The sequence below is a fragment of the Rhodococcus sp. ZPP genome (genome assembly GCF_017656075.1).
GTDB classification, from domain to species: domain Bacteria; phylum Actinomycetota; class Actinomycetes; order Mycobacteriales; family Mycobacteriaceae; genus Rhodococcus_F; species Rhodococcus_F oxybenzonivorans.
The window spans coordinates 458,314-515,984 of sequence record NZ_CP058638.1 but is presented as its reverse complement, the minus strand read 5'-3'; the positions used below and the strand labels follow the sequence as shown (position 1 = coordinate 515,984).

General features: G+C 64.9%; 53 protein-coding genes, 2 tRNA genes, 3 rRNA genes and 1 riboswitch (2 of these 59 only partly in view). Of the genes, 40 read left to right on the top strand and 18 right to left on the bottom strand.

Going from position 1 to position 57,671, the window contains the following annotated elements; translation table 11 throughout:
- Positions 1-174, top strand: partial view of a Trm112 family protein gene (locus HYG77_RS02355; RefSeq protein ID WP_109329435.1) — the 3' portion only. The gene continues 39 nt to the left of window position 1, outside the view; only the last 174 of its 213 coding nucleotides appear in the window; the start codon falls outside the window, past its left edge; the stop codon is at positions 172-174.
- Between the two features lie 15 nt (positions 175-189).
- Here the strand turns inward: HYG77_RS02355 and HYG77_RS02350 are convergent, their stop codons facing one another.
- Genes HYG77_RS02350 through HYG77_RS02340 form a run of 3 tightly spaced genes read right to left on the bottom strand, consistent with a single transcriptional unit; the run spans position 190 to position 2,281 of the window.
- Positions 190-798, bottom strand: a complete 609-nt coding sequence (locus tag HYG77_RS02350) for a TetR family transcriptional regulator (protein WP_208961762.1) — start codon at positions 796-798, stop codon at positions 190-192.
- Positions 795-1,550 carry an ABC transporter permease gene (locus tag HYG77_RS02345; RefSeq protein WP_208961761.1) on the bottom strand — a complete coding sequence of 252 codons (756 nt, stop codon included), beginning with the start codon at positions 1,548-1,550 and terminating at the stop codon, positions 795-797. Before HYG77_RS02345 ends, HYG77_RS02350 begins: the two co-directional genes overlap by 4 nt.
- A complete protein-coding gene (locus HYG77_RS02340; protein WP_208961760.1) occupies positions 1,550-2,281 on the bottom strand; it encodes an ABC transporter ATP-binding protein in 732 nt (243 codons plus the stop codon). Before HYG77_RS02340 ends, HYG77_RS02345 begins: the two co-directional genes overlap by 1 nt.
- 92 nt (positions 2,282-2,373) lie before the next feature.
- Here HYG77_RS02340 and HYG77_RS02335 point away from each other — a divergent pair, with 92 nt between their 5' ends.
- The 23 genes from HYG77_RS02335 (at position 2,374) to HYG77_RS02225 (ending at position 27,888) form a co-directional block, all read left to right on the top strand.
- Complete coding sequence (locus tag HYG77_RS02335; protein WP_208961759.1) at positions 2,374-2,991, top strand: DNA-3-methyladenine glycosylase; 618 nt, start codon at positions 2,374-2,376, stop codon at positions 2,989-2,991.
- 8 nt (positions 2,992-2,999) lie between these two features.
- Positions 3,000-4,277, top strand: coding sequence for a tyrosine--tRNA ligase (gene tyrS, locus HYG77_RS02330; RefSeq protein WP_244373427.1), 1,278 nt, complete (start codon positions 3,000-3,002; stop codon positions 4,275-4,277).
- Between the two features lie 598 nt (positions 4,278-4,875).
- Positions 4,876-6,394, top strand: a 16S ribosomal RNA gene (locus HYG77_RS02325).
- A 337-nt stretch (positions 6,395-6,731) separates the two neighbouring features.
- Positions 6,732-9,863: ribosomal RNA gene (locus HYG77_RS02320) — 23S ribosomal RNA — on the top strand.
- Between the two features lie 162 nt (positions 9,864-10,025).
- Positions 10,026-10,142: ribosomal RNA gene (gene rrf, locus HYG77_RS02315) — 5S ribosomal RNA — on the top strand.
- Together the 16S, 23S and 5S rRNA genes form the textbook arrangement of a ribosomal RNA operon.
- A gap of 60 nt (positions 10,143-10,202) precedes the next feature.
- Positions 10,203-11,201, top strand: coding sequence for a hypothetical protein (locus HYG77_RS02310; protein ID WP_208961757.1), 999 nt, complete (start codon positions 10,203-10,205; stop codon positions 11,199-11,201).
- Positions 11,198-12,214: an HAD-IIA family hydrolase gene (locus HYG77_RS02305; protein ID WP_208961756.1), complete on the top strand. Its 1,017-nt coding sequence runs from the start codon at positions 11,198-11,200 to the stop codon at positions 12,212-12,214. Before HYG77_RS02310 ends, HYG77_RS02305 begins: the two co-directional genes overlap by 4 nt.
- A gap of 90 nt (positions 12,215-12,304) precedes the next feature.
- Positions 12,305-12,532, top strand: a complete 228-nt coding sequence (locus HYG77_RS02300; RefSeq protein WP_159921909.1) for a hypothetical protein — start codon at positions 12,305-12,307, stop codon at positions 12,530-12,532.
- Between the two features lies 1 nt (position 12,533).
- A complete protein-coding gene (locus HYG77_RS02295) occupies positions 12,534-13,388 on the top strand; it encodes a TlyA family RNA methyltransferase (protein WP_208961755.1) in 855 nt (284 codons plus the stop codon).
- Complete coding sequence (locus HYG77_RS02290; RefSeq protein WP_109329442.1) at positions 13,385-14,338, top strand: NAD kinase; 954 nt, start codon at positions 13,385-13,387, stop codon at positions 14,336-14,338. Before HYG77_RS02295 ends, HYG77_RS02290 begins: the two co-directional genes overlap by 4 nt.
- A gap of 2 nt (positions 14,339-14,340) precedes the next feature.
- Positions 14,341-16,113, top strand: coding sequence for a DNA repair protein RecN (gene recN / locus HYG77_RS02285; protein ID WP_208961754.1), 1,773 nt, complete (start codon positions 14,341-14,343; stop codon positions 16,111-16,113).
- A gap of 91 nt (positions 16,114-16,204) precedes the next feature.
- Positions 16,205-17,389 carry a putative cytokinetic ring protein SteA gene (gene steA, locus HYG77_RS02280; protein ID WP_109329446.1) on the top strand — a complete coding sequence of 395 codons (1,185 nt, stop codon included), beginning with the start codon at positions 16,205-16,207 and terminating at the stop codon, positions 17,387-17,389.
- On the top strand, positions 17,386-18,336 hold the full coding sequence (locus HYG77_RS02275; RefSeq protein ID WP_208961753.1) for a copper transporter: 951 nt from the start codon (positions 17,386-17,388) through the stop codon (positions 18,334-18,336). Before steA ends, HYG77_RS02275 begins: the two co-directional genes overlap by 4 nt.
- 144 nt (positions 18,337-18,480) lie before the next feature.
- A complete protein-coding gene (locus HYG77_RS02270; RefSeq protein WP_208961752.1) occupies positions 18,481-20,250 on the top strand; it encodes a CTP synthase in 1,770 nt (589 codons plus the stop codon).
- A gap of 13 nt (positions 20,251-20,263) precedes the next feature.
- Positions 20,264-20,923, top strand: a complete 660-nt coding sequence (locus tag HYG77_RS02265; protein ID WP_109329449.1) for an NUDIX hydrolase — start codon at positions 20,264-20,266, stop codon at positions 20,921-20,923.
- Between the two features lie 4 nt (positions 20,924-20,927).
- On the top strand, positions 20,928-21,851 hold the full coding sequence (gene xerD / locus HYG77_RS02260) for a site-specific tyrosine recombinase XerD (RefSeq protein ID WP_230990169.1): 924 nt from the start codon (positions 20,928-20,930) through the stop codon (positions 21,849-21,851).
- A gap of 169 nt (positions 21,852-22,020) precedes the next feature.
- Entirely contained in the window at positions 22,021-22,911 is an 891-nt protein-coding gene (locus tag HYG77_RS02255; RefSeq protein ID WP_269467598.1) for a ParA family protein, read from the top strand.
- Between the two features lie 60 nt (positions 22,912-22,971).
- Positions 22,972-23,793 carry a segregation/condensation protein A gene (locus HYG77_RS02250; RefSeq protein WP_230990225.1) on the top strand — a complete coding sequence of 274 codons (822 nt, stop codon included), beginning with the start codon at positions 22,972-22,974 and terminating at the stop codon, positions 23,791-23,793.
- On the top strand, positions 23,790-24,509 hold the full coding sequence (gene scpB / locus HYG77_RS02245; RefSeq protein ID WP_109329457.1) for an SMC-Scp complex subunit ScpB: 720 nt from the start codon (positions 23,790-23,792) through the stop codon (positions 24,507-24,509). Before HYG77_RS02250 ends, scpB begins: the two co-directional genes overlap by 4 nt.
- Before the next feature lie 18 nt (positions 24,510-24,527).
- Complete coding sequence (locus HYG77_RS02240) at positions 24,528-25,619, top strand: pseudouridine synthase (RefSeq protein WP_109329458.1); 1,092 nt, start codon at positions 24,528-24,530, stop codon at positions 25,617-25,619.
- Complete coding sequence (gene cmk / locus HYG77_RS02235) at positions 25,616-26,305, top strand: (d)CMP kinase (RefSeq protein WP_159921931.1); 690 nt, start codon at positions 25,616-25,618, stop codon at positions 26,303-26,305. Before HYG77_RS02240 ends, cmk begins: the two co-directional genes overlap by 4 nt.
- Complete coding sequence (gene der, locus HYG77_RS02230) at positions 26,302-27,729, top strand: ribosome biogenesis GTPase Der (RefSeq protein WP_109329462.1); 1,428 nt, start codon at positions 26,302-26,304, stop codon at positions 27,727-27,729. The genes cmk and der overlap by 4 nt, the downstream gene beginning before the upstream one ends.
- Positions 27,730-27,814: 85 nt before the next feature.
- Positions 27,815-27,888, top strand: a tRNA-Pro gene (locus HYG77_RS02225).
- A gap of 122 nt (positions 27,889-28,010) precedes the next feature.
- Here HYG77_RS02225 and HYG77_RS02220 read toward each other — a convergent pair.
- On the bottom strand, positions 28,011-28,775 hold the full coding sequence (locus tag HYG77_RS02220; RefSeq protein ID WP_208961751.1) for a L,D-transpeptidase: 765 nt from the start codon (positions 28,773-28,775) through the stop codon (positions 28,011-28,013).
- A gap of 150 nt (positions 28,776-28,925) precedes the next feature.
- Between HYG77_RS02220 and HYG77_RS02215 the strand changes: the two genes are divergently transcribed.
- The 13 genes from HYG77_RS02215 to gcvP all read left to right on the top strand — a co-directional run bounded on the left by HYG77_RS02215 (position 28,926) and on the right by gcvP (position 40,721).
- On the top strand, positions 28,926-29,366 hold the full coding sequence (locus HYG77_RS02215) for an SRPBCC family protein (RefSeq protein WP_208961750.1): 441 nt from the start codon (positions 28,926-28,928) through the stop codon (positions 29,364-29,366).
- Between the two features lie 85 nt (positions 29,367-29,451).
- The gene (locus HYG77_RS02210; protein ID WP_208961749.1) at positions 29,452-30,069 is read left to right on the top strand and encodes a CoA pyrophosphatase; all 618 of its coding nucleotides are present in this window, start codon (positions 29,452-29,454) and stop codon (positions 30,067-30,069) included.
- 40 nt (positions 30,070-30,109) lie between these two features.
- The gene (locus HYG77_RS02205; protein ID WP_208961748.1) at positions 30,110-31,144 is read left to right on the top strand and encodes an SMP-30/gluconolactonase/LRE family protein; all 1,035 of its coding nucleotides are present in this window, start codon (positions 30,110-30,112) and stop codon (positions 31,142-31,144) included.
- Positions 31,145-31,289: 145 nt separating this feature from the next.
- Complete coding sequence (locus HYG77_RS02200) at positions 31,290-31,913, top strand: CDP-alcohol phosphatidyltransferase family protein (protein WP_208961747.1); 624 nt, start codon at positions 31,290-31,292, stop codon at positions 31,911-31,913.
- Positions 31,913-32,776 (top strand): DUF881 domain-containing protein, encoded by an 864-nt coding sequence (locus HYG77_RS02195; RefSeq protein WP_208961746.1) that lies wholly within the window; start codon positions 31,913-31,915, stop codon positions 32,774-32,776. Before HYG77_RS02200 ends, HYG77_RS02195 begins: the two co-directional genes overlap by 1 nt.
- Before the next feature lie 58 nt (positions 32,777-32,834).
- Positions 32,835-33,197 (top strand): small basic family protein, encoded by a 363-nt coding sequence (locus HYG77_RS02190; protein WP_109329476.1) that lies wholly within the window; start codon positions 32,835-32,837, stop codon positions 33,195-33,197.
- 7 nt (positions 33,198-33,204) lie between these two features.
- Entirely contained in the window at positions 33,205-33,948 is a 744-nt protein-coding gene (locus HYG77_RS02185) for a DUF881 domain-containing protein (protein ID WP_109329478.1), read from the top strand.
- 42 nt (positions 33,949-33,990) lie between these two features.
- Complete coding sequence (gcvH, locus tag HYG77_RS02180; RefSeq protein ID WP_109329480.1) at positions 33,991-34,395, top strand: glycine cleavage system protein GcvH; 405 nt, start codon at positions 33,991-33,993, stop codon at positions 34,393-34,395.
- A gap of 314 nt (positions 34,396-34,709) precedes the next feature.
- Entirely contained in the window at positions 34,710-35,210 is a 501-nt protein-coding gene (gene garA / locus HYG77_RS02175; protein WP_109335060.1) for a glycogen accumulation regulator GarA, read from the top strand.
- Complete coding sequence (locus tag HYG77_RS02170) at positions 35,207-35,947, top strand: MerR family transcriptional regulator (RefSeq protein WP_109329482.1); 741 nt, start codon at positions 35,207-35,209, stop codon at positions 35,945-35,947. The genes garA and HYG77_RS02170 overlap by 4 nt, the downstream gene beginning before the upstream one ends.
- Before the next feature lie 147 nt (positions 35,948-36,094).
- Positions 36,095-36,568, top strand: a complete 474-nt coding sequence (locus HYG77_RS02165) for a bifunctional nuclease family protein (RefSeq protein ID WP_109335061.1) — start codon at positions 36,095-36,097, stop codon at positions 36,566-36,568.
- Between the two features lie 298 nt (positions 36,569-36,866).
- Positions 36,867-37,460 carry a MerR family transcriptional regulator gene (locus HYG77_RS02160; protein WP_269467599.1) on the top strand — a complete coding sequence of 198 codons (594 nt, stop codon included), beginning with the start codon at positions 36,867-36,869 and terminating at the stop codon, positions 37,458-37,460.
- Positions 37,461-37,572: 112 nt separating this feature from the next.
- Positions 37,573-37,694, top strand: a riboswitch (glycine riboswitch).
- Positions 37,695-37,868: 174 nt separating this feature from the next.
- On the top strand, positions 37,869-40,721 hold the full coding sequence (gcvP, locus tag HYG77_RS02155; RefSeq protein ID WP_208961745.1) for an aminomethyl-transferring glycine dehydrogenase: 2,853 nt from the start codon (positions 37,869-37,871) through the stop codon (positions 40,719-40,721).
- 43 nt (positions 40,722-40,764) lie between these two features.
- Here gcvP and HYG77_RS02150 read toward each other — a convergent pair whose 3' ends face one another.
- The 9 genes from HYG77_RS02150 to HYG77_RS02110 form a co-directional block, all read right to left on the bottom strand.
- Positions 40,765-41,922 (bottom strand): metallophosphoesterase, encoded by a 1,158-nt coding sequence (locus HYG77_RS02150; protein WP_109329487.1) that lies wholly within the window; start codon positions 41,920-41,922, stop codon positions 40,765-40,767.
- A gap of 189 nt (positions 41,923-42,111) precedes the next feature.
- A complete protein-coding gene (locus HYG77_RS02145; RefSeq protein WP_208961744.1) occupies positions 42,112-43,899 on the bottom strand; it encodes a substrate-binding domain-containing protein in 1,788 nt (595 codons plus the stop codon).
- 130 nt (positions 43,900-44,029) lie between these two features.
- A complete protein-coding gene (locus HYG77_RS02140; protein ID WP_208961743.1) occupies positions 44,030-46,213 on the bottom strand; it encodes a malate synthase G in 2,184 nt (727 codons plus the stop codon).
- 60 nt (positions 46,214-46,273) lie between these two features.
- Entirely contained in the window at positions 46,274-47,290 is a 1,017-nt protein-coding gene (locus HYG77_RS02135) for a sulfite exporter TauE/SafE family protein (protein WP_208961742.1), read from the bottom strand.
- Positions 47,291-47,551: 261 nt separating this feature from the next.
- On the bottom strand, positions 47,552-48,796 hold the full coding sequence (locus tag HYG77_RS02130; protein WP_208961741.1) for a saccharopine dehydrogenase NADP-binding domain-containing protein: 1,245 nt from the start codon (positions 48,794-48,796) through the stop codon (positions 47,552-47,554).
- Positions 48,797-48,833: 37 nt separating this feature from the next.
- Positions 48,834-49,244 carry a DUF2784 domain-containing protein gene (locus tag HYG77_RS02125; RefSeq protein WP_208961740.1) on the bottom strand — a complete coding sequence of 137 codons (411 nt, stop codon included), beginning with the start codon at positions 49,242-49,244 and terminating at the stop codon, positions 48,834-48,836.
- A 72-nt stretch (positions 49,245-49,316) separates the two neighbouring features.
- A complete protein-coding gene (locus HYG77_RS02120; protein ID WP_109335062.1) occupies positions 49,317-49,733 on the bottom strand; it encodes a universal stress protein in 417 nt (138 codons plus the stop codon).
- Positions 49,734-49,838: 105 nt separating this feature from the next.
- Complete coding sequence (locus tag HYG77_RS02115; RefSeq protein ID WP_208961739.1) at positions 49,839-51,293, bottom strand: SDR family NAD(P)-dependent oxidoreductase; 1,455 nt, start codon at positions 51,291-51,293, stop codon at positions 49,839-49,841.
- A gap of 72 nt (positions 51,294-51,365) precedes the next feature.
- Positions 51,366-51,451 (bottom strand) — tRNA-Leu (locus HYG77_RS02110).
- 107 nt (positions 51,452-51,558) lie between these two features.
- Here HYG77_RS02110 and HYG77_RS02105 point away from each other — a divergent pair.
- The gene (locus HYG77_RS02105; protein WP_208961738.1) at positions 51,559-52,911 is read left to right on the top strand and encodes a M20/M25/M40 family metallo-hydrolase; all 1,353 of its coding nucleotides are present in this window, start codon (positions 51,559-51,561) and stop codon (positions 52,909-52,911) included.
- A 33-nt stretch (positions 52,912-52,944) separates the two neighbouring features.
- A complete protein-coding gene (locus tag HYG77_RS02100; RefSeq protein ID WP_109329503.1) occupies positions 52,945-53,475 on the top strand; it encodes a YbhB/YbcL family Raf kinase inhibitor-like protein in 531 nt (176 codons plus the stop codon).
- An 81-nt stretch (positions 53,476-53,556) separates the two neighbouring features.
- Here the strand turns inward: HYG77_RS02100 and HYG77_RS02095 are convergent, their stop codons facing one another.
- Genes HYG77_RS02095 through HYG77_RS02085 form a run of 3 tightly spaced genes read right to left on the bottom strand, consistent with a single transcriptional unit; the run spans position 53,557 to position 55,888 of the window.
- Complete coding sequence (locus HYG77_RS02095; RefSeq protein ID WP_109329505.1) at positions 53,557-54,627, bottom strand: quinone-dependent dihydroorotate dehydrogenase; 1,071 nt, start codon at positions 54,625-54,627, stop codon at positions 53,557-53,559.
- 10 nt (positions 54,628-54,637) lie between these two features.
- Complete coding sequence (locus HYG77_RS02090; RefSeq protein WP_109329507.1) at positions 54,638-54,877, bottom strand: DUF5703 family protein; 240 nt, start codon at positions 54,875-54,877, stop codon at positions 54,638-54,640.
- Complete coding sequence (locus HYG77_RS02085; RefSeq protein ID WP_208961737.1) at positions 54,878-55,888, bottom strand: hypothetical protein; 1,011 nt, start codon at positions 55,886-55,888, stop codon at positions 54,878-54,880.
- Between the two features lie 182 nt (positions 55,889-56,070).
- Here HYG77_RS02085 and HYG77_RS02080 point away from each other — a divergent pair, with 182 nt between their 5' ends.
- Positions 56,071-56,424, top strand: a complete 354-nt coding sequence (locus HYG77_RS02080) for a hypothetical protein (RefSeq protein WP_208961736.1) — start codon at positions 56,071-56,073, stop codon at positions 56,422-56,424.
- Positions 56,425-56,437: 13 nt separating this feature from the next.
- On the opposite strand, the gene HYG77_RS02075 is transcribed toward HYG77_RS02080, so the two are convergent.
- Together HYG77_RS02075 and HYG77_RS02070 are read right to left on the bottom strand one after the other, a co-directional pair.
- Positions 56,438-57,310 carry a heme ABC transporter ATP-binding protein gene (locus HYG77_RS02075; RefSeq protein WP_208961735.1) on the bottom strand — a complete coding sequence of 291 codons (873 nt, stop codon included), beginning with the start codon at positions 57,308-57,310 and terminating at the stop codon, positions 56,438-56,440.
- On the bottom strand, positions 57,307-57,671 hold the final stretch of the coding sequence (locus HYG77_RS02070) for an iron ABC transporter permease (protein WP_109329515.1). Its footprint extends 706 nt past the window's final position; the window shows 365 of its 1,071 coding nt (coding positions 707-1,071); the start codon falls outside the window, past its right edge; its stop codon occupies positions 57,307-57,309. The genes HYG77_RS02075 and HYG77_RS02070 overlap by 4 nt, the downstream gene beginning before the upstream one ends.

The window sequence follows — 57,671 nt, the reverse complement described above, 5'->3', positions numbered from 1 at the left end:
CCGCAGGACAAGGGCCCGCTGCTGCTGGTCGGAGACGAGTTGCTCTACAACCCTCGACTTCGGCGCGCCTATCCCATCGAGAACGGGATCCCGGTTCTCCTCATCGACGAGGCGCGGGACGTGGACGCCGAGGAGCACGAGCAGCTGGTCGCCCGGGCGTCTGCGCAGTCGTGATCGCGGCGCGTTGAATCAGCCCGGCACGGGTCCGGTGAGATAGCGCTGGAGCGTCGGCGCTATCACGTCGACCAGGTCCTCGATCGGTAGAGAAGCGAGGGGTTCGAACTCGAGGATGTACCGGGTCACCAGAATCCCTACCATCTGCGACGCCACCAGCTGCATACGCAGGATCCCGGTTCCGGGTGGCTCGTCGACTCTCGGGCCGAGGTCACGAAATACCACTTCCACGAGGAACGTTCGGATCAAGGTCGGTTCATTTCCCGCCATCGCGGAACGGAACGCCGCGACAACTGCCGGTCGGTGCGGTGACTCCCAGACCGAGAAGACAGCTTCCGCGAGATGGCGCCCGACCTCGTCGGTCGGGATGTCGAGGACCGGTGCAATCACCTGGGTGGGGTCGACGGGAATGTCGACGGAGTCCAGGAACAGCTGGCGTTTGGTCCCGAAGTAGTGATGCACGAGCGCCGCATCGACGCCTGCACTCAGGGCGACTGCGCGTACACTCGTTTTGTCGAACCCATTCTGCGCGAACAGCTTTCGTGCGACTGTCAGTATCCGAGATCGAGTGTCCTGATTTCCGGGTCTGCGGCCCGAACGCGTTCGTGCGCGTGGTGCCGTCATGGTGTGCGACGCCTCAGTGTGGCGGCTCCGAGCGACAGCGCGAGTAGTGCGAAGGCGGCGACCACGGTGAGATCGCGCCACATGATCCCGGTGGTTCCCGGATGGGTCGCGACCTGTTGGAGCGCCTCGACGGCGTAGCTCAGTGGCAGGACGTTGCTGATCCATTCGAGCCAGGTGGGTAGCTGATCGCGGGGGACGAGCAGCCCGCACAGGAACAGTTGGGGAACCACGATGACGGGCATGAACTGCACGGCCTGGAACTCGGTGCGGGCGAAGGCGCTGCACAGGAGGCCGAGCGCAACACCGAGAATCGCGTTCAGTACCGCGATCAGCAGAACCCAGCTCACGCTGCCTTCGGTGTCGAGACCCAGGAAGCCGAATGCGACGGCGCAGGCCAGTGCGGCTTGTGCGGCGGCTGCTGTGGAAAAGGCCGCCGCGTAGCCGCCGAGAAGGTCCAGTTTGCCCAGTGGTGTCGTGAGGAGGCGTTCCAGGGTTCCCGACGTGCGTTCGCGTTGCATCGCAATCGACGTGACGAGGAACATCACCACGAAGGGAAGGATGCCGAGCATCGTGATCGCGACACGCTCGAAAAGCGATTGCTGGCCGGGGGCCGCCGGGACGTTCTGGTACAGGAAATACAGCAGCACCATCAGCAGGCTCGGTACCCCGAGGATCATGGCGACCGTGCGATGGTCGGCCCGCAACTGCGCGAGTATTCGACCTGCCGTTGCGAGGAAGATTCTGGCGTTCATCAGTTTTCACTTCCCACCTGTGACGTGCGGATCAAGGTCAAGAAGGCATCTTCGAGGCTCGACTCACCGGTCTGGCGGCGCAGGCCGGTGGGAGATTCCTGCGCGAGTACGTGCCCGTCGCGCATCAGGAGCAGCGAATCACAGTGTTCGGCCTCGTCCATCACATGGCTGGACACCAGGAGGGTCGTTCCTCCGGCAGCGAGGGCCTCGAACCGCTCCCACAGTTCGACACGAAGCAACGGATCGAGGCCGACGGTGGGCTCGTCGAGTACGAGGATCTCCGGGTCCGCGACCAGTGCGCAGGCGAGTGAAGCTCGTCCGAGTTGGCCCCCGGAGAGGTCCGCTGCTTTCTGGCCGGCGAACCGGGTGAGTCCGACAGCGTCGATCGCGTCGGTGACCGCACCTGCCGGCCGGCCGTAGAGCGCGGCGTAGTACGCGACGTTCTTCTTGACGGTGAGGTCGGTGTACACGCTAGGTGTTTGGGTGACGTACCCCACACGGCTCCGTAGCGAGACCGAACCAGCGGGCGATCCCAGGACGGTGACGGAACCGGACTCCACGATTTGAGTACCGACCACGCACCGCATCAGTGTCGTTTTGCCGCACCCGGAAGGACCGAGAAGTCCGGTGATGGACCCGCCCGGTACTTGCACGTCGACGCCGTGCAACACCTCGTTCTTTCCTCGCCGTACGCGGAGATCCCGGATGTCGATCGCAGGGCTGCCGTTCATGGCGTGCCTCAATTCATCACTGGGTGAATTCACTGCCTGATGAATTATGCGTCCACGAGAGCTGTGCGTCAACGGTTGGGCACAATCGGAGGGTGACTGTCGATCGACTTGCCGAGGCCCACCCCACCGAAGCCGCAAGAATCGTGCTGGGGTCCACCTTGATCGTCGCGGACGTACGCCTTCGCATCGTCGAGGTCGAGGCGTACGGCGGAGAAGCAGAGGGACCATGGCCGGACCCGGCATCGCACTCGTATCGGGGGAAGACGCCGCGGAACGCGGTGATGTTCGGTCCGGCCGGACACCTGTACGTGTACCGCAGCTACGGAATGCACTTCTGCATGAATGTGTCGTACGGGCCGGTCGGGACGGCCGGCGGAGTGCTTCTGCGCGCAGGTGAAATCCTCGACGGTGCGGAAACTGTCCGCGCACGACGATCGCGGGTCACCCGGCCGGCTGATTTCGCGCGGGGTCCCGGAAACTTGGGGTCGGCCACCGGCGTCACCCTCGCCGACAACGGTGCGCCGCTGTTCGCAGCCGATTCACCGATTCGGCTCGAGATCACCGAGTCGGAAGGATGGGTGAGTGGTCCCCGGGTGGGGGTCAGCGCGGCCGCTGACCGGCCGTGGCGTTTCTGGATTCCCGAGTCCGCTGCCGTGTCGGCCTATCGGAGAAGCCCGCGTGCGATGCCCGTCGACGAGCGGATGGGATGATCGATCACGTGACTGAGAACATCATCGATGAACTGACCTGGCGCGGGCTGATCGCTCAATCAACCGATCTGGACGCATTGCGTCGTGATCTCGACGCCGGACCGGTCACGCTGTATGCGGGGTTCGACCCGACTGGACCCAGTCTGCACGCCGGGCACCTGGTACCTCTGCTCGCGCTCAAACGGTTCCAGCGCGCAGGGCACCGGCCAGTGGTCCTGGCAGGTGGCGCGACGGGACTCATCGGTGACCCGCGTGATGTCGGTGAACGGACAATGAACTCCTCCGACACGGTGGCCGCGTGGGCCGATCGGATCCGCGGCCAACTCGAACGGTTCGTCGACTTCGACGATTCCCCCAGCGGCGCCGTCGTCGAGAACAACATGAATTGGACCGGGAAGCTGTCGGCGATCGACTTCCTCCGAGATGTCGGCAAGCATTTCTCGGTCAACGTCATGCTGGCGCGGGACACGGTGAAACGTAGGCTCGAATCCGACGGCATGTCCTACACGGAGTTCAGCTACATGCTGCTCCAGGCCAACGACTACCTCCATCTGCGCCGTAGCCACGGGTGCACATTGCAGGTGGGCGGGTCGGATCAGTGGGGCAACATCATCGCCGGTGTCGACCTGAACCGCCGTATCGACGCTGCGACGGTGCACGGACTCACCGTTCCGTTGGTGACTTCCGCCGACGGTAAGAAGTTCGGCAAGTCGACGGGTGGTGGCAGCCTGTGGCTCGACCCCGAGATGACGAGCCCCTACGCCTGGTACCAGTACTTCGTGAACACGAGCGACGCCGATGTCGTGAAATACCTGCGATGGTTCACCTTCCTTTCGCCGGAGGAGCTTGCGGAGCTCGAGTCGGCGACAGTTGAACGTCCGCATGCTCGCGAGGCTCAGCGGAGGCTGGCAGCGGAAATGACAACTCTGGTCCACGGAGAAGCGAACACCCGCGCCGTGGAGCTGGCTAGCAAGGCACTGTTCGGCAGGGGTGAATTGCGAGATCTCGACGAACCGACGCTGGCTGCGGCGCTCCGCGAAGCGGCGGTCGCAGAGTTGGCGCCCGGGGCACCTGCCAGCATCGTGGATCTGCTTGTGCTCAGCGGGCTGTGCGAGAGCAAGGGCGCTGCCCGCCGTGCGGTGAAGGAAGGCGGTGCGTCGGTGAACAACCGCAAGATCAGCAGCGAGGAGTGGACCCCCTCGGGCGACGATCTTCTCCATGGAACCTGGCTCGTGGTTCGGCGCGGTAAACGGCACTTCGCCGGCATCCAGGTGGCGGCGCGCTAGGGTGCCCGGCATCACACGGTTGTAAGTTCGGGACGTGATCCGCAGGTGGCTGACGCTGTGCGCGTTCCACCTGCGGATTTAACGCGCTGGACTTCTCCGAACTGGGGATTTGACGCTCCGTTATCCGTCGCGTAACTTATTTCAAGTCAGAGCGACACGGACACCGACTCCGGCCGGAAGGCGGGGGACACGAGGTTGGACGAAGGCGCCTGAACTTCCCGAAGACGCTGATCGTGATTGGTGTGTTCGAGATGTCCTGGAAGTTCCCGTTTGCATCGGGAGGTGACAGGAGTTAGGCTGGAGCGGTTGCCCCGGATCGGTCGGAGATATTGTCTTCGGGTGTGATGGTGTGTGCGTGTTCTTTGAGAACTCAACAGTGTGTCGATGAATGTCAGTGCCAAATTGTTTTGGTACTCCGCATCACGGATGATCAACTGGGCCTTTTGGTTTGGTTGTGAGTGGTGTGGGTATTTGCTGGCTCTTCTCCTTCTTCCGTCGGAGGGGGGTCAGTGTTTGATTGAGCTAGTTTGAGTTTTTGATCGCTAGTGATTTGACTCGATGTCTATGACTGATTGGGGTTCGCCTCTTTCTAGAGTCTTCAACGGAGAGTTTGATCCTGGCTCAGGACGAACGCTGGCGGCGTGCTTAACACATGCAAGTCGAGCGGTAAGGCCCTTCGGGGTACACGAGCGGCGAACGGGTGAGTAACACGTGGGTGATCTGCCCTGCACTTCGGGATAAGCCCGGGAAACTGGGTCTAATACCGGATACGACCTTCGGCTGCATGGCTGGGGGTGGAAAGGTTTACTGGTGCAGGATGGGCCCGCGGCCTATCAGCTTGTTGGTGGGGTAATGGCCTACCAAGGCGACGACGGGTAGCCGACCTGAGAGGGTGACCGGCCACACTGGGACTGAGACACGGCCCAGACTCCTACGGGAGGCAGCAGTGGGGAATATTGCACAATGGGCGAAAGCCTGATGCAGCGACGCCGCGTGAGGGATGAAGGCCTTCGGGTTGTAAACCTCTTTCAGCAGGGACGAAGCGGAAGTGACGGTACCTGCAGAAGAAGCACCGGCTAACTACGTGCCAGCAGCCGCGGTAATACGTAGGGTGCAAGCGTTGTCCGGAATTACTGGGCGTAAAGAGTTCGTAGGCGGTTTGTCGCGTCGTTTGTGAAAACTCACAGCTCAACTGTGAGCTTGCAGGCGATACGGGCAGACTTGAGTACTGCAGGGGAGACTGGAATTCCTGGTGTAGCGGTGAAATGCGCAGATATCAGGAGGAACACCGGTGGCGAAGGCGGGTCTCTGGGCAGTAACTGACGCTGAGGAACGAAAGCGTGGGTAGCGAACAGGATTAGATACCCTGGTAGTCCACGCCGTAAACGGTGGGCGCTAGGTGTGGGTTCCTTCCACGGAATCTGTGCCGTAGCTAACGCATTAAGCGCCCCGCCTGGGGAGTACGGCCGCAAGGCTAAAACTCAAAGGAATTGACGGGGGCCCGCACAAGCGGCGGAGCATGTGGATTAATTCGATGCAACGCGAAGAACCTTACCTGGGTTTGACATATACCGGAAAGCCGTAGAGATACGGCCCCCCTTGTGGTCGGTATACAGGTGGTGCATGGCTGTCGTCAGCTCGTGTCGTGAGATGTTGGGTTAAGTCCCGCAACGAGCGCAACCCTTGTCTTATGTTGCCAGCACGTAATGGTGGGGACTCGTAAGAGACTGCCGGGGTCAACTCGGAGGAAGGTGGGGACGACGTCAAGTCATCATGCCCCTTATGTCCAGGGCTTCACACATGCTACAATGGCCAGTACAGAGGGCTGCGAGACCGTGAGGTGGAGCGAATCCCTTAAAGCTGGTCTCAGTTCGGATCGGGGTCTGCAACTCGACCCCGTGAAGTCGGAGTCGCTAGTAATCGCAGATCAGCAACGCTGCGGTGAATACGTTCCCGGGCCTTGTACACACCGCCCGTCACGTCATGAAAGTCGGTAACACCCGAAGCCGGTGGCCTAACCCCTTGTGGGAGGGAGCCGTCGAAGGTGGGATCGGCGATTGGGACGAAGTCGTAACAAGGTAGCCGTACCGGAAGGTGCGGCTGGATCTACCTCCTTTCTAAGGAGCATCTCCAGTCATGTACCGCTGAACAGTCAGTGGATGATGGTCTGGCAGAGGCCATTTCGGATGCGTATGTTATCCGGTGGTTGCTCATGGGTGGATCGCTGACAAGTATTGGTTCTCAACTGCCGGCCTGTGTGCTGGTGGGAGGGCGAATTATATCGACATACTGTTGGGTCCTGAGGGAACACGTGAGTGTTTTTCTTTCAGGAAAGTGACGATCCGGTTCGGATGTCAGGCAGACCGCATCACTTTTGGTGGTGGGCATGGTGCTGGCGGGAGTTCGAGGCGGGTGTGTTGTTTGAGAACTGCACAGTGGACGCGAGCATCTTTGTTGTAAGTAATGAAGAGCGTACGGTGGATGCCTTGGCACCAGGAGCCGATGAAGGACGTAGGAGGCTGCGATAAGCCTCGGGGAGCTGTCAACCGAGCTGAGATCCGAGGATGTCCGAATGGGGAAACCCAGCACGAGTGATGTCGTGTTACCCGCATCTGAATATATAGGGTGTGTGGAGGGAACGTGGGAAGTGAAACATCTCAGTACCCACAGGAAGAGAAAACAATAGTGATTCCGTGAGTAGTGGCGAGCGAAAGCGGAAGAGGCTAAACCATGGATGTGTGATAGCCGGCAGGCGTTGCATTCGTGGGGTTGTGGGGTTCATCTTGTCAATGCTGCCGTGTTGGCCGACAGTAAGAAATCATGGTGTTAGTGGAAGTGGTCTGGAACGGCCTGTCGTAGAGGGTGAGAATCCCGTACACGAAAACATTGTGACTGTCGTGATGGAAACCCAAGTAGCACCGGGCCCGTGAAATCTGGTGTGAATCTGTCGGGACCACCCGATAAGCCTGAATACTCCCTGGTGACCGATAGCGGACTAGTACCGTGAGGGAAAGGTGAAAAGTACCCCGGGAGGGGAGTGAAATAGTACCTGAAACCGTGCGCTTACAATCCGTCAAAGCCTTCGAGTGACTTGTCGCTGGGGGTGATGGCGTGCCTTTTGAAGAATGAGCCTGCGAGTTAGTGGCATGTCGCGAGGTTAACCCGTGTGGGGTAGCCGTAGCGAAAGCGAGTCCGAATAGGGCGTTTATAGTGGCATGTTCTAGACCCGAAGCGGAGTGATCTACCCATGGCCAGGTTGAAGCGACGGTAAGACGTCGTGGAGGACCGAACCCACTTAGGTTGAAAACTGAGGGGATGAGTTGTGGGTAGGGGTGAAAGGCCAATCAAACTCCGTGATAGCTGGTTCTCCCCGAAATGCATTTAGGTGCAGCGTCGCGTGTTTCTCATCGGAGGTAGAGCTACTGGATGGTCTAGGGGCCCACAAGCTTACCGAAATCAGCCAAACTCCGAATGCCGGTGAGTGAGAGCGCGGCAGTGAGACTGCGGGCGATAAGGTTCGTAGTCGAGAGGGAAACAGCCCAGATCGCCAGCTAAGGTCCCTAAGCGTGTACTAAGTGGAAAAGGATGTGGGGTCGCGAAGACAACCAGGAGGTTGGCTTAGAAGCAGCCACCCTTGAAAGAGTGCGTAATAGCTCACTGGTCAAGTGATCCTGCGCCGACAATGTAGCGGGGCTCAAGTACACCACCGAAGCTGCGGCATTCACACAATGCACCCCCATTTTCCTGCGGGAGGGTGGGCAGTGGTGTGGATGGGTAGAGGAGCGTCGTGTGGCCATGGAAGCGGCGGGGTGACCCAGCCGTGGAGGCCACACGAGTGAGAATGCAGGCATGAGTAGCGAAAGACGAGTGAGAAACTCGTCCGCCGAATGACCAAGGGTTCCTGGGCCAGGTTAATCCGCCCAGGGTGAGTCGGGACCTAAGACGAGGCCGACAGGCGTAGCCGATGGACAACGGGTTGATATTCCCGTACCCGTGTGAACGCGCCCCTGGTGAATCAGTGATACTAACCACCCTGAAACCGCGTGTGAACCTTCGGGTTCGTAGGTGGCGGATGCGTGGGACCTGATCTGGTAGTAGCCAAGCGATGGGGTGACGCAGGAAGGTAGCTGAGCCAGTCAGTGGTAATACTGGTGTAAGCCTGTAGGGAGTGACCTAGGCAAATCCGGGTCACACATATCCTGAGAGGTGACGCATAGCCGAATGAGGCGAATTCAGTGATCCTATGCTGCCGAGAAAAGCCTCTAGCGAGCTTTCACACGGCCCGTACCCCAAACCGACACAGGTGGTCAGGTAGAGAATACTAAGGCGATCGAGATAACTATGGTTAAGGAACTCGGCAAAATGCCCCGTAACTTCGGGAGAAGGGGGGCCTCGTCTGGTGATCACTCTTGCAGTGTGAGCTGGGTGGGGCCGCAGAGACCAGTGAGAAGCGACTGTTTACTAAAAACACAGGTCCGTGCGAAGTCGTAAGACGATGTATACGGACTGACGCCTGCCCGGTGCTGGAAGGTTAAGAGGACCGGTTAGCCATTTCGGTGGCGAAGCTGAGAATTTAAGCCCCAGTAAACGGCGGTGGTAACTATAACCATCCTAAGGTAGCGAAATTCCTTGTCGGGTAAGTTCCGACCTGCACGAATGGCGTAACGACTTCTCAGCTGTCTCAACCATAGACTCGGCGAAATTGCATTACGAGTAAAGATGCTCGTTACGCGCGGCAGGACGAAAAGACCCCGGGACCTTCACTACAGCTTGGTATTGGTGTTCGGTTCGGTTTGTGTAGGATAGGTGGGAGACTGTGAAGCGCTCACGCCAGTGAGTGTGGAGTCGTTGTTGAAATACCACTCTGATCGTATTGGACCTCTAACCTCGGACCATGATCTGGTTCAGGGACAGTGCCTGGTGGGTAGTTTAACTGGGGCGGTTGCCTCCCAAAATGTAACGGAGGCGCCCAAAGGTTCCCTCAGCCTGGTTGGCAATCAGGTGTCGAGTGCAAGTGCACAAGGGAGCTTGACTGTGAGACTGACAAGTCGAGCAGGGACGAAAGTCGGGACTAGTGATCCGGCACCGGCAAGTGGAAGCGGTGTCGCTCAACGGATAAAAGGTACCCCGGGGATAACAGGCTGATCTTCCCCAAGAGTCCATATCGACGGGATGGTTTGGCACCTCGATGTCGGCTCGTCGCATCCTGGGGCTGGAGTAGGTCCCAAGGGTTGGGCTGTTCGCCCATTAAAGCGGCACGCGAGCTGGGTTTAGAACGTCGTGAGACAGTTCGGTCTCTATCCGCCGCGCGCGTTAGAAACTTGAGGAAGGCTGTCCCTAGTACGAGAGGACCGGGACGGACGAACCTCTGGTGTGCCAGTTGTTCCACCAGGAGCACCGCTGGTTAGCTACGTTCGGAAGGGATAACCGCTGAAAGCATCTAAGCGGGAAGCCTGTTCCAAGATGAGGTTTCTCACCCCCTCGAGGGGGTAAGGCCCCCGGCAGACCACCGGGTTGATAGGCCAGAACTGGAAGCCCAGTAATGGGTGTAGGTGACTGGTACTAATAGGCCGAGGACTTACCACAAAGAAGCTACGCGTCCACTGTGCAGTATCTGAAACAACACACAGATACCCCCCTTTTTTCCTTTCACGGAACCCCCTGGACAGTTCCGCACCCCACCCGGGTGCGTGGCCACGGCGGGGAACCGGAAAAAGGGAAGATGGGTGTGTGACAGTTTCATAGAGTTACGGCGGCCATAGCGGAGGGGAAACGCCCGGCCCCATTCCGAACCCGGAAGCTAAGCCCTCCAGCGCCGATGGTACTGCACTCGACAGGGTGTGGGAGAGTAGGACACCGCCGAACATCCGTTACCGAAAGGGGACCCAATATACTGGGTCCCCTTTCGTGGTTTGTGTGAAAGGAATGACTGTGTCGGAGAGCGACGACGGACGTCGATCCTTCCGCGGAGGCGGTGCCTCTAATTCTGGACGAGGCGGTGCCTCTAATTCTGGACGAGGCGGTGCCTCTAGTTCTGGACGAGGCGGTGCTTCAGGTTCGGACCGAGGCGGTGCCTCGGGTTCGAATAGAGGTGGCCCGTCGGGTGGTCGTGGTGGATCGTTCGGCGGCCCGCGAGATTCTCGTGGCGGTGCCGGCAATGACCGGCGAGGTGGGCAGCGCCGTGGGGGCGAGGGGGGATTCACTCCGAGGGGTCGTGATGGTGACCGCCCGCAGCGGCAGGATGCCCGTCCCGACGAACCCGACCTGCCCGAGAATGTCGAGGCCGGTGAACTTGATCCGACTGTCCGGCGTGACCTGCTGAGCTTGGACAAGACGAACGCGAATACCGTTGCGCGGCATCTCGTGATGGCGGGCAAGTTGGTTGACGACGATCCCCGACTGGCCCTGGCGCATGCGCGTGCGGCGCGGCAGCGGGCCGGACGTATCGCCGTCGTTCGTGAGGCTGCGGGGATCACCGCGTACCACGCTGGTGAATGGGCAGAAGCGCTGTCCGAGTTGCGGGCCGCACGTCGGATGGCTGGCGGTCCCGGACTCCTCGCCGTGATGGCGGACTGCGAACGCGGGCTGGGCCGACCCGAACGGGCGATCGAACTGGGTCGGAGCGAGGAAGCAGCGGCTCTGTCTGGTGATGACGCCGCCGAGCTGCGCATCGTAGTTGCAGGTGCGCGCATGGACCTCGGGCAGTTCGATCAGGCCGTGGTCACGTTGCAGACGCCGGACCTCGACGCTTCCCGTACCGGTCCGGGAGCTGCGCGTCTCTTCTATGCGTATGCCGACGCCCTGGTGGCCGCCGGCCGTATCGAGGACGGACTGAAGTGGTTCCTCAATTCGGCTGCGGCGGACCTCGAAGGTGATACCGACGCAGAGGAGCGTGTGGCCGAGCTGACCGGAGACGATCAGTGACGGTGGAGCCCGGTGGGGCGTCGTCGCTGCGTGACGGATATGACGCTCTGCTACTCGATCTGGACGGCACCCTGTACCAGGGTCCGCTGGCTATTCCCGGTGCCCGGGCCGCGCTGGCGTCGGGAACGCAAGCCCTCTATTATGTGACGAACAATGCGAGCCGTAGCCCAAGTGAGGTCGCCGCACACCTGACCGAGCTCGGTTTCGACGCCTCGGAGTCGAGGGTGGTCACGAGTTCGCAATCCGCAGCTCGACTCCTCGCTGAGAAGATCGAACCCGGTGCTGCAGTGCTGGTAGTCGGGACGGAAGCCCTGGCGGATGAAGTGGCGCGGGTCCGCTTGCGCCCGGTGCGGTTGTTCGCGGATTCGCCCGTCGCGGTGGTGCAGGGCCATTCTCCGACAACCGACTGGGCGATTCTTGCGGAGGCGACACTCGCCATCCGGTCGGGAGCTCTCTGGGTAGCGGCCAACGTCGATTCCACGCTCCCTACCGAGCGTGGGCTGGTGCTGGGCAACGGATCTATGGTGGCCGCTCTGCGCACCGCAACGTCCTCCGAACCTCTGGTCGCCGGTAAACCGGCAGCGCCTTTGATGGAAGACGCGATACGCCGCAGTGGGAGTTTGCGCCCTCTGGTTGTGGGCGACAGACTCGACACCGACATCGAGGGCGCCAACGCCGTGGGTCTCGAATCCCTGTTGGTGCTCACCGGGGTCAGTACTGCCATCGACGTCCTAAGGGCCACCGAGGAACAACGCCCGACCTTCGTCGCTTCCGAATTGGGTGCCCTCAACCGGCCTGCTGACGAATCGAGGGTCGGCGAGGACCGTCGCTTCTCCGTCGACTTCGACGGCACTGATCTGGTGATCGAACCGAAAGGCAGATCGATCGGCACTGCCGATTCGGTGACGCTGCTCCGGCACGTGGCTGTGTCAGCATGGAAGTACCCCGAGTTCGGCCGCGTCACCTCCACTCACCCGGCAGTCAGCGCCCTCGTGTCCGATTGGGGTGCTTGACCGCGCATCTCGAGTGCCCGTAGATCCTTTGTGTCCGCGGCGCGGTTCGCTGTATGCGTATCCGAGGGGGATCGACTAGCGTTGTGCCCGATGAGCACGCCAATACCGCGCCCGGGAGCCCATCTACCTGGGCCAACGCCGAGTGTCGACCCCGAGAAGATTTCCGCGGAGGTGGACGGATTGCTGACGCGGCTGCACGCCGTCGAACCGGATCCCGAGGACCCACACGGAGTCGGAGTCATTCCGAAGAAAGCGCATCTGCTCGAGAAGGCCCACGACGTTCTGGTGGAAGCGCTGGCCGCCGTGGACAAGATCTGAGGTGGCCCGACGCGCGCGGGTGGATGCCGAACTCGTTCGGCGTGGACTGGCCCGGTCCCGTGAACACGCCCAGGAACTCATAACTTCCGGCAGAGTACTGATCTCCGGAGTAGCTGCGACCAAACCTGCTACCGCCGTCGAAGCGGGAACACCGCTACGGGTGGTCGAGGTGGACAACGAGGTGTCCTGGGCTTCGCGGGGCGCCCACAAGTTGCTCGGAGCTCTCGAAGCGTTCGGACCCGGTGGGCTCTCGGTCGAGGGGAAGCGGTGTCTCGACGCCGGCGCCTCGACGGGGGGCTTCACGGATGTACTTCTCCACCACGGCGCCCGGGAGGTGGTCGCGGTGGATGTCGGATACGGCCAGTTGGTGTGGCGGTTGCAGTCGGACGATCGGGTTCGTGTAGTCGACCGCACCAACGTGCGTGCTATCGACGCCGAGCGCATCGGCGGACCTGTCGATCTGGTGGTCGCCGACCTGTCGTTCATTTCCCTCGAACTCGTGCTGCCGGCCTTCGTCGCGTGTGTCACTGCCGGCGCAGATCTCGTTCCGATGGTGAAGCCGCAGTTCGAAGTCGGTAAGGATCATGTCGGGTCGGGCGGAGTGGTCCGTGACACGGAACTGCGGGTGGCTGCCGTCCTCAGGGTCGCAAGGGCCGCGGAGTCCCTGGGGCTGCGTACGCTGGGAGCCGTCGCGAGCCCGTTGCCAGGTCCCTCCGGAAATGTCGAGTATTTCCTGTGGCTCCGCTCGGGTGCCACTGCGGTGCCGGAACCGGGTGTCGTACCCGGGGTTGATGATGAACCGGTCGACTCGATCGAAGAGTTGATTCGCACCGCGGTGCAGGAAGGACCACAGTGAGCGGGGGAAGCAGCGGCACGGCACGCGAGATTCTGCTGGTGGCGCACCCGGGCCGGGCCGAAATCACGGAGACCGCACGGCGCGTCGGTGAGATCTTCAAGAGCGCTGGAATCGGACTGCGCGTCCTCGTCGACGAGGTCGACAACACACGCATCGAACCAATGGACGGCATGGCGCCCGACGAGTTCCTGGTGCCGGGATTCGAGGTGACGATCGTCCAGGCCGGTCCGCACGCCGCCCTCGGCTGCGAAATGGTGCTGGTCCTCGGAGGAGATGGGACTTTCCTTCGCGCCGCGGAACTTGCTCAGGCCGCGTCCATTCCGGTGCTGGGCATCAACCTCGGGCGCATCGGCTTCCTTGCCGAAACGGAGGCCGAACATCTGGACGAGGCACTCGGTCAGGTGGTGCGCCGCGAATATCGGGTGGAACAGCGCATGACGCTGGACGTCGTCGTTCGGGTGGACGACGAGATCATCGAGCGGGGCTGGGCGCTCAACGAAGCGAGCATCGAGAACCGGTCCCGGCTCGGTGTTCTCGAAGTAGTGCTCGAAGTCGACGGCCGCCCCGTGTCGGCGTTCGGATGCGACGGAGTGCTCATCTCGACACCGACGGGGTCGACGGCCTACGCCTTCTCCGCCGGCGGTCCCGTCGTGTGGCCCGAACTGGAAGCCTTGCTGGTTGTTCCGAGCAATGCCCACGCACTCTTCGCGCGGCCGCTCGTCACCAGCCCGGAGTCGATCATCGCTGTCGAGACGGTGGCCGGTAGTCATGATGGACTGGTTTTCTGTGACGGCAGGAGAACTCTCGAACTTCCTGCGGGTGCGCGGGTGGAGGTGGTGCGCGGTAAGGAAGCCGTTCGCTGGGTGCGACTCGACTCGGCTCCCTTCGCCGATCGCATGGTGCGAAAGTTCGAGCTGCCCGTCACCGGGTGGCGAGGAAGGAAACCCTAGACGTGCTGGCAGAGATCAGGATCGACAACCTCGGTGTGATCTCCGAGGCGTCCGCGCAGTTCCACGAAGGCTTGACAGTACTCACCGGTGAGACAGGCGCCGGAAAGACGATGGTGGTGACCAGCCTCCATCTCCTCAGCGGTGCCCGGGCAGACGCGGGCCGGGTGCGTCTCGGGGCGCCGCGAGCCGTCGTCGAAGGTCGTTTCGTGACGGACGAGAATTCCGAACGCGTCGAGCGGGCCGTCACCGAGTTGCTCGAGTCGACCGGCGCCGAGCGGGACGAAGACGGCACCATCATCGCGGTGCGGACCGTCAGCAGCGACGGCCGCTCGCGCGCGCACCTCGGCGGCCGCAGTGTCCCCGCCGGAGTGCTGTCCGACTTCACCGACCCGCTACTGACCGTGCACGGGCAGAACGACCAACTGCGGCTGTTGCGCCCCGACCAGCAGCGTGCTGCGCTCGACCGATTCGCGGAGAAAACCGTCGGCCCTCTCCTGGCGCGGTACCGCAAGCACCGCGACGAATGGCTGACCGCGCGATCGGAGTTGATCGAGCGAACCGGCCGCACGCGCGAACTCGCGCAGGAGGCCGATCAGCTGACGTTTGCTCTCAACGAAATCGACGGCATCGCCCCCACCCCAGGGGAGGACGAGTCGATCGTCGCCGAAGTGCGCAGGCTCAGCGAACTCGACTCCTTGCGGTCGGCAGCGCAGGAGGCGCAGACCGCGCTTGCCGGCGGTGACGAGATGGACGGTGACGGCGTGTCGCCGCCCGCCCTCGACTTGCTGTCCGAAGCTCGCGCCCGTATCGAGTCCGCCACCGATCCGGAACTCGACGGGTTGGGTTCGCGTCTTGCGGATGCCATCGCCGTGGTCACGGACGTGTCGGCCGACCTCACCACCTACCTGGCCGGACTGCCCGCGGACCCCGGCGCGCTGGACTCGCTGTTGTCGAGGCAGGCGGAGCTCAAGAACCTCACGCGCAAGTACGCTGCGGACGTCGACGGCGTGCTCGAGTGGGCCGAGAACGCGCGGGCGCGGCTCGAGAAGATCGATGTGTCGTCCGATGCGCTGGCCGCGCTGACGAAGCAGGTGGAGGATTCGGCGGCGGCGACTGCCGAGGCGGCATCGAAACTCACTGCCGCCCGTGTCAAGGCTGCGGCCAAGCTCGCCAAGGCAGTGAGTTCGGAGCTGTCCGGTCTCGCGATGGGCCGCGCAGCTCTCGACGTGTCGGTACGCGCACGTGCGGCGGGCCCTCAGGACACCGCTCCGCTCACCGTGGAGGGCGCGCAGGTGCATGCCGGGTCGTCGGGTGTCGACGAAGTCGAGTTTCGTTTGTCGGCCCATAGTGGCGCACAGTCGCTGCCGATCAGCAAGAGCGCCTCGGGCGGTGAACTTTCCCGGGTGATGCTTGCACTCGAGGTGGTGCTTGCCGGATCCGATTCGGGTGCGACCATGGTGTTCGACGAGGTCGACGCAGGGGTTGGCGGCCGCGCTGCCGTCGAGATCGGCAAGCGACTGGGCCGGTTGGCGAGAACCCACCAGGTGATCGTGGTGACCCACCTGCCGCAGGTGGCGGCATTCGCCGATACCCATCTGGTGGTCGACAAGGTCGACGACGCCGACGGAGTCGTCAGTAGCGGGGTGCGCACCCTCACCGATGACGAGCGGGTCGTGGAACTGGCCAGGATGCTCGCCGGTCTCGACGACACCGAAACCGGTCGTGCGCACGCTGAGGAACTGCTTGCCACGGCAAAAGCCGAACGTGCTGTCTGAACGAAACCTGTTGGTGATGGTGGGACCGATGTGGTAGCTGGTTCGGCGCGCCTCCACAGGTGGGCTGTGCATCCGCGTCATCATCGAAGCTATGAAGATGCCAGCACTGCTGTCACGTAACACCGAAACTTTGCCTGGGGTCAGCGGCATCGCCAGGGTGGACCGCAACACAGCCAAGCTGCTGAGGCGTGTCGGGCCAGGCGACGTCGTCGTTCTCGACGAGCTCGACCTCGATCGCGGTACCGCGGACGCCTTGGTCAAGGCCGGCGTTCTCGCAGTGGTCAACGCGTCTCCGTCGATTTCAGGGCGCTATCCGAATCTGGGACCGGAGGTGATCGTCGCCAACGGGATCCTCCTGATCGATTCCGCGGGAACCGAGGTCTTCAAGAGCATCAAGGACGGAAGCAAGGTCCGGATCGACGGCGGCTGCGTTTATTCGGGGGAGCGGCGCATCGCCAAGGGCGACGAGCAGACCGAGGCCGAAATCTCCGATCGGATGATCGAGGCGAAGACGGGACTGGTCGATCACCTGGAAGCGTTCTCCGGCAACACGATCGAGTTCATCCGCACCGAAAGTCCGCTTCTCATCGACGGGGTGGGAGTGCCGGATGTCGACGTCGACATGAAGGATCGGCACGTTGTGATCGTGTCCGACGGACCGGATCACGCGTCGGATCTGAAAAATCTCAAGCCGTTCATCAAGGAATACTCGCCGATTCTCATCGGTGTGGGGGCAGGCGCCGATGTTCTCAGATCTGCCGGCTACCGGCCCGACCTCATCGTCGGTGACCCGGAGGACATCACCAGCGCGACGCTGAAGTCGGGCGCCGAGGTGGTGCTGCCGGCAGACCAGGACGGGCATGCCTCGGGCTTGTCGCGTATCCAGGATCTGGGCATAGGGGCCATGACGTTCCCGGCTTCCGGGTCTCCGTCCGACCTGGCGCTGCTCCTCGCCGATCACCACGGTGCCTCGTTGATCGTGACCGTGGGCAACACGGTCTCGCTCGACGAGTTCTTCGACCGCGGCCGCCGCGACAGCAATCCGTCGGCGTTCATGACCCGATTGAAAGTCGGACCCAAGCTGGTGGACGCCAAGGCCGTGGCGACCCTTTACCGCAGCAGGGTGTCGGGAGGTGCCATCGCTCTGCTCGTACTGGCCGCTCTGGTCGCGGTCATCGTGGCCCTCGTCGTGTCGAATGTCGGTGGGGAAGCTCTTGACTGGGCTATCGCGACCTGGAACAGCTTTGCGCTGTGGGTGCAGGGGTTCTTCAAGTGATTTCTCTGCGTCAACATGCCATTTCGATCGCAGCGATCTTCCTGGCGCTGGCAATCGGGGTGGTACTGGGATCCGGCCTGCTGTCGAGCGGTCTCGTGTCCGGTCTCCGCGACGACAAGGTTGATTTGCAGAACGACATCGAAAATGCGAACGAACGCAACAACCAGCTGACCGAGCAGCTGAATTCGGCCGATGGTTTCGACTCGGCGGTGGCCGGCCGGGTGGTGGCCGACGCCCTTGCGGGGCGAACTGTCGTCGTGGTGACCACGCCCGACGCCGACCCTGCCGACCTCGACGGGGTGAACCGGATGATTGGGGCGGCCGGTGGCAGCGTCACGGGACGGGTGTCCCTGACGGACTCGTTCGTCGACGCCACTGGTGGTGACCGGCTGCGCACGGTCGTCAACAATGTCATCCCCGCCGGTGTCACCTTGAAGACGGGTGCCGTGGATCAGGGCAGCCTGGCGGGTGACCTCCTGGGCTCGGTGGTTCTGCTCGGCAAGGAGACCGGTCAGCCGCAGAGTTCACCGCAGGAGAGGGCGCTCGCTCTGGAAACGTTGCGAGGTGCAGGTTTCATCACCTACGACGACGGCGGGGTCGAGCCCGCCCAGCTCGCGGTGGTGCTCACGGGGGACCGTGACGTGGAGGACGGCGCCAGCGGTAACCGGGGCGCGGTGGTTGCCCGGTTCGCGGGAGCGTTGGACTCGCGCGGCGGTGGAACCGTCCTCGCCGGTCGTCCGGCTTCGGCGCAGGGAAACGGTGCGGTCGCCGTTGCCCGTGCCGATGCCGCACTGTCGGCGGCGCTCACGACGATCGACAACATCGACCGCGAAGCGGGAAAGATCACCGTTCCGCTGTCGTTGCAGGAGCAGCTCGGCGGCGGCGCCGGCCGGTATGGCACCGGACCCGGAACCACCGGAGTCACGGTTGGGGCGACGCCCGCGTAGTGCACGTCACACCCTGGGGGAGTGCAATCTCGGCGCGTTGTTTCCCGCAGGTCTGCCGAGGTGTTACCGTGAAGTCCCGTGGGTCGGCAGGCCCCAGCATTGCTCGAACAGACCAAGCCCTGCACAGTCGTCACGGGAGCCCCTTTGCCACAGTCACGCACTTCTTCGCGTACCGCCACCAAGCACATCTTCGTCAGCGGCGGCGTCGCCTCCTCGCTCGGCAAGGGCCTCACAGCCTCGAGTCTGGGACAATTGCTGACCGCGCGAGGGATGCGCGTGACCATGCAGAAACTGGATCCGTACCTCAACGTCGATCCGGGAACGATGAATCCCTTCCAGCACGGTGAAGTCTTCGTGACGGAAGACGGCGCCGAAACCGACCTCGATGTCGGCCACTACGAGCGCTTCCTCGATCGCGACCTTTCCGGTCAGGCGAATGTGACCACGGGCCAGGTGTATTCGACGGTCATCGCCAAGGAACGGCGGGGGGAGTATCTCGGGGACACCGTCCAGGTCATTCCGCACATCACGGACGAAATCAAGAGCCGCATCCTCGCCATGAGTGGGCCGGACCTGCAGGGTCAGCGTCCCGATGTGGTGATCACCGAGATCGGCGGCACCGTCGGCGACATCGAGTCGCAGCCGTTCCTCGAGGCGGCCCGTCAGGTGCGACACGACGTCGGCCGCGACAATGTCTTCTTCCTCCACGTCTCTCTGGTTCCGTACCTGGCGCCGTCGGGTGAGCTGAAGACGAAGCCCACCCAGCACTCGGTTGCCGCGCTGCGGAACATCGGTATCCAGCCCGACGCGCTGATCCTGCGCTGCGACCGCGAGGTCCCGCCGGCGCTGAAGAACAAGATCGCGCTGATGTGCGACGTCGACGTCGACGGATGTATCTCGACACCCGACGCGCCGTCGATCTACGACATCCCGAAGGTTCTTCACAGCGAGGGTCTCGACGCATACGTCGTGCGTCAGCTGGGGCTACCGTTCCGGGACGTGGACTGGACGGTTTGGGGAAATCTTCTCGAGCGCGTCCACCAGCCGCGCGAGACGGTGCGGATCGCGCTCGTCGGCAAGTATGTCGACCTTCCCGACGCGTACCTGTCGGTCACCGAGGCACTGCGAGCGGGAGGGTTCGCTCATCGATCCAAGGTGGAGATCTCCTGGGTTCCCTCGGACGCCTGTGAGACCGAAGCCGGAGCGCAGGCAGCGCTGGGGGATGTGGACGGGGTGCTGATTCCCGGCGGCTTCGGGATCCGTGGCATCGAGGGCAAGCTCGGCGCCATCCGGTATGCGCGCCACCGCAAGATCCCACTGCTCGGCCTGTGCCTCGGCTTGCAGTGCGTCGTGATCGAGGCCGCCCGCAGCGTGGGGCTCGAGGATGCCAACTCTGCGGAGTTCGAGCCCGAGACTACGCACCCGGTCATCTCCACGATGGCCGATCAGGAAGACGTCGTGGCCGGCGAAGCCGACCTCGGTGGAACGATGCGCCTCGGCGCCTATCCGGCCGTGCTGGCCAAGGGTTCGGTCGTTGCGCGGGCGTACGGCAGCGAGCAGGTTTCCGAACGTCATCGGCACCGCTACGAGGTCAACAATGCCTACCGCGACCGCATCGCCAAGAGCGGTCTTCTCTTCAGTGGGACCTCGCCGGACGGGCACCTCGTCGAGTTCGTCGAGTACCCGGCGAAGCAGCATCCGTTCTTCGTCGCGACGCAGGCCCACCCGGAGCTCAAGAGCCGTCCGACTCGTCCGCATCCCTTGTTCGCAGCATTCGTCGCAGCGGCGTTGACGTACAAGCTCGAAGAACGCCTTCCCGTCGACGTCCACGGTGAGGAGCGGACGGTCGAGGTCGCCGTGGCGGACGAGGTGGCTGCCGCCACCGACCGGGCGTCGATCGACAGTGCCGGATAAGTAGAGCCGGCGCATGACCGACACCGATCGGCACGAATTCGACATTCTCGACTCGCGCGTCGTCTACAGCGGGGCCATCCTGGCATTGCGTCTGGACGAGGTGGCGATGCCGAATGGGCGGACAGCCGAACGAGAGGTCGTCGAGCATCACGGCGCAGTTGCAGTCGTGGTGCTCGACGACGAGAACCGACTCGTCCTCATCCACCAGTACCGGCACCCGGTGGGCCGCCGGCTGTGGGAGATTCCGGCGGGCCTCCTCGACGAACCGGACGAGGACCCGCTGGAGGCTGCGAAGCGGGAGTTGGCCGAGGAAACAGGACTCGCGGCGAAACAGTGGGCGGTCCTCGTGGACGTGGCTGTCTCGCCCGGCTTCACCGACGAGTCGGTGCGGGTGTTTCTCGCGGAGGACCTCTACACCGTCCACCGGCCCGAACCGGAGCACGAAGAGGCCGACCTCGAGATAGAGCGGTTCCCGCTCGACGAGGCGGTGGCGATGGTCCTGCGCGGTGAGATCGTCAACGCCACCGCGGTTTCCGGGATCATGTCGTTGGCCGCAATCAAGTCGCGACCCGACACGCCACTACGCGACCGGGATGCACCGTGGGTCGATCGTCCGGCGAGTTTCAGTGAGAGAAAACGCTCACGTGCCGGGGTCGAAGCCGCCGGAGAATGATCCGGTGATCGCGCGGCAGGTCGAGACGTACCTCGATCACCTGGCAGTCGAACGCGGTGCTGCCCGCAACACCATCTCTTCGTATCGGCGTGACCTGTCGCGGTACACACAATTCCTCGCCGATCGAGGGATCACGGACATCGGACGGGTCCGCGAGCAGGATGTCAGTGAATTCGTCGTCGCGCTGCGCAGCGGTGACCCCGCGCGCGGCCTGCCGGCGCTGGCCGCGAGTTCGGCCGCCCGCGCGTTGATCGCGGTGCGCGGGTTTCACCGTTTTGCCACCGCGGAGGGGATCGCGGCGGTGGACGTGGCTCGGGTAGTCCGACCACCCTCGCCGGCCACTCGGCTTCCCAAATCGTTGCCCGTCCGCGAGGTGCTGTCTCTACTCGAGGCCGTCGGGGGCGGAGGGCCCGCCGACGGGCCCAGAGCGGTGCGAGACCGCGCTCTTCTCGAGTTGCTGTACTCCACGGGGGCCCGCATCTCCGAAGCGGTCGGCCTCGATGTAGACGATATCGACACCGAGAACCGCTCCGTCCTGCTCCGCGGTAAGGGCGGAAAGCACCGGGTCGTCCCCGTGGGCAGGCCCGCGGTCGAAGCCCTCGACGCCTACCTGGTCCGCGGCCGGCCGGCGCTGATGTCGCGGGGCACGCCCGCGCTCTTCCTCAATGTCCGCGGTGGTCGACTGTCACGGCAGAGCGCTTGGAAGGTGTTGCAGACTGCGGCGGAGGCTGCCGGGATCACGGTAGCGGTCTCGCCGCACACGCTGCGGCACTCGTTCGCCACTCACCTTTTGGACGGGGGCGCCGATGTGCGCGTCGTCCAAGAGTTGCTCGGACACGCCTCCGTCACGACCACACAGATATATACCCTGGTCACGGTGGGTGCGCTGCGTGAAGTGTGGGCCCACGCGCACCCTCGGGCGCGGTAGGCGAACGCGTGTCGAGGGGAATATTCACGGTACGAAGCGGTAGCGTTCGTATAACGATGTGTGATCGACAGCGAGCATCGAGAGAACAGGGGATCATCGGACCGTGGTGACACCGCAGCCGCCAGCAGCGGAGTCAGGGCACTCGCAATCGGAGGGCGACATGTTCGACATGCGACAGACCGACCCCGCAGCCCTGTTCGACGACACCGTCGTCGAATCGGGTGAGCTCGGCCCCACGGGGAGACCGACCCGTGCGGTGCCGGAACCCACGCCGCTGCCATCCCACGGTCCCGCGAGGATCGTCGCGATGTGCAACCAGAAAGGTGGGGTCGGGAAGACGACGTCCACGATCAATCTGGGGGCGTCCCTCGCCGAGTACGGCCGTCGGGTCCTGCTCGTCGATCTCGACCCGCAGGGCGCGCTGTCTGCCGGCCTGGGGGTCGCGCACCACGACCTCGACCTCACCGTGCACAACCTGCTCGTCGAACCCCGCGTGTCGATCGACGACGTGCTGATGCGGACACGCGTCGAGAATCTCGACCTGTTACCGAGCAACATCGACCTCTCCGCCGCGGAGATCCAGCTCGTCACCGAGGTCGGACGGGAACAGACCCTGGGCCGGGTGCTGCATCCCGTGCTGGACCGGTACGACTACGTCCTCATCGATTGCCAGCCGTCCCTCGGGCTGCTTACCGTCAACGCTCTCGCCTGCGCGGACTCGGTGATCATCCCCATGGAATGCGAATACTTCAGCCTGCGTGGACTGGCGCTGCTCAACGACACCGTCGAAAAGGTGCACGACCGACTGAACCCGAAGCTCGAACTCGCCGGGATCGTGGTGACCATGTTCGACGCCCGCACGCTCCACGCCCGCGAGGTGATGGCCAGGGTGGTCGAGGTGTTCGGCGATGTGGTGTATGACACGGTGATCAACCGGACCGTACGATTCCCGGAGACCTCTGTGGCCGGTGAGCCGATCACCACCTGGGCGCCGAAGTCGCCCGGTGCCGAGGCGTACCGCGCGTTGGCCCGTGAGGTCATCCACCGTTCCGGCCGGTAAGTGGTGAACACCCAGAACGTCGTGGCTCCATCGCACACCGAGAATCCCGGCGCGGCATCGGTGCCGGCCGAGTCGAACGATCAGCAGGCCTCTGCCGTCAAGGCCGGCTTCCGGGTGACCCTGCGGAACTTCGAGGGACCGTTCGACCTGCTGCTCACGCTCATCAACCAGCGTGAGCTCGACGTAACGGAAGTCGCGCTCCATCAGGTGACCGACGACTTCATCGTCTACACCCGCGAACTCGGTGCGGAGATGGGCCTCGACCAGACCACCGAGTTCCTGGTGGTCGCCGCAACACTCCTCGACCTCAAGGCGGCGCGACTTCTGCCGGCCGGACAGGTGGAGGACGCCGAGGATCTGGCCCTGCTCGAGGCCCGTGACCTGCTGTTTGCCCGACTGCTCCAATATCGCGCGTACAAGCAGGCGGCCCAGCTGTTCGGCGAACTCGAAGCCGCGGCCCTTCGGCGATATCCGCGATCGGTCGCGCTGGAAGACCAGTTCACAAGCCTGCTTCCCGAGGTGTTGCTCGGGGTCGACCCGCAGCGGTTCGCCGAGATCGCCGCAACCGTGTTCACCCCCCGCCCGACTCCGACCGTGGGACTCGACCACCTGCACGACATGCACGCGGTGTCGGTGCCCGAGCAGGCGGCCCGGATACTGGAACTGCTTCGCGGACGTGGCGCGAATCAATGGGCGAGCTTCGGTGAACTGGTGTCGGAATGTGAGGTAGCAGTCGAGATCGTGGCACGATTTCTCGCGTTGCTCGAGCTGTACCGCGAGCAGTCGGTGCTGTTCGAGCAACCCGAGCCTCTCGGTGAATTGTTGGTGAGCTGGACCGGGGGCGACGTCCGTCTCCCGGTGACCGAGGAGGATTACGGATGAGCTCGGCCCCGCACGACGAGCCCCACGAGCCCCATGCCTCCGGCAGTGACGACGAGCCGGCTTCGCTCGGCGGTGACGACGAACTGTCGGACGCCGAGCTCGAGGCCATTCTGGAGTCGCTGCTGTTGATCGTCGATTCGCCTGCCGGGGTCGATCTGCTGTCCTCCGTGACCGGGGCTTCTGTGAAACGCATCACTGAAACCCTCAACCGGATGTCCGCCGAGCTCACCGCTCGCAGTAGTGGCATGGACCTCCGATATGCCGGTGACGGTTGGCGTCTCTATACCCGCACCGTCTATGCGCCCTACGTGGAGCGCCTGTTGCTGGACGGGGCACGCTCCAAGCTGACGAGGGCTGCTTTGGAGACTCTTGCTGTCGTGGCATACCGTCAACCGTTGACCCGCGCACGGATCAGTGCGGTGCGCGGCGTCAACGTGGATGGTGTGGTGCGCACGCTTCTCGCTCGTGGATTGATCGCCGAAGCCGGGGTCGATCCCGATACCAACGCCACGCAGTATTCGACGACGGAGCTCTTCCTGGAACGGCTCGGCTTGGCCTCTCTGGCCGATCTGCCCGCCCTGGCCCCGTTGCTGCCGGACGTGGACCTGATAGACGACATCAGCGACAGTCTGGAATCTGACCCACGATTTGCGAGAATGAATAAAGCTACGGCGTCCACGGACAAGTTGGACACCGGGCTCGACACCGAAGACTGACAGGGATCGTAGAAAAAAGTGAAGAAACCCGCTCGCCGAGATGGCACACCGGATCGCAACAACAACAAGCATCGCACCGACAAGACGGAGACCGGCCACAGGTCGGGCCGGTCGGAGACCGGCCAGCGTCCGGGTCGGCCGGAGGCCGCAACGACCCGAACAGGTCGGCCGGACGCCGCGAAGGGCCGCTCAGGCAGGCCGGACGCCGCGAAGACTCGAACCGGCAGGCCGGAAGCCCCGGTGGCCACGAACAAGCGGGGCAAGCCGAAATCGGCCAAACCCCAGCGCGCGCAAACTCAGGCGCCCAAGGTCAGCAATGCCAAGCCCGCCCGGCACCAGCATGCAGACGCCGAAAGGCCTGTCGGGCCCCCACAGGGCGACGGTGTGCGGTTGCAGAAGGTGCTCGCCCAGGCTGGAGTCGCGTCACGTCGCGCCGCCGAGGAACTGATCTCCCGGGGCCGGGTCGAGGTCGACGGTCGCATCGTGATCGAGCAGGGGTTGCGGATCGACCCCGAAAACGCTGTCGTTCGCGTGGACGGTGTACGCGTCGTCGTCCAGAAGGATCTGGTCCATCTCGCGCTGAACAAGCCACGCGGGTGGCAGTCGACCATGTCCGACGACCTCGGTCGTCCGTGCGTGGGTGACATCGTCTCCGAAAGGGTCGCGGCCGGTCAGCGGCTGTTCCATGTGGGCCGCCTCGACGCCGACACCGAGGGTCTGCTGCTGCTGACCAACGACGGGGATCTGGCCCATCGGCTCATGCACCCGTCGTTCGAGGTGTCGAAGACCTATCTGGCGACCGTGTCCGGTGCACTCGAGCGCGGTGTCGGGAAGAAGCTCAAAGAGGGCGTCGAACTCGACGACGGGCCGGCAAAAGTCGACACCTTCACCCTCCTCGACATCAACGAGGGCAAGTCTTTGGTCCGGGTCACGCTCCATGAAGGCCGCAAGCACATCGTGCGCCGACTGTTCGACGCAGTCGGGCATCCGGTGATCCGGCTCGTCCGGACGGACATCGGTCCCGTGGCCCTGGGTGAACAGCGCCCGGGAACGCTGCGAGTCCTCGGCCGCGGCGAGGTCGGCGGCCTGTACGGGGCGGTGGGTCTGTGAGCGCCGCCTCGCTGGTCGTCGCCATGGACGGGCCGTCCGGAACCGGCAAGTCGAGTGTGTCGCGGCAGCTGGCGCAGGAGCTCGGAGCCCGCTACCTCGACACCGGTGCCATGTACCGCATCGCAACCTTGCACGTCCTACGCAAGGGAGTGGACCTCGGGGATCCCGACGCGATTGCCGACGCCACCGCCGGTCTGCCCTGGTCGATCGGCACCGACCCCACCCGTGAGCAGGTTCTGCTCGACGGTGAGGACGTCGCCCAGGAGATTCGAGGTGACGCGGTCACCAAAGCTGTCTCTGCCGTCTCCGCCGTCCCTGCCGTTCGCGCTCGCCTCGTCGAGGCGCAGCGTCGTCTGACAGCGGAGGCGGACCGGATCGTCGTGGAAGGGCGGGATATCGGGACGGTTGTCCTGCCCGACGCCGACGTAAAGATTTTTCTCACCGCTTCGTCGGCCGCCCGCGCTCAGCGCAGGAACGCACAGAATCTCGCGGAGGGGCGAGGTGACGATTACGCCGCGGTCCTCGCCGACGTCGAGCGCCGGGACCACCTCGACTCCACACGCGCCGTGTCGCCGCTGCGGCCGGCAGAAGATTCTGTGCTGGTCGACACCAGCGAACTCGGAATCGACGACGTGATCGGCAGGTTGCTGCTGGTGGTAAGCGAGAGAACTGGAGCAGTGCAGTGACCGAACAATTCACAACTGAATTCGCGGGCGACGGAACGTGGAGCGAAGAGTCCGACTGGGAAGTCGTCGATCTGGAAGACGGAACCGACGGCGAAGCCCATATTCCCGTACCCACCGTTGCGGTGGTAGGCCGTCCGAACGTGGGTAAATCCACGCTGGTCAACCGCATCATCGGTCGTCGCGAGGCGGTCGTCGAGGACATTCCCGGTGTGACCCGCGACCGCGTTTCCTATGAGGCCAACTGGAGCGGTCGCCGATTCCTGGTACAGGACACCGGTGGTTGGGAGCCCGACGCGAAGGGTCTCCAGCAGTCCGTGGCGCGGCAGGCGGAACTGGCGATGCAGACCGCGGATGCGATTCTCCTCGTGGTCGACGCCGTTGTCGGCGCTACCGCCACCGATGAGGCCGTCGCCAAGGTCCTGCGCCGCTCCAAAACTCCAGTCTTGCTGGTAGCCAACAAGGTTGACGACGGGCGCACCGAATCCGAGGTTGCGGCCCTGTGGTCGCTGGGCCTCGGGCAACCGCACTCGGTGAGTGCGACACACGGCCGAGGTACCGGCGACCTCCTGGACGAGGTTCTCGCCGCGCTGCCCGAAACCCCTCGCGAAGGTATCCCGGGTGGCGGTCCGAGGCGTGTCGCTCTGGTCGGGAAACCGAACGTCGGCAAATCTAGTCTGCTGAACAAGCTGTCGGGTGACGAGCGTTCCGTCGTCCACAACGTCGCGGGCACTACCGTCGACCCGGTCGACTCGATCGTCGAGCTCGGTGGCCGGCCGTGGCGATTCGTCGACACGGCAGGTTTGCGCAAGCGCGTCAGTCACGCCAGCGGTGCTGAGTTCTACGCCTCCCTACGCACGAAGAGTGCCATCGAGGCCGCCGAGGTCGCGATTCTGCTCATCGATGCGTCCGAGCCGATCTCGGAGCAGGACCTGCGCGTGCTCAGCATGGTGGCCGATGCGGGTCGCGCGCTCGTGATCGCCTTCAACAAGTGGGATCTCGTCGACGAGGATCGCCGCCTTCAGCTCGATCGGGAAGTCGACCGGGACCTGGTCCGGGTGCCGTGGGCCCAGCGGGTCAATATCTCGGCGCACACGGGTCGGGCGGTACAGAAGTTGGTACCCGCGCTGGACACGGCGCTCGAGTCCTGGGACAAGCGCATTCCGACCGGCCGGCTCAACAACTGGCTGAAGGAAGTCGTGGCTGCCACCCCGCCGCCGATGCGTGGTGGACGTCTCCCACGGGTGATGTTCGCCACCCAGGCCGGAACTCGGCCGCCGACCTTCGTACTGTTCACTACCGGTTTCCTCGAGGCCGGGTACCGGCGATTCCTCGAGCGGCGCCTGCGTGAGGAGTTCAACTTCGACGGCAGCCCCGTCCGGATCTCGGTACGTGTCCGGGAGAAGCGGGACCGACGCGGACGGTAGTTCGGGAGAATCGCCCTGACCAGGCGATTAGCGTTGAGGACTGCCACTGATGTAATCTCATCGAGCACCTGAACGAGGGTGTGGACGGGCTGTGGCGCAGCTTGGTAGCGCACTTGACTGGGGGTCAAGTGGTCGCAGGTTCAAATCCTGTCAGCCCGACCGCACATGACCTGGTGGACGAACACGTCCGCCAGGTCATTGTCGTTTCTGGCATTGCTCCCTCGCGCGAGACTTGCGGACACCGATGGCGGGAAGGCAATGGCCGAGGAAGCGCTCTGGCGTCAGTTCGTGACGATGACGTGGTCACCGATCTTGGCGTGGTCGTAGAACCATCGCGCATTCTCGATGCTGAGATTGATACAGCCGTGACTGACGTTCTCGCGCCCCTGCGAGGCCACCGACCACGGCGCGCCGTGGATGAAGATCCCGCCCCAGGTGATGCGGGTGGCGTACTCCACGTAGAGCCGGTACCCCTCCGGGGAGTCGATCGGGACGCCGTACGTCGACGAGTCCATCACCATGTCGCGGAACTTCTCGAGGACGGGGAACGTGCCGAGCGGCGTTTCGTAGCCGGGTTTACCAAACGACGCCGGCATGGTGTGCACTACGCGGTCGTTGATGCTCACGGTGAACTGGTGTGTCGTAGTGTTCGCTACGGCGACCAGCGTGTCGCCGACCTGGAACTGGGTCTTCGATCCCGCGAATTCGACGGTGACCGCGGTGTGCGCCGGCCAGAAAGCGTCCGGGGTCCACCGCAGTTCGCTGTCATCGATCCACGAATAGTGTCCGGTCACAGGCGTCGACGGTGAGATCGCGACGGCGCGTTCGGCGCTCGCCCGGTCGGCAACAGGCGATCGGAACCGGATGATGATCGGTTGCGCGACGCCGACGACCTCACCGCTCGAGGGTGCGATCTCCGGAGCGACGACTTGTGCAACGACGGCCGGCGGTGCAGCGGCGCCGGCGGCACTCACCCCGCACAAGGCCAGGACGGCGAGAACCGCCACGAGAAACAGGCGTGCACCGTGCTGCTGCGCTTTCCGCATGGCCGTCAGCCCTTCGCATCACTGTGAGCTCATTTCAGTCAAACACAGCGTCGTCCGGGAACGGAACCGAGGAGATGTCACGACTTCATGACTGCTCGACGGTCCCGCGAGTAGCGTCAGTTCCGGGAAGTCAGCGAAACGGAGGCGCACATGTCCGGACGATTCGAAGGCACCGTGGTGATCGACCGCCCCATCGAGTACGTGTTCGCCTATCTCGCGGCAGGCGTCAACGACCCGGATTTCAGTCCCCGTGTGCAGAAGATCACGAAGTCCACTGACGGACCACCCGGAGTCGGGACGGTGTTCGTCAGCACCGTGAAGGATGCCGGAATGAGCACCACACGGGAATTCGAGCTGACCGAATTCGAGGCACCGAAAACGATACGGTGGACCGAACGGTCCAAGAACATCGTGACGGCGAAGACAGGCGGCTACGACCTCGAGCCGGCCGGAGCCGGCACGAAAGTCACCATCTACAACGAGCTGGAAGGCCACGGAATCGGCAAGCTGATCGCTCCTCTCGCGCTCCGCGCTGCACGCAAGGACGCGCCGAACCTTGCTCGGCGAATCAAGGCGGCCGCGGAGAAGTGATTCTCCCGTGTGCCGGCCGACCGCGGGACGTACCGAGAGATCCAAACGGCAGGAAATCCCGTGCAGGGGCGGATAGTGTCGGGTGATGGTTGATGCGCCCGTCCTCGACAGAAACCACCTCGCCGACGCGCTCGCACACTTCGAACCGCGGATAGTCGATCCGACCAATCGTCGATCGGCGGCAGTCGTGATCGCTGTGATGAGCGACGGATCGGGCGGGCAGGCCATTCCACTCACCATGCGCCCGACCAAGATGCGAGCGCACCCGGGCCAGTTCGCGTTGCCCGGGGGCGGCGTGGATGCGGGGGAGACCGGGGCGGACGCGGCGCGCCGTGAATTACACGAAGAGCTCGGTCTCGATGTGGAGCCGTCCGCGGTTCTCGGCCGCCTCGACGACTACGTCACCCGCTCCGGCTACGTCATCACACCCTTCGTCGTGTGGTCGGATCGATCGATCACTACTCTCGTTCCCCATCTCGAGGAGGTGGCGGAAGTCTTCGCGGTGGGACTCCCCGAAATCGACACCGAGCCGCGGTTCGTCGACATCCCCGAATCGTCGAAGCCGGTGATCCAATGGCCGTTTCGGCGCCACCTGGTACACGCGCCGACCGGCGCTGTGGTCTACCAATTTCGGGAAGTCGCGCTCCACGGCCGCCATACCCGCATCGACGGGTTCGACCAACCGGTCTTCGCTTGGCGTTAGCCGAATCACGGTGGGGTTGCCGCGACTAGGGTCACACCCTGTGACCATCTTCGAGTCCGTGGCTCGCAGGCTCGACCGCACCGGCGTCGACCCTGTCGTCTGGCATGCTCCCGCACCGCCCACTCCCACAGGTCTTCTCGCGCCCAACCGAGTGCTCGACGATGCCGAGCGATGGCAGTTGCCGTCCGGTGAAGGCCCGGAAGACGTTGCCGTAGATGCCGAGGGACGGGTGATCACCGGGGGCAACGACGGTCGGATCTGGCGGTTCGATATCCACGGGAAGGCTATGCCGATCGCCGACACCGGCGGGCGCCCACTCGGGATCGAGGTGCTGGACGACGGCCGATTTCTCGTGTGTGATGCCGCGCGCGGGGTCCTGCGGGTAGATGACAGTGGGCGCGTCGAGGTGCTGGCCGAATCCGCTGTGGGGCGACCGATCCTGGCGTGCAACAACTCTGCCGTCGGCCGTGACGGGATCGTGTATTTCACCGACTCGTCGGCCCGCTTCACCATCGATGATCATCGGTACGATCTTCTCGAGCACCGGGGGACCGGCCGATTGCTCCGGTTGGACCCGAAGACGGGGGAGACCGATCTCCTCGCAGAGGGGTTGCAGTTCGCCAACGGCGTCGGATTGGCGGCAGACGAATCCTTCGTCCTGGTCGCCGAGACCGGGGCCTATCGTATTTCTCGCGTCGACCTCACGGGCCCGTCTCGGGGGAGCGTGTCGGTATGGGCGGAGAACCTCCCCGGCATTCCCGACAACATGACGTCGCACACGTCTGCCGGTCTGTTCTGGGTCGCGCTCTACAGTCCGCGCATGAGAGTGCTCGACATGCTCGCGCCGTATCCGACGTTACGGATTCTGGCAGCAAATCTGCCCGAAGCGGTGCAGCCCGCGCCGCGGCGTGCCGGCTGGGTGATCGCCCTCGACTCGAACGGCACGATCGTGCATAGTCTGCGCGGTGGTAGAGGAAGCTACTCACCCGTCACCGGCGTCCGGGAGCATGAGGGGTGGCTGTATCTGGGAAGTCTGACCGCGGACTGTGTTGCCCGCGTCCCAGCGCCGCGATGATCGGGACGCGTCCGCACATCGACGAGTGACACGTGGCTGAGGTGGCCCACGGTCGCCTGAAGCCCGGACCCGTTGTGGAAGAGTGGCGAGAGCGTTGCGAGGAGCAGCGCGCGACACTGCGCAATCGAGGGCTGGGGAGACTGTGGTGGATTCGGTGGACCGGGGCATCGTGCGGTCGGACCGCATCGTGACCGTGCCCAACGTCCTCAGTGTCATCCGCTTGATCGGCGTGCCGCTGTTCGTCTATCTCTTGCTCGTCACCCACGCCGACGGGTGGGCGCTGGCCATCCTCATGATCAGTGGATTCACCGACTGGCTCGACGGCAAGCTGGCGCGGGTACTGAATCAGTCCTCGAAGCTGGGTGCGCTCCTCGACCCCTTCGTCGACCGCCTCTACGTCGTGACCACCTTGGTGACTTTTGTGGTGCGTGGGTTCATTCCCTGGTGGGTGGCCGCCATCCTCATCGGGCGTGACGCCGTTCTGGCGCTGACCCTGCTCATCTACCGGCGCCGCGGATTGCCCCCACCGGACGTGATCTATCTGGGTAAGGGTGCAACCTTCCTGCTCATGTTCGCGCTGCCGATGATCCTCGCCGCGCACGTCGACTGGGATTTCGCCCCGGTAGCGCAGCCTGCGGGTGCCGCTCTCCTCATCTGGGGCACAGCGTTGTACCTCTGGACCGGTCTGCTGTACATCGCCAACGCACTCGTCGTGGCACGTACCGTTCCCGTGCGAGCGCCGGGTGGCGACGACCGCGAGGTCCGCTGATGAAACGGATCGACACCGGCGTCCGCCGAAATCCGGTGCCGTCCCTTCTCCGGTCCCTGATGAACGATCACCTGGACCCCGGCTATGAAGGCGCCGCCGAGGATCGCGAACACGGCCATGCGCGGCAGACCCGGTGGGGAAACCGGGTATGGATTTCGCTCGGTGCGCTGCTGATCGGCCTGGTGCTCGCGGTGGCGTACCGCCAGGCCACCGAACGCCTGCCGGGTACCGAACAGGTCCGGGCAGAACTGCTCGGCAAGGTACACGACGCCGAAGCCCGCGTCGGCAGTCTCGAGGACACCCGCGACGGCTTGTCCGTGCGCACGGACGACGCCCGAGCCGCAGCCTTGGCGGGTGATGCCCGTGGAGCCGGCGTCCTCGCGGAGCTGCGCGCCCTCGAGGGTGACGCGGCGGTCGAGGCCGTCCGCGGTCCAGGACTCACCGTGACACTGACCGATCCCGCGGCTCGGCCCAACCTGTCCGACTCGTCGCAGCGCTCGGTGGGGGGAAAGGCTGTGGTGCTCGACCGCGACCTCCAATCAGTCGTCAACTCGCTGTGGGCCAGCGGAGCCGAGGCCGTGGCGGTCGGTGATGTACGGATCGGCCCTACCGTGACGATCCGGCAGGCGGGCGGCGCGATGCTCGTGGACAATCAGCCCGTGTTCTCGCCGTACGTGGTGTCTGCGATCGGACCGCAGAGGCCGATGCAGACGGGATTCGTGGTGAGCGATGCGTACTTGCGAATGTCGAGTATCGCTCAGCTGTACGGCATCGGCTTCTCGGTGGCCGAAGCGGACGAACTCGACCTTCCTGCGGCCCCGGCCCGCGAGGTGCGCTCGGCGCAGGTGGCAGGAACTCGATGAGACGGCGGAGTGACCAGGAACTCGATGAGAGGGCTAGTGACATGGAGGCGGCGCTCGGATGAAGGCAGTGCTCAAGGGTGGATCGGCGCTGTACGGCGTCCTCGCGCTGGTGGTGGGCATCGTGCTCGGAGTGGTGTTCAGCCCTCAGGTGCCCGATGCCGTGCAGCCCTACCTGCCGATCGCCGTGGTGGCGGCGCTCGACGCCGTGTTCGGCGGACTGCGTGCCTACCTGGACGAGATCTTCGATTCGAAGGTGTTCGTCGTCTCGTTCGTGTTCAACGTTCTGGTGGCCGCGCTGATTGTGTGGCTGGGGGATCAACTGGGAGTGGGCACCCAGTTGTCGACCGCGATCGTCGTGGTGCTCGGTATCCGGATCTTCGGCAACGCGGCGGCTCTCCGCCGTCGCCTCTTCGGAGCGTGATCGGGCAATGAGCGGTCACGAGGGCAGACACGAACTCCACCAGGACGAATCGGCGTCGCGCCGGTCCCACGTCGTCTTCGCCGTGCTGGCCGCACTTCTTCTCGGTGGCCTGGGAATCGCGATCGTGACTCAGGTGAAGAACACCGGCTCCGGTGACACGCTCGACTCCGCGAGCCCGGCGGACCTCTTGGTCGTGCTCGATACGCTGAACCAGCGGGAAGCGGCCCTGCGGCAGGAGATCGCTTCCCTCGAGCAGACGCTGGACACTTTACAGCGAAGTGGTAGCTCGGGTGCCGCCCTCGACGAGGCACGCGCACGCCTGACCGCGTTGTCGATCCAAGTGGGGAGCGCACCGGCCACGGGGCCCGGGGTGACGATGAGCATCACCGACCCAGGGAAAGGGGTGGGCTCCGAAGTGCTCCTCGACCTCGTGCAGGAGTTGCGGGCGGCGGGTGCCGAGGCCATCTCACTGCAAGGCACGCAGGGTGCTCCCATCCGGATCGGCGTCGACTCCTGGGTGTCGGGGTCTGCAGGCGATCTGTCGATAGACGGTCAGCGCGTGACCGCGCCGTACAGCGTTGTCGCGATCGGGGATCCACCCACCCTCGCGGCCGCGCTCAACATCCCCGGCGGGGTGGTCGACACCGTCGCGCGCAGCGGTGGACAGCTCGAGATCGAACAATCACAGCAGGTCACGATCTCCGCCTTGCGAGAGTCGAAACCTCGCCAATACGCTCAGCCCGGAAATTGATCTTCGCATCCGCCCGCGGATTGCCATCGAAAGGACGCCACTGTGAGTGAGCTCGAAATTCCCGCCGATCGTCGGTACACAGCCGAACACGAGTGGGTCGAGCGGACCGGAGCCACGACGGTACGGATCGGCATCACCGATTTCGCGCAGTCCCAGCTCGGTGACGTGGTGTTCGTTCAGCTGCCCGCTGTCGACGACGAGGTGACTGCGGGCGAATCGCTCGGCGAAGTGGAATCCACCAAGAGTGTGTCCGACATCTTCGCGCCCCTCACGGCGAAAGTCGTTGCCGCAAATGCTGATCTGGACGGCAACCCGGAACTCGTGAACTCGGCGCCGTACGCGCAGGGCTGGCTCGTCGATCTCGGGGTCGACGACGAGGCGACGCTCGACGCCGCCCTCGCGGAGATGTTGGATGCGGCAGCCTATGCGGACATCACCGCAGGCTGATCTCGGCGGGCCGAGGAAGCGGCGTTCCGCCGCCTCCGGGAACGCGGCGGCCCGCGTCTCGGTCACGACGGGTCGTTCCGGCGGCGTATTACCGGTTCGTAATGTGCTGGCGGCCTGTCTTACTACACGCACCGGCGCGCGCAGGGTACGGTCGAGGTGAACGCATGTGCCGTGTCGGGGCGCAGGTCCGTAGTTTGACTGTGGTTGTGGCAGTGCACGGAAGATAATGTGCACAAATATCGAATTATGTAGAACCGAGTGGCATTGCGTAGTCCAGCGAATCTTGCTGGATGATCGAACTAGGAGGAGAAACGGTGAGCGAGAACGGCAATGACGCGGTTTATGGGGAGTCCCCGGCGGAAACGACGTCGGTCTTCCGCGCGGACTTCCTCAACGAGCTCGACACCTCCTCGGCAACCCAGGCGCCGGAGGCTCCGGTGTCGGGTGTGGAGGGACTGCCAGCAGGTTCCGCTCTGCTCGTCGTCAAGCGCGGACCCAACGCGGGTTCACGCTTCCTGCTCGACCAGCCGACGACCTCTGCAGGGCGCCATCCCGACAGCGACATCTTCCTCGACGACGTGACGGTCAGCCGTCGTCATGCGGAGTTCCGCCAGGAGGACGACGAATTCCAGGTCGTCGACGTGGGAAGCCTCAACGGCACGTACGTCAACCGGGAACCGGTCGACTCCGCGGTGCTGGCCAATGGTGACGAGGTCCAGATCGGGAAGTTCCGACTGGTGTTCCTGACGGGTCCGCGGACCACCGCGGGTGGTTCGCAGATCGGTGAGACGTCAGCTGGTGCGGGTAGCCAATGACCGCGGTGCGGCAGCAGCAGGCGCAATCGGGAATGTCGATCGGCTCGGTGCTGGATCGACTGCGGCCCGATTTCCCTGATGTGACGATCTCGAAGATCCGATTCCTCGAAGCCGAGGGTCTCATCAGCCCCCAGCGGACTCCGTCGGGTTATCGGCGCTTCTCGATCGCCGACTGCGAACGTCTGCGCTACGTCCTCACTGCGCAGCGAGACCAGTATCTGCCGCTGAAGGTCATCAAAGAGCAGCTCGAGGCCATCGACAGAGGTGTGGCCACGGTCGGTGCCGGCGACTCGTCGCCGCGCCGGCCGCGGGCGCTCACCGTCGCTCCGGGTGAGGTGTCACCCGAGGAGTTTCTCACCGATCGGGAAGTCCGGATCAGCCGCGACGACCTCATGTCCCGGGCAGGCATCGACGAGAAATTCCTCGTGGAACTCACCCGAGGAGGTCTCGTCGTGCCCGGCCCGGCCGGCTTCTTCGACGAGGATGCCGTGACGCTTGCACGCACAGCGCGGGCGATGTCCGAGTTCGGCCTCGAAGTGCGGCACCTGCGGGCATTCAAGCTCGCCGCCGACCGTGAGGCGGGGCTGGTGGCCCAGATAGCCGGGCCGGTGGCCAAGGGACGTGACGCGGGTGCCCGCGACCGCGCCGAGGAAATGGTGCGGGAACTGGCGGCGTTGTCGCTGACTCTGCATACGTGTCTGGTGAAGTCTGCTGTGCGCGGTGCCCTGGACCGGTAAGTCGTTGCCAGGCACGCCTCTGACGGGGAACTTCTCAACGACGCTGCGCTCGAACGGTTGTACGGTCGACAGCGGACACGAATCGAATAGAATCCTGGTAGGCACGGTGTGCCGCGTATGGACCATTGCAGGGTGGAGGCAGACGCGATGAGCGAAATGCACGTGATCGGAGTTCGTGTCGAGCAGCCTCAGAGCCAGCCTGTTCTGCTGCTGCGCGAAACTGACGGCGACCGGTACCTCCCCATTTGGATCGGGCAGACCGAGGCCACCGCAATCGCACTCGAACAACAGGGTGTCGAGCCTGCGCGGCCTCTCACACATGATCTGATCAAGAATCTGATCGAGGCCCTCGGCCGCACCCTCAAAGAAGTGCGCATCGTCGAACTCCGCGAAGGCACGTTCTACGCCGATCTCGTGTTCGATCAGAACACTCGTGTTTCCGCCCGGCCCTCCGACTCGATCGCCATCGCGTTGCGTATCGGAGTCCCCATTTTCGCCGAGGAGTCGGTTCTGTCGGAGGCGGGACTCGTCATGCCGGACGAGCGTGAAGACGAGGTCGAGAAGTTCAAAGAGTTCCTCGAATCCGTCTCGCCGGACGACTTCAAGGCCACCGACGGCTAGGGCTCCTGTTCGCCCAGTAACGGTTGAGGTTCTTCCGGCGCGTTGCGTTGACCCTGACTGCTCGGAGTCATAGCGTTCGGTGCAGTGATTTTCTGCCTTGCAGATTCGATCGGGCGTACGCTGAGTAGGTTCAGGGTATGGATGTGCTCGGTGTCACTGGTGGCGACTACGCCGCCCGAGTGCTGTGGTGCATGCGCCGCGGCTACTGGCGACGCGTGTCACAGGCGCACTGATCGTCGGGTTCAGTGCAACATGCGAGAGGGAGTAGTCAGTGGGAGATCGGCCGCAGGAGAATCCGCTGAATCTTGCGCCCGGCGACAACGTTGCCGAGCCAGAGTTCAGCTCCGAAGAGATCCAGCCGGGCCTCTTCCCCGACGATTCCGTGCCTGACGACCTCGTCGGATACCGCGTCCCCATCGCCTGCCAGATCGCCGGAATTACCTACCGGCAGCTCGACTACTGGGCGCGGACGTCACTGGTGGTGCCGTCCATCCGTGGGGCGGCCGGCTCGGGGAGCCAGCGCCTGTACTCGTTCAAAGACATCCTCGTTCTCAAGATCGTCAAGCGCCTGCTCGATACCGGAATATCCTTGCAGAACATTCGTGTGGCCGTCGACCATCTGCGTAAGCGTGGGGTGCGCGACTTGGCCAAGATCACACTTTTCTCCGACGGCACCACTGTCTACGAGTGCACGTCCGCGGAAGAGGTTGTCGATTTATTGCAGGGTGGCCAGGGCGTGTTCGGTATCGCCGTGAGCGGTGCCATGCGTGAGCTCACTGGCACCATCGCAGACTTCCCGGCGGAGCGTGCCGATGGCGGCGCACTCGAGCAGAGTCCCGAAGACGAACTGGCGTCCCGGCGGAAGACTCGCGCAAGTCGTAAGACGGGCTGAGTTCTCGTCGGGCAGACAAGGTGCCGGTGACGCCCGGCCTGTGTTCCGCCGCACAAATGCGGGACATGGGCGTGCGTGAACTGGTCGCCGGTGACATAGACTGACGGTGCGTCGACGCCGTGCGGGAGAGTTCCGGGTACTGCATGCACAGAAAATCGTGTGTGGAGGACCCGGACGCCGAAGGAGCAGCACCTCCCCGTCAATCTCTCAGGCACACAGGACCGTGCGGGCTCCGACGTCTCTGGAAAGCGGTGGGAGCACCCACCCGCCCACGGGGAAAGGGCCCGTCCACTGCTGGACGCCGGTACCGAATCTCTCAGGCGCTCGAACGCGAGCAGGCGACAGAGGGGGAGGGACGCACCGCTGCGCGGGGCGGGTCCTGGTCCTCCGAACTGCTTGGGAGTTGTCGTGATCGACGCTGGAAGCCGTACATTCGCCGACCGCCATGTCGGCCCGAACGCGGCGGAACTCGCGCACATCCTCGACGTCGTGGGTGCCGGATCCCTGGACGACCTGGCGTCGAAGGCGGTCCCGGCCGCCATTCTCGACGGCGTCGCGAATGGTGTGGCCGACGGGCTCGACGCTCTGCCTGCCCCGGTGTCCGAGCACGAGGCTCTCGCCGAACTTTCTGCACTCGCCGCCCAGAACACCGTGGCGACCACGATGATCGGACTCGGGTACTACGACACCCTGACGCCTTCGGTTCTGCTCCGGAACATCATCGAGAATCCTGCGTGGTACACCGCCTACACCCCGTACCAGCCGGAGATCAGCCAAGGGCGTCTCGAGGCTCTTCTGAACTTTCAGACGATGGTGGCCGATCTCACCGGTATGGAGGTCGCGAATTCGTCAATGCTCGACGAGGCGACCGCAGCCGCTGAGGCCATGACACTCCTGCGGCGCGCGAACAAGTCCAAGTCGCCGCGGTTCGTGGTGGATGCCGATCTGTACCCGCAGACCCTCGCCGTGGTCGAGACCCGGGCCGAGCCTCTCGGTATCGACATCGTCGTCGCTGATCTGTCTGCCGGGCTGCCCGACGGTGACTTCTTCGGTGTCCTCGCTCAACTGCCGGGCGCGTCCGGCCGCGTCGTCGACTACACCGACGTCATCGTCGAGGCTCACGAGCGCGGCGCCCTCGTCGCGCTCGGCGCCGACCTCCTGGCCCTCACCCTGATCACGCCGCCCGGCGACATCGGCGCGGACGCCTGCTTCGGCACCACTCAGCGGTTCGGTGTCCCCATGGGGTTCGGCGGCCCGCACGCCGGGTACCTTGCCGTGCACACCAAGCATGCCCGCCAGCTACCCGGCCGCCTCGTCGGCGTGTCCGTGGACGCCGATGGTGACAAGGCGTATCGACTGGCTTTGCAGACCCGTGAACAGCACATTCGCCGGGAGAAGGCCACGTCGAACATCTGCACCGCCCAGGTGCTCCTTGCCGTTCTCGCGGCCATGTACGCGAGCTATCACGGTGCGGAAGGCCTGAAGGCGATCGCGGAGCGCGTCGCGAATGCTGCGCACTCGCTCGCCGCCGCCCTCCGCAAGGCTGGGGTGACCGTGGTGCACGAGCACTTCTTCGACACCGTCCTCGTTCGCGTCGAGGGGCAGGCGTCGGCAGTCGTGGCCAAAGCTAAGGAGTCGGGAATCAACCTCCGCTTCGTCGATGCCGATCACGTCGGCATCGCCTGTGACGAAGCGACGACCCCAGCACACCTCGAGAGCGTTCTAGCGGCATTCGGCGGTGCCGGTGCGGTCGGCGTCGAACCGGGCACCGCGGTGCCCCACCCTCAGCGCCGCGGCTCCGACTATCTCCAGCACGAGGCATTCACGCGGTATCGCACCGAAACCGGGATGCTGCGGTATCTGCGAGCGTTGTCGGACAAGGACATCGCACTCGACCGCAGCATGATCCCGTTGGGTTCGTGCACCATGAAGCTCAACGCGACCGCCGAAATGGAAGCAATCACCTGGCCGGCGTTCGCCCGACTGCACCCGTTCGCACCCACCGGCGACGCGCCGGGGATTCTCCGCATCATCGAGGACCTCGAGAACTGGCTCGTGGCCGTGACCGGTTACGACGCGGTCAGCCTGCAGCCGAATGCCGGCAGCCAGGGCGAGTACGCGGGACTCCTGGCGATCCGCAACTATCACCTGAGCCGCGGCGACGACCACCGCGACACCTGCCTGATTCCCTCGAGCGCCCACGGCACCAACGCGGCGTCCGCCGTCATGGCCGGTATGCGCGTGGAAGTGGTGGCCTGCCGACCCAACGGTGACGTCGATCTCGACGACCTGCGAGCGAAAATTGCCGACCATGCCGAGCGACTCGCCGCGATCATGATCACCTACCCGTCCACCCACGGCGTGTACGAGCACGAGATCGCCGACATCTGCGCTGCCGTCCACGACGCCGGAGGCCAGGTCTACGTGGACGGCGCCAACCTCAACGCCCTCGTCGGGCTGGCCCGACCCGGTCGGTTCGGCGGCGACGTCAGTCACCTGAACCTGCACAAGACGTTCTGCATCCCGCACGGCGGCGGTGGCCCCGGTGTCGGACCCATCGGCGTGCGCTCCCACCTGACGCCGTTCCTGCCCGGGCACCCGCTGGCGCCGGAACTCGGCACTGCCGGACCGATTTCTGCGGCACCCTATGGAAGCGCCTCCATCCTGCCCATCACGTGGGCCTACATTCGGATGATGGGCGCGGTCGGACTCCGCCGGGCCAGCCTGACGGCCATCGCCTCGGCCAACTACATCGCACGCCGCCTCGACGAGTACTTTCCCGTCCTCTACACGGGCGAGGGTGGAATGGTGGCCCACGAATGCATTCTCGACCTGCGTCCGATCACCAAGGACACCGGTGTCACTGTGGACGATGTGGCAAAGCGTCTCGCTGACTACGGTTTCCACGCCCCGACGATGAGCTTCCCGGTAGCCGGGACACTGATGGTCGAGCCCACCGAGAGTGAGAACCTCGAGGAGATCGACGCCTTCTGTGAGGCGATGATCGCGATCCGTGCCGAAATCGACCGGGTAGGGGCAGGCGAGTGGCCGGTCGACGACAATCCGCTGCGCGGAGCCCCGCACACGGCGGGCTGCCTCGTTGCCGAGTGGAACCACCCGTACTCGCGAGAGGTCGCTGTCTTCCCCCGCGGCAAGGCTCGGCCGAAGGTGTGGCCTGCCGTGCGTCGCATCGACGGAGCGCACGGTGACCGCAATCTCGTATGCTCCTGCCCGCCGATCTCGGCATTCGAAGGGGCCTGACGGCTGGGCCCGCCCTGCTCACCCGGGGCGGGCCCGGATCGGGTCAGTCGGCGCGCACCAGTTCGAGGATTGTGATCTCCGGCGGTGCGGCGACGCGTACGGGCGGGCCCCAGGCGCCGACTCCGCGCGTGGTGTAGAGAACCGTGTTCCCGATCCGGTCCAGACCCGTCACCGAAGGTTGCTGCAGCGGCACGAGATAGCGGAGCGGCCACATCTGCCCGCCGTGCGTATGCCCCGACAGCTGAAGGTCCACACCCAGATCCGAGGCCTCCAGCGCCTGCCGTGGTTCGTGGGCGAGCAGCATCACGAATGTCGACGGATCACGTCCCGCGAGGGCTGCAGACAGGTCGGGCTCGTAGGGCGCCGGCGACGAGTAATCGTGAATGCCTGCGATGTCGATCGTTGCTTCGCCGCGGCGGAGAGCCACACGTTGGTTCCGGAGGGTGGCGATGCCCAGACGTTCCCAGACATCCAGCCAGCGGCCGCCGTCGTCGGCGTAGAACTCGTGGTTTCCGCTGACACCGAAAATCCCCATCGGTGCGCGAAGATCCGCGAGGGGTTCGAGGTCGGGCGCCACCTTGGACACCGTTCCGTCCACCAGGTCTCCCACAATCGCCACCAGGTCGGGTTTCTGCGCGTTGATCACATCCACGACCTCCCGAGTGAAGCCCACTCCTCGTGCGGGACCCACGTGGAGATCGGACACGAGGGCGACGCGCACACCCTCGAACTCGGGAGGAAGGCGCCGTAGCGGGACACGGACGCGTACCACCCTCGGGCGGGCGGCCTCGGCGACCCCGTATCCGGCGGCCACGACGGCGCCAACCGCGACAACCGACGTCGCGAGACGCAGGGTGCGGCGCCGGGACAGGTCGACCTGATCGGCACTCTCGCCCCTGTGGCGCAACCGCGCGACAACGCGAACGACCAGCGAACCGATCGCAACCAGGAGCAGGCCCAGCACCAGATACAGCAGTGCTCCGAGCCACGCCCATCCCACGAAACCGGGAGGTCGCGCCCATCCGGTGTCGAATACCTCACCGCTGCCGGCGCCGATCACGGCAAGAACCCACAGGACGACGAGGACGACATCGACGACGACGGACCACGGCCGGGTCAGGCCCGTGGCCCGCACGAGCCGCCGGTGAAGCCACCAGGTGAGCAGGGCCAGGACGACGCCGAAGACAACGACCCTCGTCATCGGACGTCCGCGGGGGAAGCGGCCCGCTGTGACACGGGTACGAGCGGGTGAGGGAGTCGAGTCTCCGGATACATGGCAGTGCTTTCTGTCACGGTGTCGTCGCACCCGTCGACGACGTCAGCGGGGTCCTTACGAGGTGATGTTCCGGTGCGGTCGGGCGCCGATGCCCGTCTCCCGGTGCGGGAAGAGTCAAGACAACAACTTGCCGATGGCAGTGGCCAAAGCGGGTCCGTCCGAGGAGGGGACCTTTTCGAGCGATCCGCCGGTGCGATCGGCGACGGCCTGAAGGGTATTGAGATCAGAGTTCTGTCCGATGGTCACGACGTCGATGCGAACAGGCTTGGACGGATCGCCCGCGGCGGAGAGGGACGCCAACAGATCGGCGCGGGTGAGCGAACCGTCGTCGTTGGCACCGTCGGTCAGGAGCAGCACCGAGTTCGTGCGTCCCGGGGTGTATCCGGCGACCGCGCTCTTGTACGCCGCCTCGAGCGAGGCGTAGGTGGCCGTGCCGGCGGCCGGGACGGCCTTCGCCAGCCGGGCACCCAGGGCTTGCCTGCGGCTTCCCTCGATGAAACCACCGGCCGAGAGCGGGCCGGTGGCAACCACCGTCGTGTAGGGGCGGGTTCCGTCGAGGTTGGTGCTGTATTCCCACAACCCCAGGCTCGAGGCGTCCGGCGAGCGGCTGACCTGGGCCGCCAGAGCCGCAGTCGTATTCGTCAAGCGTGAGGTGGGTCCCTCGCCGGCACCCATCGAACTCGACACGTCGAGCAGAATTGTCGACGTCCGTTCGGTGACGGGATTGCGGATGACCCCCATCATCGCTTCGGTGGCCGCGGAATCCGCGGGCAACAGCGTGGTGGGGAAGCCGGGGAACGTCAAGGCTGTGTCGTCCGGCCTGCCAAGTCCCTCCACCCTGAAGCCCGCATCAGCGAGCACCTGACCCTGCTCCGGCTCGCGAAGAAACTCCGTGAACTGGGCAGCGGCCCGGCTCTGCGTCTCGTCGACAGCGGGCCCAGACAAGATGGCCGCCGGATGATCCGCTACCGGGGTCGCGCCCTTCGGCAGGAAAGTGGTGACATCGGAGCCGGGGGCCTCGCGCAGCGCCCGGTAAACCTGCTGTTCGGTGACCGGCACCGCGTGAATGCCCTCCATGGACGGGTCGTCCGCGTCGGCGAGGAGGGTGAGGGCCTCGCGCGTCGTCGCCGGCTTCGCGCCGGGCAGTGCTTGATACCCGAGCGCCAGCCCGGTGAGCGCGGAGGTGACCTGGGTCGATCCGGCCTGCTCGGCGGTGATCGGGCCGGCAGAATCGCCGGCAACGGAGGCGGCGACGGCTTCGACCGCCAATTCTGTACTGCCGGAGCCGGATCCGACGGGTAGCGCCAATCCCAGGCTTCCCCACTCGGAGAGCCCGAGGGTCGCCAATGACCCTCGCCCTGTCTGCAGCGACGGCAGATCTTTCCACTCGACGGCAGCGGTGGTCAGGGCGTTCTCGAACTCGGCTCGGACGGCGAGCACCACGGGGCTCGCGGCAAGGGGACGAGCCTCGCCGTTGACGACGGCGGGCGGCACCTGACGGACCCAATGTGAACTGGACGGAATCCACAATGCAGGACGCGGGCCGAGAAGCTTGTCGTCCCACGCGCCGTCCGGTCCTGTGATCAGGGCATCGCGCACCTCGCTGGAGTCGACCGGCGTGACGGTGACGGAGATGCAGTGATCACGGATGACGGGGGAGGTGGCGGTGAAGCGGTCCGCGAGAGTCCGGATGTCTGCCGCGATGTCCGGGTCGGCTGCGACACCGAGCACACTGTCACCCTCGACACACGCGCCGGCCGCTGCGGCACCCTGATCTTTGATTCGGTCAGCCAGCTGGAACCAGCCGAACACCCCAACGACGATCACCACGACGAGACCGAGCGCGATCAGGGGTCCCTTACTGATACCCCTGGCGCCCTTTCCGCCGCGATGATTTCCCACGTGGTTACCTGTTTCTGTCGGTTGAGTCGATCGAAGTCGACTTCCGCAGTGTAGTGAAGCGCGGAGCGGAAGCCGGAAAAGCGGCCCCCGTCACCAGGTGATGACGGGGGCCGCTGACCGTGCGCAGTGCTCAGGCGTTGGCGGCCTTGTACTCGCGACGACGGCGGTGCAGGATCGGTTCCGTGTAACCGCTGGGCTGCTTGCCGCCTTCGAGGATCAGTTCCTTCGCCGCCTGGAATGCGATGCTGTCATCGAAGTTCGGCGCCATCGGGCGGTACGTCACATCGGCCTCGTTCTGGCGGTCGACAACCGGTGCCATCCGCTCGAGGCTGGCGACGACGTCGTCCTCGGTGACGATGTCGTGGCGCAGCCAGTTCGCGAGGAGCTGGCTGGAGATCCGCAGCGTGGCACGGTCCTCCATCAAGGCGACGTCGTGGATATCGGGCACTTTCGAGCAGCCGACGCCGGCGGTGATCCAGCGGACGACGTAACCGAGGATGGACTGGCAGTTGTTGTCCAGTTCCTCCTTCTTCTCTGCCTCGGACCAGTCGGTGCTCGGGGCGAGAGGAATCGTCAGGATGTCGCCGAGGGTGGCCCGCGGCTTGCCCTTCAGTTCGTCCTGAACAGCGAAGACGTCGACCTGGTGGTAATGGGTGGCGTGCAGGGTGGCGCCGGTGGGGGACGGAACCCACGCGGTGTTCGCGCCGGCCTGTGGGTGACCGATCTTCTGCTCGAGCATCTCGGCCATCAGCTCGGTCATGGCCCACATGCCCTTGCCGATCTGGGCCTTACCCTGCAGTCCGGCGGCCAGACCGGTGTCGACGTTCCAGTCCTCGTAGGCAGCGATCCACTTCTGCTTCTTCATCTCGGCCTTGCGGACCATCGGTCCGGCCTCCATCGAGGTGTGAATTTCGTCGCCGGTGCGGTCGAGGAATCCGGTGTTGATGAACACCACCCGCTCCGACGCCTCCTTGATGCAGGCGGCCAGGTTGACCGTGGTGCGGCGCTCTTCATCCATGATCCCCACCTTGAGGGTGTTGGCGGGCAGCCCGAGGACTTCCTCGACACGGCTGAAGAGTTCGGTGGTGAACGCGACTTCCTCGGGACCGTGCTGTTTGGGTTTGACGATGTAGATGGAACCGGTCCGGCTGTTGTCGAGGGGGCCGTTGGCCTCGCTGATGGACAGTCCGTGGACCGCGCAGAGGCTGGTGACGAGGGCGTCGAGGATGCCCTCGGGCACTTCGTTGCCGTCCGAGTCGAGCACTGCCGGGTTGGTCATCAAGTGACCGACGTTGCGCACGAACAGCAGCGACCGTCCGTGCAGCGAGAGTTCGCTGCCGTCGGGTGCGGTGTAGGTGCGGTCGGCGTTGAGCTTACGTGTGAAGGACTTTCCGCCCTTGGCGATCTCCTCGACCAGGTCGCCGCGGTTGAGGCCGAGCCAGTTCCGGTAACCGATCACCTTGTCGTCCGCGTCGACCGCGGCAACCGAGTCTTCGAAGTCCATGATCGTGGTGACCGCGGACTCCAGGACGACGTCCTTGACACCGGCGGCGTCGGTCTTGCCGATCGGGGACTCGGCGTCGATCTGGATCTCGGCGTGCAATCCGTTGTTGCGGAGCAGAACGCTCGTGGGGGAGTCCTTCTCACCGAGGTAGCCGACGAACTTCTCCGGCTGCGCGAGAGTCGTGATGTTGCCGCCGTCGAGTTCGACCTTCAGCTCCGCCCCGTCGACGAAGTACCGGGTGGAGTCGGCGTGCGACCCGGACGCCAGGGGTGCCGCGGTGTCGAGGAACTGGCGAGCCCACGCAATCACCTTGTCGCCACGGACCTTGTTGTACCCGCTGCCCTTCTCCGCGCCGCCTTCCTCGGGGATGGCGTTGGTTCCGTAGAGGGCGTCGTACAGCGATCCCCACCGCGCGTTCGAGGCGTTGAGGGCGAACCGAGCGTTCAGAATGGGCACGACCAGCTGCGGGCCTGCCGTCGACGTGATCTCGGTGTCGACGTTCGCGGTCGAGACCTCGAACGGTTCCGGAGCGGGAACCAGGTAACCGATCTCCTCGAGAAATTCCTTGTACTCCGCCGCGTCGATGGGCTTGCCGGCGCGGTCACGGTGCCACCCATCGATGCGGGACTGCAGTTCGTCACGCTTCGCGAGGAGGTCCCGGTTCTTCGGGGCGAGGTCGTGAACAACCTTGTCGGCGCCGGCCCAGAAGGCGTCGACATCGACTCCGGTTCCGGGAAGAGCTTCATTCCCGACGAAGTCGTAGAGAACCTTGGCGACCTGAAGACCGCCGACCTGAACACGCTCAGTCATGAATAGCCTCACTCTTCCGCTATCGGAGCACCGGACGGGTGCCATGAATCGCGACCAATGTTACCTGGGAGTAAAGGCGTGGGGCCGACTACGTCCGGCCTGCCGGATGCGTTCAGACCTTCCCGCCGGTGGAAGGCTCGAAGACCGGGGTTCCGGCAGTGTGGACAACTCGTGCCCGGTGCCGAAACGCTGCAAGTCGCCCGCGGCCTCGGCTGCGCTGAGGCGCGAGCGGCGCCATGCGACCACCAGCAGTCCCGCCCACAACCCGACGAGCAGGACACAGCCGAATGCCGACAGCACTCCGCTCACGTCGAACGTCGAAAAGAGCTTCTGTGCGTTGGTGATCACGATGATCCCCCCGACACCGGTCCCGAGCAGCGTCGCCGGGACTCGGCTCACCAGCCACGCTGCCAGGGGTGCAGCGAGGACTCCGCCCAGCGCCAGTCCGGCGATGATCAGCAGGTTGTCGAAGAAGGCGCTACCGAGGCCGAAGATGAAGCCGAGACTGGCCGCACCGGACACCAGGAACTCCGAGGCGCTGACAGATCCGATGACGGTCCGCGGTGCAGTTTTGCCGCGGGAGAGCAGGGTGCTCGACGTGATCGGACCCCAACCACCGCCACCGCTGGCGTCGATGAATCCACCGAACAAACCCAGCGGCGAAAGAAAAGCGGCCGTATGAGGGGAGGTTCGGGCGCCGTCGACTACCGGCGGCCGGATCGAGAACCGGAGCAGCACATAGATTCCGATGGCCAGCAGAATGGTGGCTGTCACGGGGGCCGCCGCTGCGGTCGACAAGCGGGACAGGACGACGGCACCGAAAAAGGACCCGATCGCGCCGGGCACGCCGAGTCGCAGGACGAGCGACCAGTCGATGTTGCGGAATCGCCAATGCGCCGCCCCCGAAGCGAGGGTCGTGCCGACCTCCGCGAAGTGGACGGCAGCGCTCGCCTGCGCCGGCCCGACCCCACTGACGACGAGCAGGGTCGTGGCGGTCACACCGAAAGCCATCCCGAGCGCTCCGTCTACCAGTTGGGCACCCACGCCGACCAGCGTGAAGATCAAGAGCTTGAACATCGGGACTCCGAGCGGGGAAGCGAACGTCAGGGCAGTGAAAGACCGGCCCGAAGGCCGGTCAGCAACATCCCTGATCGAAAGCATGACCCCGGCGCGACGGCCAGAACGGCATGAGAGCGAGCACGGCCGCGGGGCCTGCCATCGCGCTCGAGCCGTTCATGGACACTCCGTATGCCGTGAGAGGAGGCGCGGAGTACCCGCGCACGTCGTTCGAGATTAGCGGGGCGGCTCGACGCCTGTCACGTCGACCCGCCCAGCCCGTTACAACTTGCGTGCGGAGATTTCCAGACCCGCGTCGCGGAGGCGGGTGACCAGGACGTCACCGAGCGCCGTCGCCGGAGTGAGGACACCCGCCGCGTCGGGGAGCGCATTGCCGCCGAGAACCAGGCCGAGCGCGGATTCACCCAGCATGACCGCGGTGGCGCGATACCCCGGATCGCCTTGGGCCTTCACCCGAGCGGTGTACCGGGCACCCGTCGTGGTGGTCGTATAGATGTCGATCGTGAAGTGGCCCTTGCGTTGCGCATCCTCGCTCGGACCTTCGCCGGGTGCGGGAAGAACCCGGTCGAGGAGGTAGCGGGTGGGCGGGACGCTGAGGCCGAGTACCAAGCCGCCCAGACCGACGGCGACGCCACCGGCGATGAGAGGCGAGACCGGAGACTTGCCGACGCTCATGACCTCGCGATACTTGAATTCGCGTCCATACGCCCATTTCCGGAGGGCGTTGCTGCGGCGTACCACGCGGGTGTTGTAGGACGCCATCACGAACGGCGCTTTCCAGCCCTCGAGTTCGGGGGCGATGTCCTTACCGTTGACCACGCTGACATCGGACTGTTTCCCGAGATCGGGTTCCTGAGACCGGTCCGGGCTGAGCGAATAGGGCGACGCCGCAAGCCGGCGCAGCGCCGAATCCTTCTTCGACACGTCGACCTGTGTTCGAAGGGAGTCGATGGTCCCTCCACTCACACCCCCTCGGAGCGAGGTGACGACCAAGGTGGTGTCGGTGAGTTCGCCGGCCCCGTCGGCCTGCACGGCTTCGTGAAGTACATGCACTCCGATGTCGGACGGAATGGAGTCGAAACCGCAGGAGTGCACGATTCGTGCGCCGGTCCCACGGGCTTTGTCGTGGTTGGCGTCGATGCTGTCGCGGGCGAACAGCACCTCACCCGTGAGGTCGACGTAGTCGGTGCCGGCCTCGGCGCATGCCGCGACGAGGCCGTGCCCGTACTTGGCGTAGGGACCCACCGTCGTCGCGACCACTCTGGTGCCGGCGGCCAAGGCGGCGAGCGACGCCTGATCGTCCGAGTTCGCGACGATGATCGGCCACTGTGCCGCGCGGGGGCCGAGCGACGATCGCACCGATTCGAGCTTGGCCTGCGAGCGTCCGGCAAGGCCGATTCGCACATCTTCGGGCGCTGTGCGGGCGAGATAGTCGGCGAGAAGTTTGCCGACGAAGCCGGAAGCCCCGTAGACGACCAGATCCAGTTCACGTGCGCTGTCTGTCATGGCTCGACACTACAAGCTCGTCCAGCCACTCCGGGGGCTACGAACCGACGTGACCGGAAGGGGTGTGCGCGAATGTGCTGCGGGTCCGGACACGGAGAATCCCGTACCCGGCCCAGGAGAGGACGACACCGAGAGCGACCGATATCTGGATCGCACCGGCAGTCGACTCGGGGTACAGAACTCCGGTCAAGTAGTGGTCGATGAACCCGGAGGACGGCAGTGGAGCCTGTCCGACCTGCACCCGGGCCCAGCTCTCGAGATGAGTCAGTGGGCAGTCGATACCTACGAGGAGTCCGGTGAAACCCCAGGCGACGGCCGCGATGTGGAGGCCGATCGTGCGCGGCAGCCGCCAGGCGAGGAAGCCTCCGGCGGCGACATACAGGATGAAGGCCAGGTGCACGACGACCGTCGCGTCGGCAACCACCCTGTAGAAAGCTGCACTCCCCATCGGTGTACTCCTGGTTCCGGGACCCGCCCTGTCATCCTAGGCGCGGCGTCGGCCCGGCCGCCGGAAGAGCGCTCAAGCGGAACCGTGCAGTTCTTCCTTGACGACGAGAACCGGGATGTCGACCTCGAGGAGGAGCCGTTGCAGCCAGCGTTCGAGAAGGAACTTGCCGATCGGTGACATGCGTCGGGTACCTACGACGAGGAGGTCGGCCCCACTACGGTCCACCAAGGTGTGCAGCGCACTGACGTGGTCGCCGTCGCCCGCCTCGGTGCGCAACTCCCACGAGGCCTCGCCGACACCGTTGCCCTCGAGCGTGGCCTGGACTTCGGCGCACAGAGCGGAACGATCCGATTCGGCGTCCGCATCCGCAACCTCGTCGACGACGGAGAGAACCACGAGCTGTTCGTGTCGATGCACGGCCTCACGGGCGGCGTGGACGATCGCCGCCCGGCCCTCGGGGCTGTCTCGGTGGACAACGGCGATCGCCATGTGTGGTGCCTCCAGTTCAGGATTCGTTTCGAACCCCATTATCCCCGTGTACCAGTGTCCTTCGGCTGTGTCGATGCTCTCTGGCGCGCCGGATGGGGTGCTCGGTCACCAGGGGGAGGGTTCGTAATCCTTCAGGAAGCAGCCGTGCAGGTCGACGCCCTGCTCACCCTGCACGATCGGGTCGTACACCCGCGCCGCGCCGTCGACGAGGTCCAGGGGGGCGTGGAAACCCTCGTCGGCCAGCCGCATCTTCGTGTAGTGCGGTCGCTCGTCGGTGATCCAGCCGGTATCGACCGCCGTCATGAGGATGCCGTCGTCGAGCATTTCCTTGGAACTGGTCCGCGTCAGCATGTTCAGCGCTGCCTTCGCCATATTGGTGTGCGGATGCCCTGGTCCTTTGTATGCCCGGCTGAATTGACCTTCCATCGCCGAGACGTTCACCACGTACTTGCGCCGGGCGGCGGCCGCCGCCATTGCGGGTCGCAGGCGGGATACCAGGATGAACGGCGCTACCGAATTGCACAATTGCACTTCGAGTAGCTCGATCGGATCGACCTCCTCGACGGTCTGGACCCAGCTGTTCGTGTGCGCGAGATCGGGCAGGAGACCCCCGGCGTCGATGGCGAGACCCTGCGCGATCCGATCGGGGGAGGCGGACTTGGCCAGGAGTGCGAGGGAGCTGACGGATTCCGGTGCCATCGCCGCACCGGCCATGGCCGACACGTCGGACAGGGAGCCGGCCAAAGCCGCCGGGTGCGCGTCGCTGGTCTTTCCGAAGGTCAGGACGTCGGGAAGAACACCGGCGGGCAGGGCGCCTGATTCCGCGTCCGCCAGCGCGCTGTAGGCGCCGGGGGAGCGCCGCACCGTCTGGGCGGCGTTGTTGATGAGAATGTCGAGGGGGCCCTGGGCGGCAACGGAATCGGCGAGAGCGACCACCTGCGCGGGATCGCGGAGGTCGATACCCACCACCCGCAGACGGTGGATCCAGTCGGCGCTGTCCTCCATCGCCTTGAACCGTCGGATCGCGTCGTTGGGGAACCGTGTGGTGATCGTGGTGTGCGCGCCGTCGCGGAGCAAGCGCAGCGCAATGTACATCCCGATCTTGGCGCGACCACCGGTGAGGAGCGCCCGGCGTCCCGTGAGGTCGGTGCGTGCGTCCCTCTTCGCGCGGCTCTTCCCGGCGCAGTCGGGGCACAGTTGGTGATAGAACGCGTCGACCCGCGTGTACCGCTGTTTGCAGATGTAACAGGGGCGGGGACGGATCAGCGTGCCCGCAGTGGCGCCGTCGGCGTTCGACGTGAGCGGAATGCCGGCGGTCTCGTCGTCGATCCGATCAGGCGACCCGGTCGCCGTGGCGGCGACCACCCGGCGGTCCGCCTCGGCGACGGCATCCCGGGCTGCGAGTCGGCGCCGCTTCTTCAGCTTCTTGAAGAGATGGCCCACGGCGCGCTGCACGGTGACCGAAGCAGGGTCGGATTCGTCCAGACTTGCGGCCTGATCGAGAACCCGCAAACAGATCTCCAGATCTGCCGGATCGATTGCCGTCGCTGTTTCACCCATCGAACTTCGCCCTCTCACGAAGAAGGCCCCGGTTCGATGAACCGGGGCCTTTTCGTCTGTCTCAACTCAGAGTGTCCGAGGGGGGACTTGAACCCCCACGTCCGTTAATAGGACACTAGCACCTCAAGCTAGCGCGTCTGCCATTCCGCCACTCGGACTCGCACCCATTTCCTGGGCGCTGGGAAAGACTATCCGATGAAGCGCCACGGCCCAAATCGCCCCTTTCACCTGAGCGTTTCCGGTGGCGCGGTGGTAGGAAAGTGAAGTGCCGACTACACAGGAAACGCCAGGCCGGGGTCGTGCCGAAGCCGAGGTCGTCGAGCTCGTCAGCTCATTGATCCGCTTCGACACGTCCAACACCGGGGAACTCGCCACGACCAAGGGTGAGCGTGAGTGCGCGGAGTGGGTCGCCGCTCAGCTCCAGGAAGTGGGATACGAGACGGAATACGTCGAATCGGGGGCGCCGGGGCGCGGGAACGTCTTCGCAAGGCTGAAGGGGTCGGACCCCACCCGCGGTGCGCTGATGTTGCACGGTCACCTCGACGTCGTGCCCGCCGAGCCCGCCGATTGGCGCGTCCACCCGTTCGCCGGCGCCGTCGAGGACGGCTACGTGTGGGGCCGCGGCGCCGTCGACATGAAAGATATGGTCGGCATGATCCTGGCGGTGGCCCGCCAGTTCAAGGCCGAGGGAATCGTTCCGCCGAGGGATCTCGTGTTCGCGTTCGTCGCCGACGAGGAGGCCGGGGGCAAATACGGCTGCCAGTGGCTCGTACAGAATCGTCCCGCCCTGTTCGAAGGTGTCACCGAAGCCGTCGGCGAGGTCGGTGGGTTCTCGCTCACCGTTCCGCGCCCGGACGGCACCGAGCGACGGCTGTATCTGGTGGAGACCGCGGAAAAGGGTCTCGGCTGGATGCGTCTGACGGCCAAGGGCAGGGCCGGGCACGGCTCGTTCCTGCACACCGACAATGCCGTCACCATTCTCGCGCAGGCAGTCGCCCGCCTGGGTGCGCACACCTTTCCGCTGGTCATTTCCGATTCGGTCGCCGAATTCCTCGCCGCTGCAGGCGAGGAAACGGGCCTCGATTTCGATGCGACGTCGCCCGACCTCGACGGCACCCTGGCGAAACTGGGCAGCATCGCCAATATCATCGGCGCCACGCTGCGGGACACCGCGAACCCCACCATGCTGTCCGCCGGCTACAAGGCCAACGTCATCCCGCAGACCGCGGAGGCCGTGGTCGATTGCCGCATCCTGCCCGGTCGGCAGGCCGAGTTCGAGGCCACCGTCGACGAGCTGATCGGGCCCGACGTGCAGCGGGAGTGGATCACCAACCTCGACTCCTACGAGACGACGTTCGACGGTCACCTGGTGGACGTCATGAACGAGGCGATCCTCGCGCACGATCCCGGTGCGCGGACCGTGCCGTACATGCTGTCCGGCGGCACGGACGCCAAGGCATTCGCCAAGCTGGGTATCCGATGTTTCGGCTTCGCACCGCTGCAGCTGCCCCCCGACCTCGACTTCAGTGCCCTGTTCCACGGCGTCGACGAACGGGTACCGGTAGACGCACTACTGTTCGGAACGCGTGTGCTGGAGCACTTTCTGCTCCACAGCTGATCCATCGCCCATTCGCGACAAGAGAGGAACCGCATGTCCTACGACCCGTACGAAGCACTTCCCGACCTGCCGAGTTTCGAGCTGACCTCCGCCGACGTCACCGACGGGCAGCCGCTGAAGAAGGATCAGGTCAGTGGAATCATGGGAGCCGGCGGCTTCGACAACTCGCCACAGCTGTCGTGGTCGGGATTTCCGCCCGAGACGAAGAGTTTCGCGGTCACCGTGTTCGACCCGGATGCGCCGACCGCCTCGGGTTTCTGGCACTGGGTAGTGGCGAACATCCCGGCGGACTGCACGTCTTTGGTGAACGGTGCCGGTGACGACGACGGTACCGGGCTCCCGAATGGCGCGATCCAGCTGCGGAACGACGCCGGGCAGCGCCGCTTCATCGGGGCCGCCCCGCCCGAGGGTCACGGCCCGCACCGCTACATCGTCGCTGTCCACGCTCTGGACGTCGACACCCTCGACGGCGTGAGCGAGGATTCCACTCCGGCATTTCTGGGATTCAACCTGTTCTCGCACGCCATCGCCCGGGCGAGGATCACCGGCACCTACGAGCAGTAGGTCAGACAGCAGCAGGTCGGAAATCGGTGGCCGGCGACTTCTCTCCAGGGTCGCCGGCCACCGGTCGTCGAGGCACCCGTGTCAGCGGACTACTCCCGCGCCCACCGCGTCCGCGATGCTGTCGAAGCCGGCGTCGCGGACCTTGCGCGCCAGCCCCTTGTGGATACGGCGCGCCCAGAACGGTCCGCCGTAGATGAAACCCGTATACCCCTGGACCAGCGAGGCCCCGGCCAGGATGCGTTCCCAGGCCTGCTCCGTGGTCTCGATCCCGCCCACCGAGATCAGCACCAGCCGATCGCCGACGCGCGCGTGCAAGCGGCGCAGCACTTCGAGGGACCGTTCCGCGACCGGTGCGCCCGACAGCCCGCCCGCCCCGATCGCGGTGACCTCGGCTTTCGGGGTCCGCAGGCCGTCGCGCCGGATGGTGGTGTTGGTGGCGACGATCCCGGCCAAGCCCAACTCGACCGCGAGATCAGCGACGGCGTCGACGTCGTCGTCCGACAGGTCGGGGGCGATCTTCACCAGGACGGGAACGCTGACGGTCTCCTGAACTGCGCGAAGCAACGGCCGCAGCGACTCGACAGCTTGCAGGTCGCGTAGTCCCGGTGTGTTGGGTGAACTGACGTTGACTACCAAGAAATCGGCAAGGGGCCCGAGAAGCCGCGCACTTGCTGTGTAGTCGGCGGGCGCTTCAGCCGCGTCGACGATCTTGGTCTTGCCGATGTTCGCACCGATCGGAACACTCGCGCGTCGCTGCCGGAGATGGTTCGCGGCATTGCCTGCGCCGTGGTTGTTGAACCCCATTCGGTTGATCAGGGCGCGGTCGGCGGGCAGCCGGAACAAGCGGGGAGCTGGGTTGCCAGGCTGAGCCTGCGCCGTCACGGTTCCCACCTCGGCGAAACCGAATCCGAGGGGACCCCACGCGTCCACACCGGTGGCGTCTTTGTCGAAGCCGGCGGCCAGTCCCAGCGGGGCGGGGAAGTCCAGTCCGAACACGGTGTTCTTCAGCACCGGATCGTTGACCACGAGGACCTTGCCGACCAGCTGGCGCAGCGGGGTGACGCCTGTCGCGAGGCGCATCGCCGTGAAGGCCAGATGATGAATGCGCTCCGGGGGAACGAGGAACATCAGCCGCAGGAGCAGGTGATACAACGGGATCTCCCTAGATAGCCGGGTCGGGAACATGGTGGGTGGTCTTTCGTCGTTTGAGCAGCACGCGCCGGCTGCCGTCGGAGTACAGCCGCACGCGCGAGAGCTCCCAGCCACCGAACTCCGCCTGTATGGCGAGTCTCATCGACGCACTGACGCGGGTGACGTCCGGTGGCAACCGCAGCGGCACGTACTCGAAGTCTTCGGACTCGATTTCCCAGCCGGAGGGGAGACGGCGTGAATGCGACGACATCTATGAGCTCCTCGTCGGTATCTGCTGCAACCCGTCACCCGTGCCGGAACCGATGAGTAGATCACCGCTGACGGTGTCCACCGCGATCGAGTTGGGCTGGCGGACCGTGGGATAGCGTGCGGTTTCCACCCCGACCCCGCTGGCGAGGTCATAAGCGACCACCTCGTTCGTACCGGTCGACGTGACCCACGCCCGGTTGGCCTCGTCGTCGTAAGCAACGCCGTATGGCGCATCTCCCGCCGGAAACCGCTGGCGCAGCATCAAAGTGTCCGTCGTATACGCCAGCAACTCGTCCCCGGCCGTATCGGTCACCAGAATGCGACCGAAGTGATCGGTGGTGAGTTGAGTCGCACCTTCACCGGCGCGGAGAGCGGCACCGAGGGAGGACTTCGGAATGTCGACTTCCGTGACGGAAGTTTGACCGCGGTCGAGTGCGGTGAGCGACTCGCCGACCACGGCCAGCGCATCTACCGAGGTCAGTCCGTCGATCACTTGTGACTCGGCGCCCTCGCTGCCGGCGATGTGAATTTCGCCATTGCCGAGTCCTACGGCCAGCCGTCCGTCGGGCAGCTGCGCCACCGACCGGACGTCCCCGTCCGCAGGGACGGAGTCGAGCTCGGCGGATCGAAGGTCCAGCCGTCCCACCTGGCCATTCATGGCGAGCAGTGCAGTTCCGCCGGGGGCGAGGGACACCTGGGTCACGGGCTCGTTCAACCGAATCGAACGCGGTACGGCGCCGAGGTCGCCGCCGGCGAACAGAAGAACTTCCCTCCGGTCGCCGACCAGGACGACGGTGGTACGCGTGTCGGGGTCGATTGTGACCGACTCGATAGGTTGCCCGATCGGATGGACGACACCGGCAGGCGTCGTGGCCTGTGCGGGTGACTGAGCTGCACTGGCCGGCGCGATAGTGACTGCCTGATCCTCGTCGTTGCTCGCAGAACAGCCCGTGACCAGCAAAAATGCCGCTCCGACGCACGACGCGACGACGCGCGCTCCAGGTCTGCCCATGCGCTGCTCCTCGGGTTTCTCTTCTATCCGTACCTGCACAACTGTCCACCAAGCATCCCTGATTCGCGAAACACCGGGCGAAGCGGTCGGTGCCCAGCGCGTCGCGAGGCGATACCGTAGGGGCTATCGACCCCACGTGCGGTTGTTCCCGACAACCGGACGAGGTCATCGAGGAGAACACCGTGGAACTACCCGAAACACCGACGTTCACCGTCGAAGACGTCTCGGTCGGCCCGCACGCGCACGGCTTCGGTCGCACGGCAGAGGGGAACTCCTATGCCTTCCGGGTACGGAAGAGCTCCCTGTTCGTCGAGGTGTACCGGGCGGACGTCGAGACGGATGTGCCGGCACCGGACGACATCATCGCGACGGCTCGTCGCTCGATTCGCGAGATCGATCTGACCGACGAACGCTCCATCGTCGCGGTGGTGCGGGATGCGGTCGCCGCCCCCGATTCGGTTGTCGTCGGACAGGAAGACGGCAGAACGGTCCGCGCTGTACTGAGCCGCCTCGGCGCCGTCATCGACGGACTCTGACACCCGTACGGCCTCAGCGTCGGTCACGTCGAGGTAGCACAAGGGGTGTCCCGGTTTCCGGGTGCGCGATGACCTCGACGGGATGGCCGTAGACGCGGGTGAGGAGCTCCGGGGCCAGCACTTCCCGGGGTGGGCCGTCGGCGGCGACGCGGCCGTTCTCGAGCACGACGATCCGGTCTGCATAGGCGGCGGCGAGAGCAAGGTCGTGCAGCACCACCACCACAGCTGTGCCGGCGCGGGCACGGTCGCGCGCAAGCCGCATCACTGTCTCCTGGTGACCGAGGTCGAGCGCTGCGGTCGGTTCGTCGAGCAGAATCGTCTCGGTGCGCTGAGCGAGCACTCGTGCCAGCGCGACGCGAGCACGCTCACCGCCGGAGAGAGCGGTGAAAGGTCGATCGGCGAAGGGCTCGACATCGCAAATTCTCATCGCCTCGGCGACTGCGGTGACGTCCTCGTCCGACCGGGACGTTCTGGCCCACGGGGACCGGCCCATCGTGATGACCTGGCGTGCGGTGAACGAGAAGCCCACCGTGTTCTGCTGGGGGAGTACGGCGCGGCGCTGGGCCATCTCGAGGGGCGTCCACGTGTCGACGTCCCGGTCGTCGAGGTGGACGGTGCCCGACTGCACGTTCTGATCGCCCGACAGCGCCGCGAGGAGGGTGGATTTGCCGGCGCCGTTGGGTCCGACGAGGACGAGAACCTCCCCGACGCGCACGTCCACCGACACCTTGTCCAGCACGGGTCGTCCCCCGCGGTGGACGTCGATGTCGACCGCGCGCAGCGTTACCGCACCTGGGCGGGGTGCCGGCGGAACCGGATCGGTCCGGCGGAGGAAATTCTGCGCGAGAGCTTCCCGGATTCTCGTCCGCAGACGGCTGGGGCTCATGCCCAACCGCCCTGGCGGGCTCGGGTACGGCGGAGCAGCCAGAAGAAGAACGGTCCACCGACCAGAGCCGTCAGCATGCCGAGGGGAAGGTCCGCGTTGGCCACCAGGGACCGGGCGCCCAGGTCGGCGAGGAGGAGCACCAGCGACCCGCACAACGCGCTGGCCGGAATGAGCACTCGGTGCCCCGGTCCGACGGCGATACGCATGAGGTGGGGTACCACGAGGCCGACGAACAGAATGATCCCGGTGAAGGCCACGCTCGACGACACCAGCAGCGCGACGATGAGGACGGCGATCAGGCGCAAACGCTCGACGTCGAGTCCCAGATGTCGCGCTGCGCTCTCACCGAGCGAGAGTAGGT

Coding starts and splice junctions, on each gene's coding strand:
- HYG77_RS02350 (WP_208961762.1), bottom strand. CDS start 798: ATGACGGCACCACGCGCACGAACGCGTTCGGGCCGCAGACCCGGAAAT.
- HYG77_RS02345 (WP_208961761.1), bottom strand. CDS start 1,550: ATGAACGCCAGAATCTTCCTCGCAACGGCAGGTCGAATACTCGCGCAG.
- HYG77_RS02340 (WP_208961760.1), bottom strand. CDS start 2,281: ATGAACGGCAGCCCTGCGATCGACATCCGGGATCTCCGCGTACGGCGA.
- HYG77_RS02310 (WP_208961757.1), top strand. CDS start 10,203: ATGACTGTGTCGGAGAGCGACGACGGACGTCGATCCTTCCGCGGAGGC.
- HYG77_RS02300 (WP_159921909.1), top strand. CDS start 12,305: ATGAGCACGCCAATACCGCGCCCGGGAGCCCATCTACCTGGGCCAACG.
- steA (WP_109329446.1), top strand. CDS start 16,205: ATGAAGATGCCAGCACTGCTGTCACGTAACACCGAAACTTTGCCTGGG.
- HYG77_RS02265 (WP_109329449.1), top strand. CDS start 20,264: ATGACCGACACCGATCGGCACGAATTCGACATTCTCGACTCGCGCGTC.
- HYG77_RS02255 (WP_269467598.1), top strand. CDS start 22,021: ATGCGACAGACCGACCCCGCAGCCCTGTTCGACGACACCGTCGTCGAA.
- scpB (WP_109329457.1), top strand. CDS start 23,790: ATGAGCTCGGCCCCGCACGACGAGCCCCACGAGCCCCATGCCTCCGGC.
- HYG77_RS02220 (WP_208961751.1), bottom strand. CDS start 28,775: ATGCGGAAAGCGCAGCAGCACGGTGCACGCCTGTTTCTCGTGGCGGTT.
- HYG77_RS02215 (WP_208961750.1), top strand. CDS start 28,926: ATGTCCGGACGATTCGAAGGCACCGTGGTGATCGACCGCCCCATCGAG.
- HYG77_RS02210 (WP_208961749.1), top strand. CDS start 29,452: ATGGTTGATGCGCCCGTCCTCGACAGAAACCACCTCGCCGACGCGCTC.
- HYG77_RS02195 (WP_208961746.1), top strand. CDS start 31,913: ATGAAACGGATCGACACCGGCGTCCGCCGAAATCCGGTGCCGTCCCTT.
- HYG77_RS02190 (WP_109329476.1), top strand. CDS start 32,835: ATGAAGGCAGTGCTCAAGGGTGGATCGGCGCTGTACGGCGTCCTCGCG.
- HYG77_RS02185 (WP_109329478.1), top strand. CDS start 33,205: ATGAGCGGTCACGAGGGCAGACACGAACTCCACCAGGACGAATCGGCG.
- HYG77_RS02170 (WP_109329482.1), top strand. CDS start 35,207: ATGACCGCGGTGCGGCAGCAGCAGGCGCAATCGGGAATGTCGATCGGC.
- HYG77_RS02165 (WP_109335061.1), top strand. CDS start 36,095: ATGAGCGAAATGCACGTGATCGGAGTTCGTGTCGAGCAGCCTCAGAGC.
- HYG77_RS02150 (WP_109329487.1), bottom strand. CDS start 41,922: ATGACGAGGGTCGTTGTCTTCGGCGTCGTCCTGGCCCTGCTCACCTGG.
- HYG77_RS02140 (WP_208961743.1), bottom strand. CDS start 46,213: ATGACTGAGCGTGTTCAGGTCGGCGGTCTTCAGGTCGCCAAGGTTCTC.
- HYG77_RS02135 (WP_208961742.1), bottom strand. CDS start 47,290: ATGTTCAAGCTCTTGATCTTCACGCTGGTCGGCGTGGGTGCCCAACTG.
- HYG77_RS02130 (WP_208961741.1), bottom strand. CDS start 48,796: ATGACAGACAGCGCACGTGAACTGGATCTGGTCGTCTACGGGGCTTCC.
- HYG77_RS02125 (WP_208961740.1), bottom strand. CDS start 49,244: ATGGGGAGTGCAGCTTTCTACAGGGTGGTTGCCGACGCGACGGTCGTC.
- HYG77_RS02120 (WP_109335062.1), bottom strand. CDS start 49,733: ATGGCGATCGCCGTTGTCCACCGAGACAGCCCCGAGGGCCGGGCGGCG.
- HYG77_RS02115 (WP_208961739.1), bottom strand. CDS start 51,293: ATGGGTGAAACAGCGACGGCAATCGATCCGGCAGATCTGGAGATCTGT.
- HYG77_RS02100 (WP_109329503.1), top strand. CDS start 52,945: ATGTCCTACGACCCGTACGAAGCACTTCCCGACCTGCCGAGTTTCGAG.
- HYG77_RS02090 (WP_109329507.1), bottom strand. CDS start 54,877: ATGTCGTCGCATTCACGCCGTCTCCCCTCCGGCTGGGAAATCGAGTCC.
- HYG77_RS02085 (WP_208961737.1), bottom strand. CDS start 55,888: ATGGGCAGACCTGGAGCGCGCGTCGTCGCGTCGTGCGTCGGAGCGGCA.
- HYG77_RS02075 (WP_208961735.1), bottom strand. CDS start 57,310: ATGAGCCCCAGCCGTCTGCGGACGAGAATCCGGGAAGCTCTCGCGCAG.